The sequence below is a fragment of the Amycolatopsis sp. NPDC005232 genome (genome assembly GCF_040607795.1).
Lineage (GTDB): Bacteria > Actinomycetota > Actinomycetes > Mycobacteriales > Pseudonocardiaceae > Amycolatopsis.
The window spans coordinates 56,728-112,647 of the sequence record NZ_JBEXHL010000007.1 but is presented as its reverse complement, the minus strand read 5'-3'; the positions used below and the strand labels follow the sequence as shown (position 1 = coordinate 112,647).

Here is a 55,920-nt window from a genome sequence, read left to right as displayed (position 1 = left end):
CCGTCGGCGAGGTCGACGACCCAGCGTTGCTCGCCGGGCGGGACGGTGGTGCCGATCTCGTCGGCCCATTCCACGCCGGGTCGCAGTGCGGTGAGACTCGCGCCGAGTGCGCCTTCGGCTGAGTGTTCGAGGGCGTCGAAGGTCTCGCGGAACTCGGTGAAGGTGGTGGGGGCCGTGGGCCTGGGCCGGGCGGCGAGGAGGCGGCCTGCTTCCCGGGCCGCGGTGATCATGCCGTCGATCAGGGTGGTTGTCATGGGGCAAGCGTGCTCCCGGGTGGGCGCTGGTGAGGTGTTTCGATGGCTCTCTTGATCGAATTCAGTGTCATCATGTCCTGGTGGTGAGCAATGCCGTCCTCGAAGACGACGACCTTCGGCTGATCGCGGCCCTGCAGTGCGACGGTCGCGTGACGATCGAGCGCGCGGCGGCCGTGCTCGGCTTGAACCAGCGCGCGGTCCGCCGGCGGCTGCGGGTGTTGCTGGACGGCGTCGTGCGCGTGGTCGCGACCCGGCCGCGCGCCGCGTTCCCGGGCGCGACCCTGCTGCGGATCCGGGTGCTGCGCGGCAAGATCGACGCCGTCACGGCCGCCCTCGTGGCGCGCGACGACGTCCTCTACCTCGACCTCTCGCACGCCGGCGACGAGATCTCGGCCGCCGTCGTCTCCGACCCGGGCCGCCGCAACGCCCTCGTCTTCCGCCAGCTCCCCGCGACGACCGCCGTCACCGAGATCCACGCCGAAACCGTGATGCACGTCTTCTCCGACGCGAGCGACTGGCGCCTCGACGTGCTCACCGAGACCGAACGAGCCGACCTCACGGTGGTGTCCGCCCAGGCCACCACCGCCGACCTGGACTCCGTCGACTCCGCGATCCTCACCACCCTGGCGCGCGACGCCCGCCTGCCCGCGGCCGCCGTCGCCGCCGAGGTGCGCCACCCCGAGTCCACCGTGCGCCGCCGCCTCGCCACCCTCCGCACCGACGGCCGCCTCCTCACCCAGACCTTCGTCGACCCGCACCACCTCGGCCTCCGCATCGACGCGAACATCACGATGCACGTCCCACCCGCGAAGCTCGACCACGCCGGCCGCACCCTCGCCCGCCACCCGGCGGTCCACGGCGCCCTCGCCACGACCGGCAGCTCCAACCTCCACGCCGCTGTCTGGCTGCGCGATCTGGACCACCTGTACCGGTTCGTCACGGAGGATCTGGCGCAGCTCGGGGTGGAGCGGGTGGAGACGTTTTTGGTGGGGCAGGCGGTGAAGCGGCCGGGCAAATGAGGTCTAGCCGGTCTGCTCCGTCGAACGGGACGAAAGCCGTGGTGCTTCCGTGATTCCCGCAGCACGGAGTTCCTCGGTAATGACCTCCCGCAAGCGGAACTTCTGCACCTTCGTGCCCGACATCGGCCAATCCGTGACGAAGCGGATGTAGCGCGGCACCTTGAACGTCGCGATGCGGCCGAGGCAGTGGTCGATCAGGGCGCGTTCCGTCGCGTGAGCGCCGGGGCGGAGCTGGATGAAGGCGGCGGCCACTTCGCCGAGGCGGGCGTCCGGGGCGGCGACGACCTGGACGACGCCGCAGGCGGGGTGGCCGGCGAGGCAGCCTTCGACCTCGGCGGCGGAGACGTTTTCGCCGCCGACTTTGAGCATGTCCTTGAGCCTTGAGACGAAGGAGAGGCGGCCGGCGGGGTCGGCGACGACGAGGTCGCCCGTGGAGAACCAGCCGGCGGGGTCGAGGCGTTCGGCGGTCAGTGCGGGGTCGCGGTGGTAGTGGGAGAAGCGGGAGGCGCCGCGGAACTGGAGTTCGCCGCGGGTGCCCGCGGGGACCGGCGCGCGAGTCGCAGGGTCGACGACGCGGACTTCCATGTGCGGCAACACTTTGCCGCTCGTGGTGGCGCGGACGTCGGCCGGGTCGTCGGGGGAGCCGACGCAGCAGAAGCCGAGGGACTCCGTCGAGCCGAGGGACGACATCTGGACGGCAGGGGCGATCCGGGCCTGCATGGCGCGCAGCCGTTCGGGGGCGCCGACGTTGAGCACGAGGCGCAGCGCGGACAAGTCGGTACGAGGAAACTCAGGGTGGTCGAGCACGCGCAGCCAGATCGTCTCGAACGCGGGAAACGCGACCGTGCACCGTTCTTCGGACAGCTGACGCAACGCCAGACCCGGCTCGAACGGTCCGGTGTGGACCATCGCGCAGCCGGCCGCCAGCGCGGCGAGGACGACGTCGTAGCCGCCGCAGTGGAACATCGGCAGGGCGGTCCAGAAGCGGTCCTCCGAAGTGAGGCCGAGCCGTTCGGCGACGGCTTCGCCTTCCGCGACCAGGGAAGCGTTGTCGTGCACGCACCCGTGCGGCCGGGCGGTCGTGCCGGAGGTGTAGAGGATCAACGCGGGATCGCCGGCGCGCACACCGGCCCGGGCCGCGGTCACCGTCGCCGCGTCGGCAGAACTCGCCGAGAACGCGGCGCGCGAGAGCCAGCCGGCGGGCGCGGGGCCGTCGTCCACGGCGACGATCGCACGCAACACCGGCGCCACCCGCAGGGAAAGACCGGAAGAAGGAGCGAGCCCGGGAAGCGCGGAGGCGAGCACCGGCCCGAGCGTGGTGTCGGCGAACAGCAGCCGCAGGTCGGCGTGCTCGACGACGTAGGCGAGTTCCGCGGCCTTGAGCCGGGGGTTCACCGGGACGGTGACCGCGCCCAGGTAGGCGATCCCCAGCCAGGTCGTCACGCTCGCGATCCCGCCGGGTACCAGCACACCGACGTGATCGCCGGGGCGGATTCCCCGCGCCCACAACGATCCGGCCAACCGCCGGGCCTCAGCGGCGATCTCGCCATACCTCAGCCGTCCGTCGGGGAACACGACTTCGCGCTCGGCGGCGCACCGGTCGAGCAGATCCGGGATGGTGGACATGGCCCCTCCAGAGCGGCTATTGGCGCACCCGCGGCGCTTCCGTGATGCCGGCGGCCGCCAGCTCGTCGGCGATCCTCTTGCGCAGCTCCACTTTCTTGATCTTCGTCCCCGACATCGGCCACTCGGTCACCCAGCGGACGTAGCGCGGCACCCGGTACGACGCGATCCGCCCGACGCAGTGGTCGATCAGCTCCCGCTCGGTCACCGAACACCCCGGCTTGAGCTGGACGAACGCCGCCGGCACCTCGACATACCGCGCGTCCGGGGCCGCCACCACGGCCACGATCGCGACGGCCGGGTGCGTGAGCAGGTGCCCCTCGACCTCGGCCGCCGCGACGTTCTCGCCGCCCACCTTGAGCATGTCCTTGAGCCGGGACACGAACGTCAGCCGACCGTCGGAGTCCGCGACGACCACGTCGCCGGTGTGGAACCAGCCGGCGGAGTCGAACACGCGCGCGGTGAGGTCCGGGTCGCGGAAGTAACCGTCGAACGTGTTGGGGCCACGGAAAAGCAGCTCACCGGGCACACCGGGGGCCACGTCGTCACCTGACGGATCGACGACCCGGCACCGCATCCCGGGCATCGGGTGCCCGCCGGTTTCCACGCGTTTGTCCGGTGGGTCGTCGAGCCGGTTGAGCGTGAGGAACGCGGCGGACTCCGTCATCGCCACGCACGACACGTGCACTGCGTCGGGGAGCCGTGCCGCCATGGTGCGGAGCCGTTCGGGCACGCCGACCACCATTACGACCCGGATCCGCGACAGGTCGTACGAGGCGAAGTCCGGCCGGTCGAGCACCGGCAGCCAGATCGTCTCGAACGCCGCGAGCGCGACCGTCACGCGCTCGCGGACCAAGAGTTCCAACGTCGTGGCGGGGTCGAAGAACCGCGGGTGCACAAAGGTGGCGCCCGCCGTGAGACAGGTGAAGGCGAAGGTGATCCCGCCACCGTGGAACAGCGGGATCGCCGTCCACACCCGGTCGTGGGCGGTCAGCGGCATCCGCTCGCCGGCGATCCCGTCGGCCAGCCGGGTGAGGGCTTCGTGGCTGAGCATCGCGCCTTTGGGCGCGGCCGTGGTCCCCGACGTGTAGACCAGCAACGCGGTGTCGCGGACCTGCACGCTCGCCGCCGCCAGATCGGCCTCGGCAGCAGGACACGCCGTCGCGAAGAACTCCGCGGAGGACATCAGTCCGCCGCCACCAGGACCGCCCAGGTGCACGATGTGCTCCAGCTCTGCAGCAGCACCTTCGGCGAGACCCGGAAACGTCCGGTGCAGCAGCTCGGCGAAGTCCGGTTCCCCGGCCTGTGGGGGAGCGGTCACGAGCACCCGCATCCCCGAGTGCGTGACGATGCCGTCGAGCTCCACGGACTTGAACCGCGCGTTGATCGGCACCGCGATCGCGCCGGCCTCGGTCGCGGCCACCAGCATTGCCAGGAGGTCGATCGACGCGGGCAGCAGGATCCCGACGCGGTCGCCCGGCCGCACTCCCAGCCCCAGCAGGGCGCGGGTGAACTCCCGGACGCGGTCGGCGAGCGCGCCGTAAGTGGCCCGTTCGGCAGGGAAGACGAGGGCTTCGCGGTCGGGATGCGCGAGCGCTCGACGGCGCACCAGATCGCCGAGCGTGGTGGCGGCCACGGGCCGGACGGAACCGGCGGATCTGCTCGTCATCGGCCACTCCCCGCTCTATCTACCGACCGTTTGACAAACTAGCGTGGGTACTCGATGGTGGACAAGCCGGAAAACCCAGCCGCGACAGTGCGTTGACCGCGACTGCGGCGAAGAAAGGTGATGCCGTGTCGAGTTACGACGTGGTGGTGATCGGGGCGGGCGCGGCCGGCCTGTGCGCGGGGGCGCTGCTCGCGCGTGAGGGCAAGCGGGTCGTCGTGCTCGACCGCAGCCCGTACCTGGGCGGGCGCGCCATGGCCGTGCCGGACGAGGGCTTCACCGTCAATCTCGGCGGGCACCTGATCGAAGACGGCGGATCCGGCCTCACCAAGGTGTTCGAGCACGTCGGCAAGGAGCTGATCCACGGCGAGGTCAGCAAGGAGATGCCGATCTGGGAAAACGGGTCGGGTTGGGGCTCGATCCGCGACCGCTACACCGATCGCGCGGAACTGAAGAAGGTCATCAAAGCACTCGCCGACACCCCGTACTCCGAGCTCGACGACTGGGACGACCGGTCGCTGCGTGAGTGGATCCACCAGCACACGTCCGACCAGGGCGTGGTGGACCTGTTCGAGTTCATCTCCGTGCTGGAGTGCATGACCGACAACTGGTACGACCACTCCGCCAGCGACAACCTCTACGTGCGCAAGATGCACTACGAGGAGCGCAACACCGCCGCCTACTCGTGCTGGCCCGGCCAGGGCTGGGACGGGCTGTGGCGCGACCTCGCCGACGCGATCACCGGGCACGGCGGCGAGCTGCGCCTGGGGACCGCGGTCGAGCGCGTAATCGTCGAAAACGGTGCGGTGAAAGGCGTCGCGGTCGCCCGCGAACCCCGGGTACTGCCCAACGAGTTCTTCGAGGAGGAGATCCTCGAGGCCCCGGCGGTGATCTCCACGCTGCCGGTGTGGCACGTGCTGAACGTGGTGCCGCGCAGCGTGCTCCCGGAGTGGTACGCCTCGCAGATCGAGTTCCTGGCGCAGGACAAGTTCCGCATCGCCTGGCTCGGGCTCTACCTCGCCACCGAGGAGCCGGTCACGCAGTTCGACCCGCGTGAGCTCTCGACGTGGACCGCGACGCCGTCGACGGACTGCTCCGGGTTCATGTTCGACCAGTCGGCGATGGACCCGTCGTGCTCGCCCGAAGGCACGCACCTGCACGTGCTGGGCGCGATCATCCCGGGCGCGAAGGGCCGCGACCGCGAGTGGTGCCGCGCCACGATGCAGGCCTTCGAACGCGATGTCGAGACGATGTGGCCCGGCCTGGCGAACCCGGTCTGGCGGCGCCGGCACCTGGTGTTCGAACCGAGCTTCGGCGTGATCCAGATGCCCGGGCTGGTCGGGAAGTACCGGCCGCACTGGCGCGCGCCCAACGTCGAGGGGCTCTGGTTCGCCAGCGAGACCTTCCGCAGCCGTGGCGTCGGCACCGACCGTGCGGCCCGCGCCGCCCTCACGTGCGTCGAGGACTACCTCGGTGCGCGGATCCCGACGTTCGGCGATGGATGGAGGTACTGAGTGGAGCGTCTGCAGCTCGGTGTGCCCGGTCAGATCATGCCGCCCGCGGACGCCGCGGTGAAGTTCGCGCGCCGCAGCGAAGCCGAGGGCTTCGACGCCGTGTGGTGGCCCGACCACCTCATGGGCTGGCACGCCGACACCATGTGGACTGAGGATTTGACGCCGCTCGCGGCGGTGCAGCCCAACCCGCACGCCTACTTCGACCCGCTGATCATGATGGGCGTGGTCGGCGCGCAGACGGAGCGGATCAAGGTCGGCGTCGTCGTCACGGATCTCATCCGGCGCAACCCGGCGATGGCCGCGGCGAGCGCGCTGACGCTGGACCACGTCACGAAGGGCCGCGCGATCATCGGGCTCGGCTCGGGGGAGCGGCTCAACATCACGCCGTACGGGATGTCCTTCGACAAGCCGGTCGCGAAGCTGGGCGAAGGCATCGACGTGATGAGGCTGCTGTGGGAGGCCGACGGACCCGTCAACTACGCCGGGAAGTTCCACACGCTGGAGAACGCGGTTCTCGGATTGCAACCCTACCAAGGGAAAGCGCCCGAGATCTGGACGGCCGCGCACGGCCCGCGGATGCTGGAGCTCACCGGGGCCAAGGCCGACGGGTGGCTGCCCACCAAGATGTCGCCGGCCGAGTACGCCAAGTCGCTCACCACGATCCGGCAGTCGGCGCAGGACGCGCGCCGCGATCCCGAGGCGATCACGCCCGGCATGCTCGGGTACCTGCTCATGGGGCCCGACGAGGAGACGGTGCAGCGGCTCACCGAGGCCCCGCTCGTGCGCGCGCTGTGTGTTCTGCTGCCGGCACAGGTCTTTCGCGACCTCGGCATCGAACCGCCGCTGGACGGCGGGCCGGGCGGATCCGGCTTCCACGACTTCATCCCCACGGCCGTGTCGCGCGCCGAGTCGCTGCGGATCATCGACGCGATCCCGCCGAAAGTGGTGCGGCACTACGCGTTCTGCGGCACCCCGGCCCAGGTGGCCGAGCAGCTGGCGGAGTACCGCGAGGCCGGGCTGCGCCACCTCGTGATGTGGAACATCACCGCGTTCGGCGACCCGTCGCTGGCGAGGTGGTCGTTCCAGGCGATGACGGAGCTGAAGAAACTGGTCGGGTCGTGAGCCGGGCGGCGGTGGAGGCGTACTTCTCCGCGATCAACGCCGAGCGGTTCGCCGACCTGGCCGGGGTTTTCGCCGACGACGTGGAGATCCACACCGTCGGCGCGGCGCCGATCGTCGGCCGGGAGGCGGCGATCGCGCACTTCGCGAAGCTCCTCGCGGACTACGCCGAGCACGACGATCGCGTGACGCGCTGGATCGAAGCCGGCGAGGCCGTGGTGACGGAGATCGACTTCACGGGCCGCCGGCGCGACGGCCGTCCGATCGTCTTCCGCGCCCTCGACGTGTTCGACCTGCGCGCGGGCCGGATCGCGAAAGTCGCCACCTGGTACGACACCCGGGACGTGCGCCGCCAGGTGCTCGCGTCATAGCGCGCGGCCTTTCGCCGTCTGCACCATGTCCATCCGCTCGATGCCCGCCCCGAACGGCGCGGCCTGCGGGGCGAGGCCGGCCAGCGCCTGCTCGTAGGCCGCCACGAGCGCGTCCTCGGCCGGGTAGTCGAAGGGATCCGTGGTGCCCGACGCGCGCAGCTGTGGTTCGTTCGCCAGCATCCACTCGACGGTCTCGGCGATCCCGTCGCGCACCGAGACCACGTCGCGGTAGCCGAGGTCCTCGCGCAGCCGGGTCGTGTCCACAATGCACGTCGGCGATTCCTGGCCGCCGAAGGCCGAAACCGCGAGACCGGGGTTGGGCAGTTCCCGGGGCAGCGACCGGATTTCCAGGTCGCGGCCCGCGGCGCGGGCGACGAGCTGCGCCCACTGCCGCACGGTGAGCAGGTCGTCGTCCGCGACGTTGTACGCCTTGCCCGCCGCGATCGCGGGCCGGTCGACGGCCAGCAGCACGGCCTCCGCCGCGTTGCGCGCGGCGACACGGGAGTGGATGCCGTGCCCGCCGTCGGCGAGGGCCAGCCAGGGCCGGCCGTCGAGCACGCGGCGCACCACGTTCCATTCCCACGCGTACGGGTTGCGCGGTCCGTAGACAGTGGGGTAGCGCAGGTAGGTGGCGGCGAAGGAACCCTTGGCGCCCAACGAGAACACGTGATCCTCGGTGCGGCGGATCGGCCCGGTGCTGTACCCGGCGAAGCGCGGCTCGTCCGGCGCGACGAGCGGGTGCGAGTCCTCGCGCACGGGCAGCTGTACGCCGTACGGGAACCGCGAACCTGGATTGACGTAACCCTGGTAAACCGGCACACCGCCGACCACGACCAGGTGCGCGCAGCGGTTCGCCACTCCGTCGGAGATGAGCCGGACCCGGCCGTAGGTCGCGACGACCACGTCCCACCCGGCCGAGCCAGCCGAGCCCACGGCGCGCGCGATGTCGTCCGCCTCGAACGGGCTGCCGTGCACGTGCGGGACGTCCGGCAGCTGGGCGACCTCGTGACGGCCGGTGTGGAACACCGTCACCTCGTGCCCGCGCGCGAGCAGTCCCGCCACGATCGGGGGACCGGTCGGGCCCGTGCCACCGACGACCAGCGCGCGGCCCATCAGGCCCGGGCCGTTCGGGGGAAGCGTCGCGGCCTGCCGTGGTCGTGCACTGGAGCCTCCCTGCGCGAGTCCTGTTCGCAGCATGACAAGCCCGATCTTCACTGTCAAACGGTTGGTTGACAGACTCTTGTTGGGGCACCGGTGTGGTGCTAATCTCACCGCTACCAAACGGCCGTTAGTCAGTGACGATGACGTCATGGAGGACGCCGATGTCCGTAGCCGCCAACGCTGGACCCGACATCCTGTCCGAGGAGTTCGCTGCGGATCCCTACCGCGCGTACCGGGTGATGCGCGAGCAGCACCCGCTCATCTGGCACGAAGCCACGCAGAGCTATGTGATCAGCCGGTACGCGGACGTCGAGCGCGCCTTCAAGGACCCGGTGTTCACCAGTCACAACTACGACTGGCAGCTCGAGCCCGTGCACGGCCGGACCATCCTGCAGATGGACGGGCGCGAGCACTCCACGCACCGGAACCTGGTCGCGCCGGCCTTCCGCGGCCGGGACCTGATGACCAAGTTCCTGCCCGTCATCGAACAGAACTCGCGCGACCTCGTCGACGCGTTCCGCCAAGACGGGCGCGTCGACCTCGTCGACCAGTACGCGACGCGGTTCCCGATCAACGTGATCGTGGACATGCTCGGCCTGCCCAAGTCCGACCACGAGCACTTCCACCGCTGGTACAGCTCGATCATGGCCTTCCTGTCGAACCTCTCCGGTGACGAGCAGGTCATGGCCGAAGGGATCCGCACCAAGGAGGAATTCGAGGCCTACCTGCTGCCGATCATCCGCGAGCGCCGCGAAAACCCGGGCGAGGACCTGCTTTCCACGCTGTGCTCCGCCGAGATCGACGGCGTGCGGATGAGCGACGAGGAGATCAAGGCCTTCTGCAGCCTGCTGCTCACCGCGGGCGGGGAGACCACCGACAAGGCGATCGCCAGCTTGATGCGCAACCTCGTCGCGAACCCCGACCAGCTCGAAGCGGTCCGCGCCGACCACTCGCTGATCGCGGCCGCGTTCGCGGAGACCCTGCGGTTCTCGCCGCCGGTGCACATGATCATGCGCCAGCCCGCCGAGGACGTGGAGCTCTCCGGCGGGGTCGTCGAAGCGGCCAAGACGGTGACCTGCCTGATCGGCGCGGCGAACCGCGACCCGGCCAAGTACTCCGATCCCGATTCGTTCAACCTCCTGCGCACCGACCTCGACCTCGGCCGGGCCTACACCGCCGGCGCCAACCACACGGCGTTCTGCCTGGGCCGGCACTTCTGCGTCGGCGCGATGCTCGCCAAGACCGAGCTCGACACCGGCATCGCGCACCTGCTCGACGCCATGCAGGACATCCGCTTCGACGGCGAAGCGCCGCCGGAGCAGGGCGTGTTCACCCGCGCCCCCACTTCGCTGCCCCTGACCTTCACGCCCGCCTGAGGAGGCACCCGCATGACCGCACGCGCCGAGATCGAAAACGTCCTGGGCAAGGCTTCTTGGGGCTACGACGAGAACGACGTCGGCCTGATCGCCGACCAGTTCACCGAGACGGCCACGATGACCATGCAGATCGGCCGCGAAGGCGACCCGATCGGGCCGTTCGAGGGCCGCGAGGCGATCCGCAAGCTGCACGCGGATTCGCTCGTCGCGCAGACCGACCAGCGGCGGCACAACCTCTCGAACCTGGTGCTCACCAAGGAAACCCCGGACAGCGCGGCGACGACCGCGAACCTCACCCTGCTCTCGATCGAGAACGGCGCGGTGCGGGTGCTCTCCAGCGGCTGGTACCGCGACGAGCTGGTGAAGCAGGGGGACCGCTGGCTGATCGCGACCCGGCACATCTACCTCGACCTCCCGTACTGATCCCCGCACCGGCACCTACCAGAGGACACCCATGGTCAACATCGGACGGATCCCGGAGAAGTGGGCGGCGCTCACGCCCACCCGGGACGCGATCGTCGACGCCCCGAGCGGCCGGCGGATGGACTGGAGAACGCTCGACGAACGCGTCCGCAGGCTCGCCAACGGGCTGGCGGGCGAGGGCGGTCTCGGTCTGTCCCCAGGGGACCGGGTCGCGATCCTGGCGAAGAACTCCATCGAGTACCAGGAGCTCTACTACGCCGCCGGGCGCGCCGGGCTCGTCACGCAGCCGCTGAACTGGCGGCTCGGCGCGGGCGAGCTGACCCGGATCGTCGCCGACGCGGCGCCGAAAGCGGTGATCGCGTCCGACGAGTGGCTGGACACCGCGAAGCAGCTGCAGGCCGCGGTGGACGTGCCCAACTGGCTGCAGTACGGCGAATCGGGCGACGGCAGCTACGAGGACCTGCTGGCGCGCAGCAGCACCGACGAGCCGGTGCAGTCGTCGTCGGTCGGTGACGCCGACCCGTTTTTCATCCTCTACACCGGCGGCACCACCGGCGAGTCGAAGGGCGCGCTGCACAGCCACACCAGCGTGTCGTTCGGGATGCTCAACCAGACCGTCGCCGAGCGCATCGTCGCGACCGACGTCTACATGCTGACCGGGCAGATGTACCACATCCCGGTGGTGCTCTCGATGAACTACCACCGCCACGGCTGCCCGCTGGTGCTGATGAACTTCGAGGCGCGCACGGCGCTGGAGCTCATCCAGGAGGAGCGCGTCTCGGCGTTCCTGGGCATCACCACGATGCTGAACTGGATGATGGCCGTGCCGGGCTTCTCCTCCTACGACATCTCGGCCCTGCGCAACATCCAGTACGGCGGCGGGCCCATGCCCTCGTCGGTGGTCAAGGCGGCGCTGGACCAGTTCCCCTGCACGCTGATCCAGGGTTACGGGCAGACCGAGGGCACCACGATGTGCTTCCTGTCGCAGGAAGACCACCTCGACGCCGTGCGCGGCATCCACCCGGAACGGCTGATGTCCTGCGGGCGCGAGGGTTTCGTCACGCAGGTCCGCGTCGTCGACCCGGACGGGCGCGAGGTACCCAAGGACGGCCGGACCGCGGGCGAGATCATCGTGCGGTCCGAGGCCAACATGCTCGGTTACCTCAACCGCCCCGACCTCACCGAGAACACGATCCGCGACGGCTGGATGTGGACCGGCGACATCGCCACCTGGGACGCCGAGTCGTACGTGTTCATCGTCGACCGCGCCAAGGACATGATCATCTCCGGTGGCGAGAACATCTACTCGATCCAGGTCGAGGAGGCGGTGAACAAACACCCGTCGGTGCTGGAGTGCGCGGTGATCGGCGTGCCCGACGACGAGTGGGGCGAAGCGGTCAAGGCGTTCGTGGTGCTCAAGCCCGAGACGACGGCGACGGAGGCCGACATCATCGCCACGGCCAAGCAGCACCTCGCCTCCTACCAGAAGCCCCGGTCCGTCGAGTTCGTCGACGCCCTGCCCAAGGCGCCCACCGGGAAGATCCTCAAGCGCGACCTGCGCCGCGCGTACTGGGCGGACCGCGGCCGGTCCGTGTGACGGCGGGACTGCACCACCTCGGCGTGCGCGTGGCGGAGCTGGACCGGGCAGTGGCCTTCTACCGCGAGCTCGGCGCCGAACCGCTCGCGCCGCCGTTCACGCTCGATCCCGGTGCGGCCGCGCTGGCGATGAACACCGAGCACGAGGTGCGCGTCGCCCTGCTCGGGTTCCCGGACGGCAGCGGGATCGAGCTGTTCGAGTTCGGCGAGCCGGCGCCGCAGTGGTGTGCCGCGCCGGAGCCGGCCGCCCGGCTGCCGCACCTCGGCATCCGGGTCGCCGACATCGACGCCGCGTTGGCCCGGGCCGAGGCGGCCGGCGGGCAGCGGCTGTGGAACCGGCCGAAACAGTGGGGGCCGGTACGGGTGGTGTACCTGCGCGACCCGGACGGGACCGTGCTCGAACTGCTCGACGCGCCGTTGCGGGCGGTCGCCGACGTGGTCGCCCCGTGAGCCCCCGGCAGGAGGAGGTTTCTTGTCCTACGACGTGATCGTGCTCGGTGCCGGTGTGTCCGGCCTGGTCACGGCGTCCGTGCTGGCCGAACAGGGCCAACGCGTGCTGCTGCTGGAAAAGCACGCGTACCTCGGCGGGCGGGCGCGCGAGTACCGGTACAAGGGGCACCAGCTCGGCCTCGGCAGCCACCTCGTCGAGGATCCCGGCGACTCGCTGACGAGGGTGTGCGCGCTCATGGGGCTCGACCTCGTGCACTCCGAACGCAGCGACTCCATGCCGTTCTGGACCAATGGCCGGGGCTGGGCGCCGATCCAGGAGCAGTACGCGGGCAGCGCGAAGCAGGGCCTCAAGCGGTGCATCCAGGCGTTGAACGAGACGTCGTACGAGGAACTGGAGAACTGGAACCACGCTTCGCTGCGGGAGTGGATGGCGCAGTACACCTCGGATGAGGGCGTGTACACGGTGTGGGAAGCCATCTCGGTGCTGGAGCAGATCACCTTGCGGCCGTGGGAACACTCGGCCTCGGAGAACCTGTACACGCGCAAGCTGCACTACTCGACGCGGCGCACCGCCGGCTACTCGTTCTGGCCCATGGGCGGCTGGGATGCGTTGTGGCACAACATGGTCGCGGCGTTCGAGGCCCACGGTGGTGAGCTCCGGCTGTCGGCGCCGGTTCGCCGGGTCGACGTGCGCGACGGCGCCGTGCGCGGCGTGACCCTGCGCGACGGTGAGGAGATCGAGGCGCCGCAGGTGGTCGTGTCGGCGCCGGTGTGGGACCTGCTGCGGCTGTTCGACGACGACGTGCTGCCGTGGGACCTCGCGGCGCGCGTCCGCATGCTGGCGGCCAACCGCAACCGGGCCTGCTGGATCGGTTACTGGATCGCCGCGAAGGAGCCGGTGATCGCGATGACCGAGCGGGAGATGGCGTCGTTCCTGTCCACACCCCGCTGCGGCCTGCCCGGCTTCACCCTCAACTTCACCGGCTACGACGGCGGGGTCTCGCCCGCCGGGGAGTATCTGACGTGCGTCGGGGCCTCGTTCGACGCGACCACCCACTACGGCGACCGCGCCTGGCTCGACCGGAAGTTCGCCGAGCTGTGGGAGGACATCGAGGAGATGCTGCCGGCGGCGCGCGGTGCACTGTGGACGAAGCCGCACGTCGTCACCAGCTACGGCGTGATCACCAAACCGGGGCTGGTCGGCCCGGTCCGGCCCGACACGGTGGTCCGCGGGATCGAAGGCCTGTGGCTGACCGGCGACACGACGCGCGCCCGCGGCATCGGGATCGACAAGGCCGCGCGCTCGGGCATCACGGCGGCCGAGGCCGTGCTGGGCAAGCGGCTCGACGCCTTCGCCGGGACGCTGCGCTACTGACCGGAAGTCTTTGAACGGCAACGAGTTTCTTCCAGAAGAGGAGGCGGACATGACGGGACGGGTCGCGGGAAAGGTCGCGTTCATCACGGGCGCGGCACGCGGGCAAGGCCGCGCACACGCGGTGCGGCTCGCGGAGGAGGGCGCCGACATCATCGCGATCGACGCGTGCGCGGCGGTCGAGACGGTGGACAAGTACCCGCCGGCCACCGAGGAGGACCTGGCCGAGACCACTGCGCTGGTCGAGAAGGCCGGTGGGCAGATCGTGGCGAGCAAGGCCGACGTCCGGGACGCCAAAGGCCTGCAGGCCGCCCTCGACGAGGGAGTCGAGCGGTTCGGCGGGCTGGACATCGTCGTGGCGAACGCCGGCATCGCCACCTACGGCATGTCCTGGGAGCTCACCGAGGACATGTGGCAGGACATGCTCGACGTCAACCTCACCGGGGTCTGGCACACCGCGAAGGCCGCGGTGCCGCACCTGATGCGCCGCGGCGGCGGGTCGATGGTGTTCACCAGCTCGATCGGCGGGCTGAAGGGCATCATGCAGGTCGGGCACTACGTGGCCGCCAAGCACGGGATGGTCGGGCTGATGCGCACGATGGCCAACGAGCTCGCCGGGCACCGCATCCGCGTCAACACCGTGCACCCGACCAATGTGGACACCCACATGATCCAGAACCCCGGCACGTGGGGAATGTTCGCCCCGGACGACCCGGCGCCGACGCGGGAGGCGGCGATGCCAGGCTTCCTGTCGCTCAACGCGCTCCAGGTGCCGTGGGTCGATCCGATCGACATCGCCAACGCCGTGCTGTTCCTCTCCAGCGACGAGGCGCGGTACGTGACCGGGGTCGCGCTGCCCGTCGACGCGGGGGCCACGATCAAATGAGGATCGAGGGTTCCGTCGGCCTGGTCACCGGCGGTGCGTCGGGGCTCGGCGCCGGCACCGCGCGGCGGCTGGTCGCGGGCGGCGGCCGGGTGGGCATCCTCGACCTGGCGAGCTCGGCCGGCGCCGAGCTCGCGGCCGAGCTGGGCGAAGCCGCGCTGTTCGTGCCCACCGACGTGTCGGACGAGGCGGCGGTCGAGAAGGCCGTCGGCGCGGTCGCGGAGCGGTTCGGGCGGCTCGACGTGTGCGTCAACGCGGCCGGGATCAGCCCGGCCGCGCGGGTGCTGTCGCGCAAGGGCGAGCTGCACCCGCTCGATCTCTTCCGGCGCACGCTGGAGATCAACCTCGTGGGTGCGTTCGACGTGCTGCGCCACGCCGTCGCCGTGATGGCCCGCAACGAGCCGGGACCGGATGGCGAGCGCGGGCTGATCGTCAACGTCTCGTCGGCCGCCGCGCTGGAAGGGCAGGCCGGGCAGGCGGCGTACTCGGCGTCGAAGGGCGGGCTGGTCGCGCTGACGCTGCCGCTCGCGCGGGATCTCGCGATCTGGGGGATCCGCGTGATGACGGTGTGCCCGGGGATCATGGACACGGGCATGCTGGCCGGGGCCGACGAGAAGCGCCGCGCCGCGCTGATGGACCTGCACGTTTTCCCGAAACGCCTGGGCCGCCCCGAAGACTTCGCCCGGCTCGTGGCGAGCTTCATGGAAAACGAGCTGCTCAACGGCGAGGTGGTGCGGCTCGACGCCGCGACCCGCCTCTGACACACGCCACCGACGACGAGGAGTTTCCGATGTCCCCCAACGCCGCGCCGCTGGCGGGCCGCATCGCGCTGGTGACCGGCGGCTCGCGCGGCGTGGGCCGCGCGATCGCGACGCGGCTGGCGGCCGACGGTGCCGCCGTCGCGGTCAACTACCGGCGTGACGCCGGTGCGGCCGAGGAGGTCGTGGCGGGAATCGCCGCCGAGGGCGGGACCGCGGTCGCCTACCGCGCGTCCGTGGACGACGAGGCTGCCGTCGCCGCCATGGTGCAGCGGATCCGCGTCGACCTGGGCCCGGTTGACCTGCTCGTGAGCAACGCCGGAACGGCGAGCCGCGGCACGCCGATCGCGGACACCGACGAGCAGGAATACCTGCGGCTGCTGCGCGTCCACACGCTGGGGCCGCTCGCGTTGATCCGCGCCCTGCTGCCGGGGATGCGCGCCGCGGCCAGGGGCGACGTGATCGTGGTGTCTAGCGCGATCGTGGAGACCACGCCGGCGGGTGGCGCCGCGTACACGATGGCGAAGGCGGCGATGGAGACCGCCGCGCGGACCCTGGCGCACGAGGAACGGCCGCACGGCGTGCGGGTCAACATCGTCGCGCCCGGCCTGGTGGCGACCGACATGGGCGAGCGGCTCGTCGCGGCGTCCGGCGCGCCGTCGATCGCCGACCTCGACGCGCGCTACCCCTTCGGCCGCGTGGCGCGGCCCGAGGACGTGGCCGGTGTCGTGGCGTTCCTCGCCTCCGCGGACGCCGATTACCTGACGGCGCAACGCATCCTCGTCGATGGTGGCGGGCCGGACGTCCCGATCGTCGCCGTCTCGAAGGCGTGACAGTCGTGACCGCCGGGCTCAGCCGAGTGTGATCAGTGGAGCCCCGGCGGTGACGGAGGTGCCGGGGGAGACGAGGACGGTCCCGACGACACCACCGACCTCCGTGCGCACCTGCATCTCCATCTTCATCGCCTCCAGCACCGCGACGACGTCACCCGAGGCGACCTCCTGCCCGGGTTCGACCCGGACCGCGACCACGGTGGCGTCCATCGGCGCCGTCGGCGGTCCGCCGGCTGCCGCGCCCGCGGTGCTGCCTGATCCGCTGTCGCGCGACGGGCGTTCCGACGGCGCGGCAACCACCCCGGGCCGCTGAGCGCGTCCGTAAACCGCGATCTCGACCGGTCCGCGGTCCGTGGCGATCCGGACCAGCCGGGCGGGCACGGCGTTCGTGCCCGAGGTGTGCGGGGCGGGGGGAGCGGCGGGTGCCGTGGACGGTTCCGGCACCCACTCCCGTTCGACGGATCCCGTGTCGTGCCTGCCTTCCGTGAACGACGCCGATTCGAGGATCGTGCGCAGGTACGGCGCGGTCGTCGGCGGACCCGCGACCCGCAGTTCGCCCAGCGCGCCCACGAGCCGGCGTCGCGCGGTGTCGCGGTCGGCGCCGTGGGCGAGGACCTTGCCGAAGAGCGAGTCGTACATCGCGGGCACCGCGTCGCCGGTCTCGACACCGAAGTCGTTGCGGATCCCCGGCCCCAGCGGCAGCGTCAGGCCGGTCACGGTGCCCGGCGCCGGCCGGAAACCCGCCGACGGATCCTCGGCCGCGATGCGGGCCTGGATCGCGTGTCCGCGCACCACCACGTCGTCCTGCGTGAACGGCAGCGGCTCACCGAGCGCGACCCGCAGCTGCGCCGCGACGAGGTCGAGGCCGGTGACCAGCTCGGTCACGCCGTGCTCGACCTGCAGCCGCGTGTTCATCTCCAGGAAGAAGAACTCGCCGGTCTCCGGCAGCACGAGGAACTCGACCGTGCCCGCGCCGACGTAACCGACCTCGCGCGCCAGGGTCACGGCCGCCTCCCGCAGCGCGGCGCGCACCCGATTCGGCAGGCCGAACGCCGGCGCCTCCTCGATGAGCTTCTGGTGCCGGCGCTGCACCGAGCAGTCCCGGTCGGCGAGGTGGACGACCGTGCCGTGCGCATCGCCGAACACCTGCACCTCGACGTGCCGCACGGGCTGCAGGTAGCGCTCGAGGTGCACCTCCGGCCGTCCGAACGCGGCGCCCGCTTCCCGCCCGGCCGCGGCCATCGCCTCGGCGAGCCCGCCGGCTGACGTCACGACGCGCATGCCCCGCCCGCCCCCGCCGAACGAAGCCTTGACCACCAAGGGAAAGCCGATCCGGTCCGCCTCGGCCGCCGCCTGCTCGGCCGTGAGGTCCGCGGTGCCGGGCGGCACCGGCACGCCGCACTTCCGGGCCACCGCGCGCGCCGCGACCTTGTCGCCCATCCGCGCGATGACCTCGGCGGACGGCCCGACGAACGTCAGCCCTGCCGCGGTGACCGCATCGGCGAAACCGGCGTCCTCGCTCAGCAGGCCGTAACCCGGGTGCACGAGGCTCGCACCGGCCGCCTTCGCCGCACCCAGCACCGCGTCGACGTCGAGGTAGGACGCTCGTGCGGGAGGCGGCCCGATCCGGTGGGCTTCGTCGGCCAGCCGGACGTGCAGCGCGCCGACGTCCGCGTCGCTGTTGACGGCGGCGGCTCGCAGGCCGAGTTCGTGGCACGCGCGGATGATGCGAACGGCGATCTCGCCGCGGTTCGCCACCAGGACGGTCGCCTCTGGCATGTCGGTTTCCCTCACGTCCGTGGTGTCGCTGCACACCCGTCTTGGGGGTTCCGTCGCGGACGACGAGCACCCCGTGGAGAACTGTCTACCAACCAGTCGTCTGATAGTCTAGGGTCGGCTCCGGGGACGGACCACCCGATCCCGGCGAGGGGAGGTCCCGTGACGACGAGGAGCACCGTGCGCGACGACTCGGGTGACGACACCGCCGAACCGGCCGAGGTCACGATGGCCGACCGGCTCGCCGTCCTCCGCGAGAAGCAGGCGGCCGCCCACGCCAGCGGCGGGCCGGACGGCCTGCGCCGGCACCGGGAATCCGGCCGGCTGCCCGTGCGGGAGCGGATCGAGCTGCTCGTCGACTCCGGCTCGTGGTTCGAGATCGGCGCGCTCGCGCTGCCGGAGCTGCGCCGTGAAAAGCCGATCCCCGGCGACGCCGTGGTGACCGGGTTCGGCCTGCTCGACGGCCGGCGCATCGGCGTGATCGGCATCGACTCCTCGGTGGTGGCCGGCACGACCGCCCCCATCAGCATGCGCAAGCAGGGCCGGCTCATCGAGCACGCGCAACGCCACGGTTTCCCCCTCGTCCTGCTGTGCGACGCCGACGGCGGCCGGATGCCGGACGTCTCAGGCTGGCGCTTTTCCGGTCTTCCCTTGGACTTCACCACGTTCCTCAAGCCGCCGCCCGGTCAGCCGGTGGTGCCGAGAGCCGCGGCCGTGCTCGGTCCGAGCTACGGCGACTCCGCCCTGCACGCCTCGACCGCCCACTTCGTGGTGATGGTGCGCAGCGGGTCGATCGCGCTCTCAGGTCCGTCGGTCGTGGAGCCGGCGATCGGCGAGAAGGTCACCGACACCGAGCTCGGCGGCCCGGCCGCGGCGACCGAAGCGGGCAACGCGCACCTCGTCGTGGAGACCGAGGCCGACGCGATGGACGCCATCGCCGCGTTCCTGTCCTACCTGCCCCAGAACTCGACACTGAAGCCGCCGCTCGCGCCGCCGCGCCCGCCGGCCCGGGACCCGCGTGAACTCGAGTCGATCGTGCCCCTCGGCCCGCGCTCGGGTTACGACATGCGTGACGTGTTCGCGTGCATCGCCGACGAGGCGAGCGTGCTGCCCTGGGCCGACGGCTGGGGGCCGAGCCTGCTGTGCGCCCTCGCCCGGATCGAAGGGCGGCCGGTCGGGCTCATCGGCAACCAGCCGATCGTGCGCGCCGGGGCGCTCGAGCCGCCGACGCTGGCGAAGGAGCGGACGTTCGTGAAGCTGTGCGACACGTTCGGGCTGCCACTGGTGTTCCTGCACGACGTGCCCGGTCTCATGATCGGCACCCAGGCCGAGCGCGGCGGCATCCTGCACGGCTACGAAGGGCTCGTGTCCGCGATCGCCGAGGCAACCGTGCCGAAGGTCGGGGTGGTGCTGCGCAAGGCCTACGGTGGTGGGCACTTCGCGATGGGTGGGCGCCCGACCAAACCGGATTTCCTCTACGCGTGGCCGAGTGCAGAGCTGGGGTTCATGGCGCCCGAGACCGGCATCCGCACGATCCACCGGCGCCGGCTGGAACGCGTGCTGGCCGAGGAAGGCCCCGAGGCGCACGCGGTGCTCGTCGCCGAGCTGACCGAGGAGTGGATCAGCGAGGCCGAGCCGTGGGAGGCCGCCGCGCACCTGTCGCTGGACGACGTCATCGAGCCCGCCCGCACGCGGGAGGTCATCGCGACGAGCGTCGAGATCGCCTCGGGAGGACTTGCGTGAGCACCTGGAATCCCGCCGCGGCCCGCACCTTGCGCGTCGAGGTCGACGACACCGGCGACGGCTCGGGCGCGGTCGCGGTGCTCACGATGGACACCCCGGGCAAGCTCAACGCGATGGGCCGCGAATTCTGGCCGGAGCTGCGGGAAGCGTTGGCCCACTTGGCCTCCGACGGCCGCACGCGAGCCGTGATCATCACCGGCGCGGGTGACAAGGCGTTCTCGGCCGGCGGCGACATCGCGAGTTTCGCCGACCTCACCGACGTCGTCGCCAAACGGGAGTTCCAGCAGGACTGCATGCGAACCTTCGCCGCGGTGGAGGAGTCGCCACTGCCGATCGTCGCGGCCGTGAACGGGTTCGCCCTCGGCGGCGGGTGCGAGCTGGCCCTGGCGTGCGACGTGGTGGTGGCCGCCGAGACGGCGACGTTCGGGATGCCGGAGTGCGGTGTCGGGTTGGTCCCGGGGTTCGGGGTGCTGCGCGCGCCGTCGGTGATCGGGCGGCACTGGACTAAGCTCATGATGTTCGGCGGCGAGCGGGTCGACGCGCCCACGGCGCTGCGGATCGGCTTGGCGCAGAAGGTGGTTCCCGCCGCCGAGCTGATGGCCGCCGCACGCGAGCTCGCCGGGCGGTTCGCGTCGATGGCCCCACTCGCCGTGGCCAGCGGCAAGAACCTGGTCAACCGCGGCGTCGACCGCGGCGAGTTCGACCACTCGACCGCCGCGCTCACCACCCTGCACGCCACCGCGGACGCCGCGGAGGGCATCGCCGCCTTCCTCGGCAAACGGCCGCCGAAGTTCGAGGGCCGCTGATGACCGCCCGCCCCGACCCGTTCGTGGCGCTGATGCGCCGCTACGTCAACGACTACACCAACCGCCACGATGTCTCCGTGTGCGCGGAGATCATGGAGCCCGGCTACGTCCTGCGCATGGGCCCGCACGAGGTCGCCGGGCGCGACGACGCGTACATCCCGGCGGCGCAGCGGCAGTTCGAGCAGTATCCCGGGCTGTGCCTGACGGTCCACTCGATCGTCACCGACGGCCGGAAACTGGCTCTGCGGTTCTCCGAACACGGCCGGCGCGCCCGCGACGGGCAGGTCGCCGTGTGGACGGGCATCGGGCTCTACCGTTGGAACGGCCGCCGGCTGGAGACGAACTTCGTGGAGCAGGACTACCTGTCCCGCCGCCGTCAGCTGAGCTCCGGGAACCCGTCCCCGGTCGACCCGCCCGCACCGGCGCCGTGGGACACCGAAGCCGAACCGGCGAACCCCACCGCGGAATCCCTCGTCCGGCACTGGATCGCGTCCGGCGGGGCCGTGCAGCCGCAGGACTCCCCGGCCGCGGTCCGCTTCGACGACGGCGCCGCCGGGCCCGCCTTGCTCACCGACGTCACATCGAGGATCGACGAGCTGTTCTCGGCGGGCGAGCACGTCGCTTTCCGGATCACCGCCACGGGCGCCTACGCCGGCGGGCTCGGCCCCGACGGCGGTGAGGCGGCCCTCGGCACGCCCGCGACCCTGCACCTCGTCGGTCTGGTCTCTGTCGAGGGCGGCCGGATCGGCGGCTGGATCGTCCGCGACCGGCTCGGGCTGGCCCGCGGTCTCGCGCAGCCGGCCGCCGCCGGCTCCTGAGAGGACACCCATGTCTGCCACCGAAAACCCCGCCGTCCCCGACGACCTGCTCGAGCCGTCGGCGAGCGCCGACCCCTACCCCGTCCTCCGCGAGCTGCGCGCCGCGGACCCGGTGCACTGGAGCGAGAAGCACCGCGCGTGGCTGCTCACGCGCTACGAAGACGTCTCGGCGGCGTTCCAGAACAAGGCGTTCTCCAGCGACCGCGTCCGGCCGCTGCTCGCCGCGCGCGCCGAGCGGCCCGACCAGCCGGAGGCGACGACCGCGGTGCTCGGGCTGATGGCGAGCTGGATGGTCGTGTCCGACCCGCCGGCGCACACCCGGCTGCGCAAGCTCGCCGCGGGAGCGTTCAAGGGCCAGGGGATCGCGCGGATGGACGGCATGATCACCCGGATCGTCGACGAGCACATCGACGGCTTCCTCCGCGGCTCGGGCCCGCAGGACCTGATCGAGCACATCGCGTATCCCTTGCCCACCACCGTGATCGCCACGATGCTCGGCGCGGCGCCCGAGGACCGCGACCGCTTCCGCGAGTGGTCCGACGAGCTCGCGCTGGTCGCGTTCGGCGCCGGCGGCACCGCACGGGCCGAACGGCACGAACGGGCGTTGCGCGGCCTGCGGGAGATGGACTCCTACATCCGCGAGCTCATCGCGAAGCGCCGCACCGACCCGGGCGAGGACATGCTGTCCGCGCTCATGGCGCACGACGGCGACGCCGACCACCTCTCCGACGACGAGCTCGTGGCCATGTGCGCCCTGCTGCTGTTTGCCGGCCACGAAACCACGACCAACTCCATCGCCAACTCCTTGCTGGCCCTGCTGCGACGGCCGGACCAGCTCGACCGGCTGCGCCAGGATCCGGCGCTGATCGGCCCCGCGGTCGAGGAGCTGCTGCGGTTCGACGGGCCGATCAAGGTCCTGATTCGCTGGGTCGTCGCGGAGACCGAGGTCGGGGGACGGACGATCTCGCCCGGCGAACGCGTGCACCTCGTGCTGGCCGCCGCCAACCGCGACCCGGCGAAGTTCACCGACCCCGACGCGCTGGACCTCGGCCGCGCCCCCAACCCGCACCTGGCGTTCGGCAAAGGCATCCACGCCTGCATCGGCGCGCAGCTCGCGCGGATGGAGACGCGGATCGCGGTGAGCCGGATCCTGGCCCGCATGCCCGAACTCGCGCTCGCCGGCGATCCACAGTGGAAGGCGAGCCTGGCGTCGCGGGCCATGGAGACGCTCCCCGTCACGCACAGCGCCGGGAGGACCTCGTGAAGATCGGCCAGGTGCCCGACGTCTGCCAGGGCCACGCGCAGTGCTACATCATCGACCCGGAGCTGTTCCCCCTCAACGACGACGGCTTCTCCGGCGTCGCCGCGGAACAGGAGGTGCCGCCTGGGGAGGAGGACACCGCCGAGATGGGCGTCGAGGCGTGCCCGGTCGCGGCGCTGCGGATCCTGCCGTGAGCGCGCTGGACGTCCTGTTCACACCGGTGCGGGTCGGGCGGCTGACGTTCGGCAACCGGCTCGTGATGGCGCCCATGGGCACGTGCTTGGACCAGGGCGGCTACATCACCGACGACACGGTGGCCTACTACCGGCGCCGCGCCGAGGGCGGCGTCGGTGCGATCACCGTCGAGGGCTGCCTGGTTTCCGCGGACGCGGTCGGGCCAGAGCCGCGCCTGTGCGCGCCGCAGTTCGTGCCGGGGTTGCGGCGGATCGTCGAGGCGGTGCGCCCGTACGGATCCGTGGTGGGCGTGCAGCTCATGCACCCGGGCCGCCAGGTGGTCGCCGGCCCGTCCGTGGCGCCGTCGCCGGTCCCGCTGAACTCGGCCGCGCCCACCCCGCACGAGCTGACAGGGCCCGAGATCGAGCGGATCGTCGCCGACTACGCGCAGGCGGCGCGGTTCGCGGCCGAGGCGGGGTTCGACTACCTGGAGGTGCACGGTGCGCACGGGTACCTGCCCTCGAACTTCTTGTCGCCCCGGCACAACCTGCGCACCGACGGCTACGGCGGGAGCCTCGAAAAACGTGCCCGCTTCTCGCTCGAAGTGGCGCGCGCGATCGTCGCGGCCGTGGACCTCCCGCTTGTCTGGCGGCTCAACGGGACCGACGCCGAGCCCGGCGGGTTCGACCTGGACTCGGCCGTCGCGGTGGCGAAAATGCTGGAGGCCGCAGGCGTCGCGTCGATCTCCGTGTCCTCGGGCACCTGGCTGACCCTGCACGAGACGCTGGCGCCGATGGCGGTGCGGCGCGGCCACATGCGTCCGCTCGTCCAGGCCGTGCGCCGGGCCGTGTCGGTACCGGTGATGGCCGTCGGCCGGCTGGACGACCCGGCGCTCGCCGCCGAGATCGTGGCTTCCGGCGACGCGGACCTGGTGCTGCTCGGCCGCGGATTGATCGCCGAACCGGACTGGCCGGACCTCGTGCGCGCCGGCCGGCTGGGCGAGGTGCGTCCGTGCATCGCGTGCAACGCGTGCGTGGACCTGGTCGGCCGCGGCGAGCGGGCGCGGTGCTCGGTGAACCCGGAGGTGGGCCGCGAGCTCACGTGGTCCGTCGAGCCCGCCGCGGCACCGCGAAACGTGATGGTGGTCGGCTCCGGGCCGTCGGGGCTGGAGGCCGCGCGGATCGCCCGGCTGCGTGGGCACCGCGTGTCCGTGTGGGAGGCCGACGACGCGCTCGGCGGCAAACTGTCCGTGGCGGGGGCGGCGCCGAGCAAGCGGGAAGTGTTGCGGTTCCGGGATTTCCAGGCTCGTCGGCTGGCCGAGCTGGGGGTCGAGATCCGCACCTCGGCCCGAGTCTCCGCGGGGACGGTGGCCGAGGAACGGCCGGACGTCGTGGTCGTCGCGACGGGCGCGGTTCCGTTGGTGCCGCCCGTGCCCGGCATCGACGGGCCGGACGTGTACGACGCGCAACGGCTGCTGCGCGGGGAGGTCGAGGTGGTGCCAGGGACCCGGCTGGTCGTCGTCGGCGGCAGTGCCACCGGGTGCGAGACCGCGGAGCTGATGCGGGCCGTGGGCGCCGAGGTGACGATCGTCGAGATGCGCGGGAGCATCGGCCGCGGCATCGAGGCGATCACGCGGCGGCAGCTGGTGAAACAGCTGCGCCACGACGGTGTCCGTATCCTCACCAAGGCTGTGGTCGTCGGGATCGAGCCGGGCTCCGTCCGCTGGCGCCCGGCGGCCGAGGACACAGTCGACACCGCGGCCGACGAGATCATCGAGGCCGATCTCGTCGCGCTGGCCATCGGCTGGCGCGCGACCGGCCCGCAAGTCGCCGCCGAGCTCGCGGCCGACGGCGTCGACGTCCGCATCCTCGGTGACGCCGAAAACCCGGCGGATTTCGTACGCGCGATCAACGCCGGCGCCGACACGGGGCTCGCCGTCTGAGTGCCGGTCGCTCGCCGACGGTAGCGTGATCGCCACCCGCCGGGACCACGGCCGGTGGTTGACTAATCGGTCGTTTGGTAGATTGATGGTTTCGAAAGGTCCGCTCGTGCCCAGTGCGCCCGGCGGCGAAGCTCACGAATGAGGGTGGTCCGGGTGCGGCAGCCGGCGGGCAGGGCGGAGCGACGCGGCGGTGGTTCGCGCAAACCCCGTGAGGAACGGTGGGCGGAGCTGTTCGCCGTCGCCACCGAGGTCTTCTACGAAAAGGGCTACGAAGGCGCTTCGCTGCAGCACATCGCCGACCGGCTCGGGCTGCTCAAGGGGAGTCTCTACTACTACATCCACTCGAAGGAAGACCTGCTCTTCGAGGTCATGAGCGAGGTCCACCGCCAGGGCCTCGCCAACATCGTCGAACTGGCGAGCCGGCCGGGTGACCCGTTGCAGCGCCTGCGCAACGTGGTGATCGGGCACGTCGACCACATGTGCAGCAACCTCACGGGGACCACCGTGTTCCTGCACGAGATGGCGGCGCTGCCGGAGGAACGGCAGGCCGAGATCCTCGGCGGCGAGCACGCGTACCGCTCGGTGTTCCTCGACCTGGTCCAGAAGGGCAAGGCCGAAGGCCTGGTGCGCGCGGACATCGACCCCAAGCTGGCGAGCCTGTCGATCCTCGGGTCGGTGAACTGGGTGTACCGCTGGTTCCGGCCCGGGGGAGAGTTCACACCGAAGCAGATCGGCGAGCACTTCGCCGACCTGATCGTCCACAGTCTCGCGGCCGACGGCGTGCTGCCGGCCGAAAAGCCGGCCAAACCCAAGCGGGGCAAGGAAACCACGGCGTCGGAAAGCTGACTCGCCGCGAGCCGGGTGGTCCCGGCCCGCAGCGGGTGAGGGTCAGGCGTCGAGGAATTTCCGCAGCGCGGCGTCGAACTGCTCGGGCTGCTCCAGGAACGGGCAGTGCGCGGCCTTCTCGATGATCTCCAGCCGGGATCCGGCGATGTGCTCGTGCAGGTAGGGCGCGTTGCCCGCCGGCACCGCGACGTCGTCCGCGCCCGTGATGACCAGCGTCGGGACCTTGATGAGCTCCAGTACGTCGCGGTAGTCCTGGATGATGAAGTCCCACGACGCCAGCGCCATCGCCGCCTGATCGCAGTGGCGCATCTCGGCCAGTGTGGCTTCACGGTCCTCAGGCGATAGCGGGGCGGCGAAGAACGCCGGCAGCAGGCTTTCCGCCGCGGCGCCGAAGTCGCTGCCGACCAGCCCGACCCATCCGAGCAGGCCTTCGAGGTCCGCGAAGCCCAGGTCCCAGCCTTCGGACTTCAGCAGCTTCGGGCTCGCGCCGACCAGCGTCAGCGTGCGCAGGCGGTCCGTCCCGAACAGCTCGACGTACTGCAGAGCCGTGGATCCGCCGCCGGACCAGGCCACCAGGTGCACCGGCTCGTCGCCCGTCCACGCCACGACCTCGGCGAGATCCGCCGCGAGCCGCGCGGTCCGCTGACCGCGGGTGGTCTTGTCCGACTCACCCTGCCCGCGCGGGTCGTAGGACACGACTCGGAACGAGGCGGTGAGTGTCTCGAACTGCTTGCGGAACCACCACGTGGAGACGCCCCAGCCGGGCAGGAGCAGCAGGGTGGGGCCGGCTCCTTCGTCCCGGACGTGCAGCCGGGTGCCGTCGCGCATCGTCAGGTCGGGCATCGTTGCCTCACTCGAATCTACCGGTCGTTTGGTGGCCGAGCTTAGCAGTGGCCCGGGCCACATCCAAGACGGACGCGGCGCCCGCTCGGGTCAAAAGCCCAGCGAGCGGCCGATGATCTCTTTCATGACTTCGGTGGTGCCCGCGTAGATGGTCTGGATCCGGCTGTCGGTCCAGGCCCGGGCGATGGGGTACTCGGCCATGTAGCCGTAGCCGCCGTGCAGCTGCACCCCGCGGTCGACGACGCGCTGGCACAGCTCGGTGGTCCACCACTTCGCCTGCGCCGCCTCGACGGCGTCCAGCTCGCCGCGGCTGTGGGCGAGCAGCAGCCGGTCGACGTAGGACTGCGCGATCTCGGTCTCGGTTTTCATCTCGGCCAGCACGAACCGGTTGTGCTGGAACGAACCGATGGGGCTGCCGAACGCCTCGCGGCTCTTCGCGTACTCCACGCACAGCTCGTAGGCCCGGCGCGCCTGCGCGGTGGCCTGCACGGCGACGGCGAGGCGCTCCTGGCTGAGGTGGTTCATCATCAGGTAGAAGCCGCGGCCCTCGTCTCCGAGGAGGTTGGCCGCCGGCACGCGGACGTCGTCGAAGAACAGCTCGGCGGTGTCGGCGGCGTGCTGCCCGACCTTGGCCAGCTTCGCGCCGCGGCGGAACCCCGCGCGGTCGGCCTCGACGACCAGCAGCGAGATGCCCTTGCGGCCCGCCGCGGGGTCGGTTTTCACCGCGGTGATGACGAGGTCGGCGTTGAGGGCGTTGGTGATGAAGGTCTTGGCGCCGTTGACGACGTAGTGCTCGCCATCGCGCACGGCTCGCGTGGTGATCGCCGCGACGTCGGAACCCGCGCCCGGCTCGGTCATCGCCAGCGCGAGGATGGCCTCGCCGGTGACCACGCCGGGCAGCCAGCGGGCGGCCTGGTCCGCCGTGCAGTGGTCCACGAGGTAGGGCAACGCGATGTCCGCCTGCAGCGACAACCCGAGCCCCGCGCCCAACACATCCGCGGCGGCCAGTTCCTCGTTGAGGATGGCGTTGAAGCGGAAGTCCGCGCTGCCGCCTCCGCCGTGCTCCTCGGGTGCGGAGATGCCGAGCAGCCCGACTTTCCCGGCGGCGCGGAACAGCTCGCGGTCGACGCGGCCGTCGGTTTCCCACCGTTCACGGTGCGGAACCACCTCGGTCGCCACGAACCGCCGGACGCTGTCCCGGTACGCCTCGTGTTCGGCGTCGTACACCGCGCGCTGCACCGCCCCACCCCGCTTCTGTCGGCTGGGGCGAAACTACCTGACGTCTGTTTGGTGAGTAAAGGCGACGACTGGTGCGTGCCGGCGGGGACGAGCGGGGTAGGCGGGCCGGTGTTCCCACAACGAGAGCCCGCTTACCCCGCGCGCCTTCCGCCGCGAACTCGCCGAAGGTGCCCGAGCGCACCCGCGGCGGGGGATCCGCGGTAGCTCGCCGTCCGCGTCCGCGGCGCCCGGGGGAAAGCGGCGCGGACGCGGACGGGGGGTCACTTCGTGGCGATCTTCTGCCCGACCAGGATCAGGTCGGCATCGGGGACGTACGCCGAGTTCAGCTGCTGCAGGTGCTGCCAGCCACCGGCGATGCCGGTGCGCGCGGCGATGCCCGACAGGGTGTCGCCCGCGACGACGGTGTAGTCGCCGTTGGGGTTCGACCGCGTCGCGCCGGCCGCGGGCGTGCTCTTGACCTGCGGCTTCGCCTGCTGCTTGACCTGCGGCTTCGCCTTGGCCTTGAGCTGGGTCTTCGCCTGGGGCTTGGCCGCCTTGGCCTTGCTGCGGCCGGTGGCGGCGCCGCTGTCGGCGGACCCGGTGCTCAGCTGGCCCGAGAACGAGCCGAAGCCGGCCGGGCCGGAGCCCGTGCTGCACTCCCACGGCGCCGAACCCGACCTGGCGTAGATCCGGTCCGCGACGACCTGCTGCTGGGCGGGGGAGGCCTTGTCCGCGGTCGGGGCGAACTGGCCGCCACCGTTGGCGAGCCAGGTTCCGGTCACGATCTGGAACAGACCGGCCGGGCGTCCGGCGCGCTGGCCGGCCGCGGTGTTGTTGACCGCGGTCGGGTTGCCGGAGCTCTCGCACTTGACCAGTCCGGCCTGCCCGGGGAAGGCGTTGGCCGTGCCGGCGCTGACGAGGCCGATGCCGCCGAGCGCGGCGCTCGCGAGAGCCGCGGTCGCGCCGGTGCGTTTCAGGACGGTTTTGGTGTGGCTGGGTTTGCTGTGTCGCCCCACGGGGGTGGGCTCCTTCGTTTTCACACCGCGCGCCCGGCTCCGCGGCCAGGGGAGGGCCGCGTCTGCCGGAGTCTCGCGGTGGCTTCCGGCCGCTGATCCTCGGGGGTGGATCGCAGGTCACCGCGAAAGCACGAGAAGGTTAAGAACAAGCAACGACATGTGTACAGACTCCGTGGGAAGCGACACAGATCATCAACGCGCGTAGTGGTGAGGCAACAGTGTGTCATGTCAGGTGGTGGTCAATTGGTGAGTAGATCTTGGCTTTGCCGCAACGAAATTCGCTCGACAAGACGTCGATTCGGCACGAAATCGGTAACGGCGAAAAATTTCCCACTTCACCCATAGACTGCCAATCAGCACTAGTTTTCGACTCCGATGCGCTCGGGTGTTCCGTCTCGGCGAAACGCAGGCGGGCGCGGTGGATCTTGCGCCATGCTGATCACATGGAATTCTCCGAGGTTCTGCGCCACCGCCGGATGGTCCGGGCCTACCGGCCCGAGCCCGTGCCCGAAGACGTCCTGCGTCGCGTGGTGCGGGTGGTCCGCCGCGCGCCGAGTGCGGGTTTCAGCCAGGGGCACCGGCTCGCGGTGATCACGGCGCCCGACGTCCGCGCCCGCATCGCCGAGATCGCCGAGAAGCCGTACCTCGACCTCGGCCTCCCGGCGTGGATCTCCGAGGCGCCCGTGCACATCGCCGTCGGGATCCGGGAGGCGTCCTACCACGAGCGCTACCAGGAAGCCGACAAAACCGACGACGACGGCGCGGAAGGGGAGTGGACCGTCCCGTACTGGTGGTTCGACAGCGGCGCGCTGCTGTCGCTGCTTCAGCTCGCCGCCACCGACGAGGGCCTCGCCACGGGCTTCTTCGGCCCCGGCGAGCGGGCCCAGTTCGAGGCGGTCCACGCCCTCACCGGCTTCCCGGAAGACGTGTCGCTGACGGGCGTCCTGACGCTCGGCTACTCGGCCGAAGACCCGGGCGCGCCACCCAGCGGGAGTGCGGGAAAGCGTCAGAAGCTGCCGCTGGACGAGCTGATCACCTGGCGGACCTGAGCCGTCAGATCAGGTTCAGGCCACCGTCGACGGTCAGCACGGCGCCGGTCGTGTACGGGCTGTTCAGCAGGCTCAGCACGGCGGCCGCCGCGTCTTCGGGTGCGCCCAGCCGGCTCAGTGGCGCCCGCTCGCCGACGGTGTCGCGCAGGTCCGTCCAATCGTGGGTGAGCGGGGTGTCGATGTAGCCGGGGGCGATCGCGTTGACGCGGATCTCGGGCGCCAGCGCGACCGCGAGCAGCTTGGTCAGGTGGATCAGCCCGGCTTTGCTGACCGCGTACGGGATCGAGCTGCCGCTCACGGTGAGCCCGGCCACCGATGCCACGCTGACGATCGCGCCGCGAGTGGCTCGCAACGCGGGCGCCGCGGCACGCGAGAGGTGCCAGGGACCGAGCAGGTTGACGCCGAGGACCTGGTCCCACCATTCGTCCGGCACGGCGTCGAGGTCCCGGTGCGGGATCTGCCGCGCGATGCCGGCGTTGTTCACGACCACGTCGAGCCGTCCCCACCGCTCGACGGCCGCGGCCACCAACTTCGGCGCCACCCCGGGGTCGGAGATGTCGCCGTCCACGTACACGGCGTCCGGAAGCTCCGCGACGAGCGCGTCGCCCGCCTCGGGTTTGCCGAAATCGTGCACCACGACGCGGTGCCCCTGCCCGGCCAGCGCGCGGCACACGGCGGCGCCGATGCCCCCGGCCGCGCCGGTCACCAGCGCCACCGGGCTCTTCGTCGTCACGTGACGGCTCCCTTCGTTCTCGCCGCATTGTAATGCGCTGACTATTGACTGACCCAGTCAGTCAATCAATACTGGGCCCGTGCGAGGGAGAGTGCCGGCGCGGCCGGTGGGGGAGATCGCCGAGGCGGCGGCCCGGGTGTTCATGACCAAGGGCTACCAGGCGGCCGGGGTGTCCGACGTGTCCGCGGCCCTCGGGCTGAGCCACGGCGCGGTCTACACCTACGCCAAGAGCAAGGAAGCGTTGCTGTACCTGGCTTTGCTGCGCCTGATCCGGCCGGACGCGCTGGACACGCTGGCCACCCCGGTGCCCACGCCGACGCCGGAGGAGATCGTGGCGCTGATCGACGGCTGGGCCGACGACAGCGGCCTCCCCGCGCTGGCCGCGTCCGCCGGCCGCCGGCAGCGACCCGTTGCCGACGAGCTCGGCGCGATCGTCGACGAGCTCTACGGCTTCATCGAACGCAACCGCCACCTGCTCGCCCTCGTCGAACGATGCGCGGCGGACCTGCCCGAGCTCGCGCAGTACTACTTCGTGCAACGGCGCCGCGGCATGCTCGACACCCTCGCCGACTACCTCACCCGGCGGATCCGCTCCGGCGCGCTGAGCGCCGTCCCCGACGTGCCGGCCGCGGCGCGCTTCATCGTCGAGACTATCGCGTGGTTCGCCTGGCACCGCCTCGGCGACCCCGACTCCGCCCGCCTCGACGACGACGCCTGCCGGGCCACGGTCCGCCATCTGGTGCTGGCCGCGTTCGTACCCCGTCCCTCGTCCTGACGTGAACGTCGAGATGTCCTTCGCGACAAGGGAAAGTCCGCGAGGGACAGACCGGCCGTCCATGCCTGCAGTGTTCGTGCCCCGTCCCCGTCCTGACCGGAAGGCGAGAAGCCATGCATGACACGGGAAAGCTCGAAACCGACAGGCCGGCCGCCCGAGCCGAGCGGCTGGCGTGGCGCCCGGTACTCGCGGTGGTCGCCGTGGCCGGAGTTGTGCACCTGGCGGTGGCGGCGCGCTTCGGCTGGCACCGCGACGAGTTCTACTACGTGGTCTCCGGCCGGCACCTCGCGTGGGGCTACCCGGACCAACCGCCGCTGACGCCGTTGCTGGCGCGGCTGGCCGCCGACCTGCCGGGTGGTGTCCTGCCCCTGCGGCTGCTCGCGATCGCCGCGCAGCTGGGCTGCGTCCTGCTGGCCGCCAAGCTCGCGGCGGAGTTCGGCGGCCGCGCTCGTGCCCAGACCATCACGGCCGCGGCGATCGCGGCGTGTCCCGTGTTCGTCGCCGGCTCGATGTTGTTCGGCACGACGGTGACGGACCAGCTGGCCTGGGCCGCGGTGTTCGTCACGGTGGCGAGAGCGCTGCGGTCGGGCACCGTCCGCGCGTGGCTCCTGGCCGGCGCGGTGGCCGGGATCGGGCTGGAGAACAAGTACACCGTCGGGGTGCTGCTGCTCGGTGTCGTCGTGGGGTTGGCCCTGTTCCGGCGCACTGTGCTGCGGACCCTCGGGCCCTGGCTGGCCGGTGCGCTGGCCGCGGTGCTGGTCGCGCCCAACGTGGTGTGGAACGCGCAGCACAGCTGGGCGCAGTTCCGCATGGCCGGCGTGCTCTCGGCCGAGCAGGGCGGGCCGCTGGGGGCGCTGCCGAACGTGCCGCTGCTGCTGCTGGTGCTCGCCGGCCCGCCGCTGATCGCCCTGTGGATCTTCGGGGTGCGGTGGCTGGCCGGGAACCGTGATCACCGGTGGGTGCTCGTCGTCGCGGTGACCGCCGTGGTCGTCTTCACCGCGGGCGGCGGCAAGAGCTACTACGCGGCGCCGGCCTTGATCGGCCTGTTCGCCGCCGGCGGGGTGTGGGCCGAAACCCGGTACGCGGTCACCCCACGGCGATGGCGGATCGCGATCGCGCTCTCGGGGGTGTTCGCGGTGCTGATCGGACTGCCCGTGTTGCCGGTGAGTGCGGAACGCGTGTTCGCCTCGGTCAACCCGCAGCTGGTGGAGACTTACGGCTGGCCCGATTTCGTCCGCCAAGTCACGGCCGTCGCCGACACCCTGCCGCCCGGCTCGAGCGTCTTCACCAGCAACTACGGCGAAGCCGGCGCCCTGACCCTCCTCGGCCCAGACGCGGGCCTGCGGCTGCCGGTTTCCAGCGCCCACAACGGCTACCTCCTGTGGGGCCCGCCGGTGGGCACCCCGGACACCGTGCTGTGCGTGGGGGAATGGGGCCCGGACTACCTGCGCCGCTTCTGGTCCGACGTCCGCGAGATCGCGCCCATCACCACCCCCGGCGGCGTCGCGAACGAAGAAACCACGAACCACGCGGCGATCTACCTGTGCCGCCAACCCCACGGCACCTGGGCGCAGCTGTGGCCGGGACTCAGCCATCTCGACTGAGCGCCTCAGCGGCTGCAGCTGGGCGCGGTGACGCGCGAGCCTTTCTCCGGGATGGGGGCTGATCGCCGTTAAAACGACAGTGGTGTAGAAATACTACATCGTTGTCGAAGATCTGGGCCTCCGGGGAAGGCGGCTGCATGAATCCGTTGAGCGCGACGTCGTGGCTCTCGAGCCTCGGCACGGCGGGGGTGTTCCTCGTGCTGTTCGCCGAAACCGGTTTGCTGATCGGGTTTTTCCTGCCTGGTGACTCGTTGCTGTTCACCGCCGGGCTGTTCTGCACCACGAGCGCCACGGCGGCGGTCCACCTGTCTCTGCCGCTGGTGCTGGTGGCCGCGGTCGCCGGTGCGCTGCTGGGGGCGCAGGCCGGGTTCGTGCTGGGCCGCCGCGGGGGCCGGGCGTTGCTGGCGCGGACGGGCAACGCGCATCTGCATCGGGGGATGAGCCGGGCCGAGGAGTTGTTCACGCGTTACGGCCATGCGAAGGCGATCGTCCTGGCCCGGTTCATCCCGGTCGTGCGGACTGTGCTGAACCCGCTCGCGGGCGTTCTCGACGTGCCCGCGCGGACGTTCACGCTGTGGCAGGTCCTGGGTGGGCTGTTGTGGTCGGTCGGGGTCACGGTCGCCGGGTATCTTCTCGGGGCGAGCATCCCGGGGATCGACCAGTACTTGCTGCCGATCATCGCGCTCGTGGTGATCGTTTCGCTGATCCCGCTGGCGCTCGAGGTTCTCCGGAGCCGCAAGCAGAGCCGCGGCGCCGGTTCCTGATGTTCTCGTCGCACGACAAAGGAAAAACGAAGTGAGCGCGATCGACCTCGGCCAGTCCGTGATCCTCGGGATCGTGGAAGGCTTGACCGAATTCCTGCCCGTGTCCTCCACGGGGCACCTCAAGATCGCTGAAGGGCTGCTCGGCATCCCCGTCGACGAGCAGTCCGTGGTCGGGTTCACCGCGGTGATCCAGGTCGGTGCCATCGCCGCGGTGCTGGTGTATTTCTTCCGCGACATCGTGCGGTTCGCGGCCGCGTGGGGTCGCGGGCTGGTCAACGCGCGGGCGCGCCAGGAGCACGACTACAAGTTCGCGTGGTGGGTCATTCTCGCCACGATCCCGATCGTGGTCGCGGGGTTGTTGTTCCAGTCGCTGGTGAAGGGGCCGCTGGCGTCGTTGTGGGTGGTCGCGATCTCGCTCATCGCGGGCAGCGGGATCATGTGGGCGGCGGACCGGTTCGGGGCGGGTAAGCGCGGCGAGGCCGACACGACGTTCGCCGACGCGATGCTGGTCGGCTCGTCGCAGATCCTCGCGCTGCTGTTCCCTGGGTTTTCCCGTTCCGGCGCGACGATCTCGACCGGTCTGCTGCGGGGCCTGGACCGGGTCGCGGCCACGAGGTTGTCGTTTTTCCTGTCGATCCCGGCACTGACCGGCGCCGGCCTGTACGAGCTGAAGGACGCGCTCGGCGGCGGCCTGGACGTGCTGCCGCTCGTGGTCGGGACGGTCGTGTCGTTCGTCGTGGCCTACGCGGCGATCGCGTGGCTGCTGAAGTTCGTCGCGGCGCACACGTTCACGGCGTTCGTGATCTACCGGCTCGTGGTGGGGGTCGCGCTGCTGGCCGCGCTGACGTCGGGCGTGCTGTCGGCCTGAGCCGCGCCGGGCCGGCGTGGGAGTCAGGACGCGCGCAACCGGCGGGCCGGAGTGGTCCGGCGGCGGCCCAAGCCGATCGTCTCGGCGTACAGCGCCAGCAGCTGTTCCGTGGCCGTGCCCCACCCGGACCCGGCGGCGTGGCGGCGTGCCTCGGTGCGGTGGTCGGCGCTCAGCAGCGTGCGGGCGTGGGCGGGCAGGTCGGCCGGCCGGTCGACGGGGAAGAACTCGGCGGCCGTGGTGCCGGAGAGCGTCGAGCGCGCTGCGGGGCTTTCGGCGGCGAGCACGGGCAGGCCGCTGGCGAGGGCCTCCAGCAGAACGAGGCCGAGAGTGTCCGTTGTGGACGGGAAGACGAACAGGTCTGCCGTGCGGTAGGCCTCGGCGAGCGCGTCTCCGTGGAGCGTGCCGGTGAAGACCGTGCCCGCCGGCAGGGTGCGTTCGAGGTGGGCGCGGGCCGGGCCGTCGCCGACGAGCACCAGACGGAAGCCCTCGGCCAGTGGCGCGAGCCGGTGCAGGCCTTTCTCCGAGGCCAGCCTGCCGACGTAGAGCGCGACCGGGCGGCCGGCGGTGTGCCGGCTCGGCGCGGGGCGGAAGCGCTCGAGGTCGACGCCGCGCGGCCACAGGCGGACCCGCTCGATGCCGTGGCGCGCCAGGTCTTCGACCGACGCGCTCGACGTCGCGAGGTTGAGGTGCGCGCGCCGGTGCAGGGCTCGAAGCAGTGTCCAGATCAGCGGCACGGCCGCGCCGAGCCGGTAGTGACGCGCGTAGCGGGCGATGTCCGTGTGGTACGAAGCGACGATCCGCCTGTCCTGTTGCCGCGCGGCGAGCAGCCCCGCGACGCCGAGCAGTACCGGGTTGACCAGATGCACCACGTCGGTGTCGAACTCGCGCAGGTGGTCGGCGACGCGGGGGAGCGGCAGGCCCCAGCGTTTGCCGCCGTAGAGGAACTTCGCACCGACGGTCGGGACGGTGCGTACCCGCGCGCCGGCGAGGCCGCTCGGGCCGCCGGCTTCCGGGGCGATCACCAGCACGTCGTGGCCCCGCGCGTGCAGTTCGCGCACGGTGGCGACGAGCCTGGTCACGATCCCGTCGGTGGACGGCAGCCACGTCTCGGTCACGAACGCGATGCGCACGGTGTCACCGGGTCCGTCGGCCGGCAGCGCGCGTCGCGCCCACGAGCGCCGCGATCACCAGCAGCAGAGCGAGGCTCACCGGACCGGTGCCCAGTCCGACGCCGCCGCGCTCGGGCCCGACGCCGAGCCAGTCGGCGAACGAGGCGCCCAGCGGCCGGGTCAGGACGTAGGCGGCCCAGAACGTCGCGACGGCCCCGAGGCCCGCGAACCGACGGGCCAGTGGCGGGACGGTGATGACAACCGCGAACACCAGTCCCGAGCCGAGGTAGCCGAGGCGCAGCGTCGTGGCGGTGAGGTCGCCGAGCGCGGTGCCGAGCGCGAAGGTCGTGCCGACGGCGAGCCAGTAGCACGCCTCGCGCCGCGGCGTGGTGATGTCGTGAATGGACAGAGTGTGTTCGAAGCGGTGCCACAGCAGGAAAACGACGGCAAGCGCGACCGCGAACACGCCCGCCGACACCGCGTAGGGCACGCCGAAGCCGACGTGGGCCGCGTCGGCGGCCATCGTGCCGAACACGCTCACCAGCACCACGGTCGTCCAGTACAGCCACGGGCGGTACGCGCGGGACCGGAACTGCGCGGTGAGCGCGCCGGCGAGCACGAGGCCCGCCCCGGCCACCGCGATCACGGGATCCACGGTGTGGGCGAAGAAATCGCTCGTCGTCTCGCCGACGCCGGTCGTGAGCACTTTGATCACCCAGAACAGGGCGGTGACTTCCGGGACCTTGCTCGCCGGGCGGCGCCCAGCACGAGGACCGCCGCCGCTCAGTTCCGCTGTCGTCATGGGGAAATTCTCCCAGGTGCCGAGTTTCTTCCCGACACCGGAATGATTGTTCCTTCGATGTTCTCGATGATTGTTTTGCCGGTTTACCGCTTGCGGAAAAATTGCTTCCGGCAAACCTTCCGCTAACCTTCAAGACGGTATCTTGTCGCCGGTTTTCCCTGCTGCATCCGGAAAGTAATTTCACGCTTTGTTCTCTCCGGCGTTTCCCGGAGTCCTCTTCCGGGGCTTGGAATACCCCGGGCGCCGCAGCCGGCGGGCGCCGGATGACAGGAGGAAGATCCGTGTCGCGTACTCCTTTGTTCGCTCTTCTCGCCGCCGCGGGATTGTTCGCCACGGCGGTGCCCGCCGCCGCGGCGCCGCCCGAGCAGCGCCACGTGCTGCTCGTCTCGGTCGACGGCATGCACCAGTCGGACCTCGCCTGGTACACCGCGGCCCACCCGCACTCGGCGCTCGCGAGCCTGGTGGCGCACGGCACGCAGTACACGCACGCGAACACGCCCGTGCCCTCGGACTCGTTCCCCGGCCTCGTCGCCCAGGTCACCGGCGGCAACCCCGCGACGACCGGCGTGTACTACGACGCCACCTACAACCACGCGCTGCTGCCCGCGGGCACCACGAACTGCGCCGGCGGGAAACCGGGCGCGGTCGTGGACTACACCGAGGATCTCGACCTCGACAAGAGCTCCGTCGACGCCGGGCAGGGTCTCGCCGGTCTGCCCGGCAGCGTGCTGAAGATGACCGGGAACCCGCGCACGCTCATCGACCCGGCGAAGCTGCCGGTCGACCCGCGAACGTGCAAACCTGTTTACCCGCACCAGTACCTTCAGGTGAACACGGTCTTCGAGGTGGCTCGCCAGGCCGGGTTGCGCACCGCGTGGTCGGACAAGCACCCCGCCTACGAAATGCTGAACGGCCCGTCCGGCATCGGCGTCCAGGACCTGTTCACGCCGGAGATCAACAGCCAGGTGCCCGGCGGCGGGTCCGGAGCGGACTGGACCACGGACAACGCAGCGACCCAGCGCTACGACTCGTACAAGGCCCGCGCGGTGCTCAACGAGATCGACGGCTACGACCACAGCGGCACCGCGAAGGTCGGCACGCCGGCGGTGTTCGGGCTGAACTTCCAGTCGGTGTCGACCGCGCAGAAGCTCCCCGTCTCCGGCGGTCAGGCCGGTGGGTACCTGGTCGGCGGCGCGCCCGGCCCGGTCGTGCGCTCGGCGCTGGACTTCGTGGACCGGCAGCTCGGTGCGTTCACGGCGGAACTCAAGCGGCGTGATCTCGACCGCAGCACGACCATCGTGTTGTCCGCCAAGCACGGTCAGTCGCCGATCGACCCGAACGCGCTGACCCGCATCGACGACGGCGCCCTGCTCGACGGGCTCAACGCGGCGTGGCGCGCGGCCCACCCGGGCGCGGCCGACCTCGTGGCCCAGTCGACCGACGACGACGCGCTGCTGCTCTGGCTCACCGACCCCTCGGCCGCGGCCACGACGTTCGCGAAGAACTACTTCCTGGCCCAGTCCGGCACGGGCAACGGGGTCTCCGGCGCGCCGAAGCCGTTCGTCCACTCCGGACTGACGACCGTCCACGCGGGAGCCGACGCGGCTCGGTACTTCGGCGTGCGCCCCGGCGACGACCGGGTGCCCGACCTCGTCGGGCTCACCGTGCCCGGTGTGGTGTTCACCGGCGGGCAGTCGAAGATCGCCGAACACGGCGGCGCCGCCGCCGACGACCGGTCCGTCCCCCTGGTCGTCGGCGGCACCGGTCGTGGGCGGAGCGTCGGCGCCGCGGTGGAGACCACACAGATCGCGCCGACGATCCTGCGGCTGCTGCGCCTCGACCCGCGGTCGCTCGCGGCGGTGCGCGCGGAAGGCACCCGCGTGCTGCCGGAACTCGGCCGGTAGCGGGGCCGGCGCCCGCGCCGCGCGTGCGGGCGCCGGAGACCGGACGAAACAGGCGCCGGCGCACCCGGAAGCCTCGACTGACTACATGAATGTAGATTTACTACATGCCTGTAGAAATTTACGAAGGCGATCGAGTGGTGATCGTGTCCGCGCGGGTCGGCGCCGGACACGACGGTGCGGCGCGGGAGCTCGCCCGATGGCTGGCCGAGCGGGGAGTGCGCGCCGACCGCGTCGACTTCCTCGACCTGCTGCCGGGCCGGCTCGGGCAGACGCTGTGCGGCGCCTACCACCGGCAGCTGCAGGTCGCCCCGCGCAGCTGGGACTGGCTGCTCGGGGCGCTCGGCTCACCGGCGCTCGCGGCGACTGCCCGGCGGCTCGCGGCGCTCGCGTCCGCCGGACTGGCCGAGGTGGTGGGCGACGACGCCCGGCTGGTCGTGTCGACCTACCCGCTCGCGACGCACGCGGCGGCGTACCTGCGGGCGCGCGGACGGCTCGCGCCGGGGCTCGTGGCGTACCTGACGGATCCCTCGGTGCACCGGCTGTGCGTGAGCGCGCAGGCCGACCTGACCGTGGCACCCAACGAGACCGCGGCACGGCAGGCGCGAGCCTGGGGCGCGGGCCGCGTGCTGGTCGCGCCGCCGCTGGTCGCGCCCGCATTCCGGCCGGTCGCCGGCACGGCCGAGCGGACACGGCTGAGGTTCGCGCACGGCCTGCCCGCGGATCGCGCGCTGGCCCTGGTCGTCTCCGGGTCCTGGGGTGTCGGCGAGGTCGAGCGGACGGTCGCCGATCTGCGCGCCGACGGCTCGGCCGAGCCCGTGGTCGTCTGCGGACGCAACGACGCGTTGCGCGAACGCCTGCGCAGCGCCGGCCTCCGGCACGTGTTCGGCTGGGTGGACACGATGGCCGACCTGATGCGCGCGTGCGACGTCGTGGTCCAGAACGCAGGCGGGCTCACGACTTCCGAAGCCCTCGCGACGGGGCTGCCGGTGCTGACCTACCGCTGCCTGCCCGGCCACGGCCGCGCCAACGCCGCCGTGCTGGACCAGGAGGGCACGGTGCCGTGGGTGCGGACGCCGGACGCACTCGGCCCGGCGGTGCGTGCCGCGCTGGCCGGGGAAATCGCGCCGGCACTGCCGGTCGAGGTGGCCGGGTGATCCGCGCGGCGGCTCTGGCCGCGCTCGCCGGCCACGCCGCTCCGGCCGCGCTGTTCTTGCCGGCCCTGCGCTCCGCTGCGCTGGCGGGAGTGGGCGACCCCGGCCACGTCGCGCTCACGTTCGACGACGGGCCGCATCCCCGCTCGACGCCGCGTTTCCTCGCGTTGCTGGCGAAAACCGGGACGCGGGCGACGTTTTTCGTGCTCGGCCGTGAGCTCGCCCGTTGCCCGGAGCTCGGACGCGAGATCGTCGCCGCCGGGCACGAGGTCGCGGTGCACGGCTGGGACCACCGCTGTTTCCTGCGCCGTTCGCCCTCGGGCCTGCACGACGACCTCGCGCGCACGGCCGAGCTGATCGCCGAGGTCACCGGCGTCCGGCCGCAGTGGCTGCGGGCGCCCTACGGGGTGTTTTCGACGAACTCCCTGATCACCGCGCGGAAGCTGGGCCTGCGTCCGGTGCTGTGGACGACCTGGGGGTTCGACTGGTCCGCCCGCGCGACCCCGGCGTCGGTGGCCGCGACAGTCCACAAGGGACTTCGCCCCGGCGGCACGATCCTGTTGCACGACTCCGACGTCGCTTCCTCGACCGTCGGTTCGTGGCGCTCAGCGCTCGGCGCACTCCCGGCGATCCTGGCTGGCTGCGCGGACCGCGGCCTCGCGGTGGGGCCGCTGCGCGACCACGGAGCCGGAAACGCACGAGGCCAGCTGGGCGGCCTCGATGTCGGCGTGCAACGAGATCGCGGCCTGCGCACCGGCACCGGCGGACCAGCCGCAACAGCCGAGCACCACGGCGACCGCCAGCCAGGTCAGCACAACGCGCGGGCGCGGCGGTGACACGGGGGCGTCGAGCAGCGCGCGCACCCGCTGCGGCACCGGGCCGCCGCCGGCGGCGAGCGCGTACGAGCCGTGCCCGCGGTCCGCCAGCGCGGCCTTGGCCACCGCCGTCGCGACCACGCGCCGGTCGCCGACGCAGGACGCGGCGGCTTCGTCGGCCCAGCGTTCCATCGCGAACCGGGCCGCCGCCGTCAGCGGGCGAACGAGCGGGTTCAGCGCCGCGGCGAGAACACCGACCGCGGCATAGCTCGGATGACGCAACCGCAGATGCGCCCTTTCGTGCTGCAGCAGGGCGGCCCGCTCGCCGGGTTCGAGCGCGGCGAGCATCCCCGTGGACACGGCGATGCGGCCGCCGCGCCCGGCGATGGCGAACGCCACGGGCTCCGCTCCCGGCAGGACCACAACGCCGCCTTCGCGGGAATGCTCGTCCAGCTCCGCGTGCACCCGCCGGTACCAACGCCAGTGGCGGTGGCACGCGTGCACAGCCGAGAGCGCCGCGGCGATCAGCAGCGCGCAGCAGACGATCGCCACCGGAATCGGCATGCCGGTGGTGAACGTCGCGGGAGTGAAGTGCCCGAGCTCGGCGACCACGGGCACCAGCGACAGCCCGGCGAAAGCACCCACGGCCAAAGCCCCGCTGCTGCCCGCCGCGAACACCAGTGCCAGGAACGTCAGCAGCCGCGTCGCGGCCCGCGGTGACAGCCGCGGCGCGAGCCAGCGGGCCACCGGCCACGACGCCACCGGAAGGACGAGCGGAACGAGCAGGCCGGCGCCCACGGTCTCACTCGCCTTTTCGGTCGTGCTGAAGGAGGTTGAGCAGCGCCTGCTCGTCGTCGGCCGACAGGTTCGACACGAACCGGGCCAGCACGCTCTCGCGGTTGGCCTCTCCGTCGAGTACGGCGCGCATCCGCCGCGCCGCCAGCCCCGGGGCGTCTTCCGCCGGGCTGTAGACGAACATGCGGCCCCGCTTCTCCCGCGTGACGACGTCCTTCTCGTAGAGGCGGGACAGGATCGTCACGACGGTGGTGTAGGCGAGCGTGTCGTCGCCGAGCCGTTGCCGCACGTCCGCCGCGGACGCCGCCCCGTGCTGCCAGAGCACGGCCAGCACTTCGGCCTCGAGCTCACCAGGTCCCCTGCGCATGGCCTGAATCTACACTGGTGTCGTAGTTCAGGGTGCCGTCGGCGGCCGGAACCGGAGCGACGTGGCGAAGAAGTCACGCTGGTCGGCCTGCAGGTAACGGGTGAGGTTGCCGGGCATCGTCGGCAGGAGCTTGTCCGGCGCGAGGCCCGGCGCGTCGGGGCGGTAGCTGGTGAAGGTGACCATCGGGGAGTGGATGTCGAGCTCCATGCCCTGCTGGATGCCGGCTTGGACCATGGCGTCGGCGAGGGTGTGCAGGGTGAGCCCGGTGCCGCCGACGTAGAGGAGGTTGCCGGCGCGGTCGGTGCCGAGGCCCGAGCGCCAGGTGTACTGGAACTGGTTCGACGCGCTGCCCCAATGGCCGGCCGGATTGAGGTCGAGGCCGGGCACGGGGGCGCCGTGGTCGATCACGAGGTCGAGGTTCTGGCGCACGGCGGTGAGGTTCGGGTTCATGGTGGCGTCACGGCCCCATTGGGCGACGGAGACGCGTCCGGTGTCGTCGATCACGACCGATGCCATGCCGTCGTGCAGGGGCGCGACTGTGGTGCCGTCGAGGTAGTAGCCGCCGTTGCAGTCCTTCAGCTTGAAACCGGAGTTGAACGCGGCGACGAGGGTGCCGCGCAGTTCGGCGGGAATCGCGGCCGGGCCGGGACCGCCGGGGTCTTTCGTGCCGGAGAACAATTGTGTGCGCACCAGTGACTGGTTCAGCCAAGCGACTCCGGCGACGACACTCGCGTGGGCGGGATCGGGTTGGAGGAAGGTCGTGTATTCGGCCACCTGGCCGCCGCTGCGCGCGCCCGGGAGCCATTCGCCCGCGCCGGCGGCCGCGCCCGGACCGACGGGCAGGTTCCGGGGGTGCGGACCCGCCCCGCCGGTCGCGGTGCCTCCGGTGGAGGGCAGGTCGCCGGGCGGCGGCGGTGCGCTCGAGGGCGGGTGCTGCGTGAACCACCAGTCCTCGACGGCGTTGACCACACCGCCGAGACCGAGGTCACGCAGCCAATCCACGGTCCGGACGGCGACGCTCGCGTCACCGGGATAGGTGAGCGCGTAGCCGTAGGTGCCGGCGGGGTAGGCCAGCAGGGCCGCGATCACCAGGAGCACGAGCCGGCGCCGGCGGCGCTTCGGCCGTGGGGCCAGGGGTGCCTGCGGGGACGGAACCGGGCGTGGGAAGGGCTGATCAGCGGACATGTCCGCAAGCTATTCCGGGCCTGGTGCACGCCCGGAAAGCCGCGGGTTAGCGAACGGGCAAAACGCATTCGACGGTGAACGGGAACGCATTTCACCCGGGTCGGAGGTAAGAAATGGTTCCAGTCAGGTTAGCGGAAGGCAAAATGATCGCCGCCCGCACCGAAACCCGGAAACACGGATATTCTCGGCGCATGGCCCGAGTTCTCCTCGTCGAAGACGATCGCACCATCGGTGAGGTCCTGCACACGAGCCTGGCCCAGCACGGGCACGAAGTCGCGTGGCACACCCACGGCCGCACCGCCCTGCACGACGCCGCGAATCAGCCGTGCGACCTGGTGCTGCTCGACCTCGGCCTGCCCGACCTCGACGGCACCGAGGTCTGCCGCGAGCTGCGCGGCGCGCTGCCTGCCTGCGTGATCGTGATGCTCACCGCGCGCGCCGACGAGATGGACGTGGTCGTCGGCCTCGAAGCGGGCGCCGACGACTACCTGGTCAAGCCCGTGCCGCTCGGCGAGCTGCACGCCCGCCTTCGGGCGCACCTGCGCCGCCATTCGACCGACCGGAGCCAGGGCGAGATCACGCTCGGCCGGCTGCGGATCGACCCGGCGGCGCGGCGGGTCACTGTGGACGGTACCGAGTTTCCCCTGCGGGCCAAGGAGTTCGAGCTTCTGCTGCGGCTGGCACAGGAACCGGGCAACGCCGTGAGCCGGGAGACGCTGATGGCCGACGTCTGGGACGCGCACTGGTTCGGCTCGACCAAAACGCTCGACGTCCACATCGCCACGCTGCGGCGCAAGCTGGCCCACGCGGGCGGGCCGGACCCGATGCCGGAGATCGCCACCCTGCGCCGGCACGGCTACCGGCTCGAGGAACCGGAAGGGTGAGCTCGTGCGCCGCCGCATCGTCCTGACGACGGTGCTCGCCGCGTTGGTCGCGATCGGGCTGTTCGGCGTCCCGCTCGCCGTCGCCGTGGCACGCTACTTCGTCACGGCCGAGCGTGCCGAGCTCGAACGCGCCGCCGACGCCTACGCGCTCGACGTCTCGGGCGACCTCCTGCGCCACCGCACGCCGGATCGCACTCCTGAGACCGAAGATCCCACCTCCGTCGCGGTCTACAGCCCCCAAGGCGCATTGCTCGCCGGCGTCGGCCCGCCCGCGCTCGCCCCGGCCGGGGAAACGGACGGCGTCGTCACCGCGGACACCGACGACGACCTCGTGGTGATCGTCCCGCTCGACGACGACGGAACGGTCGTCGCGCAAATCCGCGCCGCCACCTCGCGCACCGAGGTCTACTGGCACACCGGCCTGACCTGGCTCGGCATGGCCGGCCTGGCCGTCGTCGCGTTGCTGTCGGCGTACCTGGTGGCCCGCCGCCAGGCGCGTCGGCTGGCCCGCCCGCTCGAACAGCTTTCGGCGACCGCGCGCGACCTGGGCGACGGCGACTTCAGCATCCGCGCGGGCCGGGCCGGGATTCCCGAGATCGACTCGGTGGGCGAGTCCCTCGACTCCACGGCCGTCCGGCTCGACGACCTGCTCGCCCGTGAACGTGCCTTCTCCGCCGACGCGTCGCACCAGCTGCGCACCCCGCTCGCCGGCCTTCGCCTGCAGCTGGAGGCCGCGCTGGAGAACCCTCGCGCGAACCTGCGCGACGTGGTCCAGGCGGGCGTCGCGACGACCGGGCGGCTCGACCGGACCGTCACGGACCTGCTAGCCCTCGCCCGCGACACCCCGCCGGTGCGCGACGCCACCGCCGCGGCCGACGAGCTCGCAGCCCTCGAGCTGGAGTGGGCGCCCGCGCTGGCCGGGCCCGGACGCGAGCTCGTGCTGACCGTGGAACCCGTCGTCGCGGGCGCGCGGCTGTCCGGTCCGGTGCTGCGGCAGATCATGACCGTGCTCTTGGACAACGCGCTGCGCCACGGCGCCGGCACCGTCACGATCACTGCCCGCGACGCCGGCGGAGTGCTCGCGGTCGACGTCGCCGACGAAGGCGACGGGATCACCCCGGGCACGGACGTGTTCCACCGCCGCTCACCCGGCGCCCGCGGTACCGGGATCGGCCTCGCCCTCGCGCGCCGCCTGGCCGAGGCCGAAGGCGGGCGGCTGCGCCTGACGCGCCCGCGGCCGGCCGTCTTCACCCTGCTGTTGCCGCTGGAGCCCTGAGCCGAGGTAGCCGCGACGCGACCTTGGGGCCGGTGTCGTGAGAGAAACGGTCACCGCTGGGGTAGCGCCGACGCGTACTCCGTCAGCTCGGTGTGCCCGGTGTGGCCGGGCTTGGTCATCGCAGGATCGGTACCACGGCCGGGGTGACCAACAGCGCGCCGAACAGGTTGGTCTCGATCTGCGCGCGGGCCCGCTCCTCGCCGACCTCCTCGATGGCGCCGACACCCCGGTGCTGGACCTGTCCCTCGCCGCGGGCGCGCCGGTGACGGGCGCGCTGGTCGGACTGCTCGCCGGCCTGTACCCGGCGATGCGGGCGGCGCGAATGGAACCGGTGGAGGCGCCGCGTTCGGGCACCTGAGGCGCTCGTGGCCGTAGGATCGGTGATCATGAGGTACGCGATCGCGATTCCGCAGTACTACTCCGACGGCTCGTTCGATCCTGGTGCGTTCCGGGACTACCTGGTGCGCGCGCAGGAGGCAGGCTTCCACAGCGCGTGGACGCAGGAGGCCGTATTCGGCAGGCGCCCGCAGCTGAGCCCGATGGAGGCGATGACCTTCGCCGCCGCGTGCACCGACACCCTGCGCCTGGGCTGCACGGTGTTCGTGTCCACGCTGCACATCCCCGCGCAGCTGGCGAAGAGCACCAGCAGCCTCGACCAGCTGTCGCGGGGCCGGCTCGAGGTCGGCGTCGGCTCCGGCGGCAAGAACCGGCCGTTCCCGGCGTTCGGCATGCGGCCCGAGCGCTACCTGGCCCGGTTCACCGAAGGCGTCGAGCTCCTCAAACAGCTGTGGACACAGGACAGCATCGACCACGACGGCGAGTTCTGGCAGCTGTCCGGCGCGACGATCACACCCCGCCCGTTCCAGAAGCCGCACCCGCCGCTGTGGTTCGGCGGCAGCGGGCCGAAGGCGCTGAGGCGCGCCCTCGACCTGGGCACGGGATTCTTCGGCGCGGGCTCGACCCCGACGGCCGACTTCGCCGAGCAGGTGCGGTTCGTCCGGGCGCAACGCGATCGCCCGGACTTCGAGATCGCCAAACGCGTCTACCTCGCGGTCGAAGCCGACGCCACACGCGCCCGGGAACGCGTCAACGCCGAGCTCACCGCGCTCTACGGCGGCCTCCCGCCCGCCATCGAAGCGGCCGCGATCGCCGGCACCCCGGACGACTGCGTCCGCGCCGTCCGCGAGGTGATCGACGCCGGCGCCGAGCTCATCCTGTTCACCCCGCTGTACGACCAGGCCCGGCACGCGGACGTGATCGCGAAGGAGATCATCCCGGCCTTGAGGTGACCGTCACGTCGTTGCCCTGAAACGACTTCGCGGTTTTGGTGATCACCTTCGGTTGCCCTGCCGGAAAAACGCTCCTGGCCCGGCTGGGCGACCGCAAGGCTTTCCCTCACCTCGGAGGCGAGCGGCGTGCTCGTACCCTTGGAGAAAGCGTTTTCTGGCGGCGCGGTCTTGACCATTTCCTGCATCGTGACCCCGGGCTTGTTGGGCGTCGGCGGCGCAGACCTGGAACGGCCCTTCGGCGGCGGCTCCTTCGTACTTCCCGGCGCCGACCGGTCCCGTGGCGAATACCTCGGCGAATCGCTCTTCGACGCTGCCGTCTGACCAGCGCGGCTGTGCGCCCGGAAAGCGCCGCCTCAGACCGCCTGCAACCCCGAGAAAACCGCCGCCACAAGCCGCCGCCCCTGGGCGGCACCGGCGTCGTTGTTCGGGACCCGCCAGAGGAAGCTCATCAGCAGGATGATGTCCGCCGGGTCGTGACCCGGTGCGATGGTGCCCTCCGCGACGCACGCGTCGACGAGCTTGGTCACCGCCGCGGTGGCCGGGGCCCAGGAGGCGGTGATCAGGTCCTGGGCGGCGGCGCTGTGCAGCGCGTCGCCGAGGCCGTGCTTGATGCGGATGTACGCGGCGAGCGTCTCGAACCACTCGATGAAGGCGGCCTTCGCCGAGGGCTGGCGGGCCAGCACCTCGTCGGCGGTGGTGGTGAGGCGGTCGATGTCGTGCTGGTAGGCCGCCAGGATCAGGTCTTCGCGGGTGGGGAAGTGGCGGTAGAGCGTCCCGGCGCCGACGCCGGCGCGCTTGGCGACCTCGCTGAGCGGCACGAGGGGGTTCTGCGCGAACAGCTCGTGCGCGGCTTCGATGATCGCGACCCGGTTGCGCGCGGCCGCTTTGCGCTGTGTGCCGTAGGTGCTCGGCGTCCCGTCGGTCATGCCTCCGATCATGCCCCACCTTTGACTCGCGGAGAATCCTCCGCTAGTTTCGGAGGCACTTGCGGAGGATTCTCCGCGAGTTTGCCTCGACAGGAGACACTCCCCATGCGTTATGTGAAGCTCGGTACCACCGGCCTCGACGTCTCGCCCATCGCGATCGGCGCGATGACCTACGGCGAGCCGGACCGCGGCCATCCCGTCTGGTCCCTGGGCGAACAGGACGCCCGCCCGCTGATCAAGCACGCGCTCGAGGCCGGCATCAACTTCTTCGACACCGCCAACATGTACTCGAACGGGTCCAGCGAAGAGATCCTCGGACGCGCGCTGAAGGACTTCGCGGATCGCGACGACGTCGTCATCGCCACCAAGCTGCGCCACCCGATGCGTCCCGGTCCCAACGGCAGGGGGCTCTCGCGCAAGGCGATCATGTCCGAGGTCGACCACTCGCTGCGGCGGCTCGGCACCGACTACATCGACCTGTACCAAGTGCACCGCAACGACCACGCGACGCCGCTGGAGGAAACCCTCGAAGCGCTCGGCGACCTCGTGAAGCTGGGCAAGGTGCGCTACCTGGGCGCGTCCTCCATGCACGCCTGGGAATTCGCGAAGGCCCTGCACCTGCAGCGCGAGCACGGGTGGGCGCGGTTCGTGTCGATGCAGGACCATTACAACCTGCTGCAACGCGAGGAGGAGCGCGAGATGATCCCGCTGTGCCTGGACGAAGGCGTCGGCACGATCATCTGGAGCCCGCTGGCGCGAGGCCGCCTCGCCCGCGCCTGGGACGACGCGAAGGCGACCGCCCGGGCCGCGACCGACGGCGACTTCGCCGACCTGCTCTACTCGCCCGCCGAAGAGGCGTCGAACCGCGCGATCGCGGACGCCGTCGGCAAGGTGGCCGCCGCACACGGCGTGAGCCGCGCGCAGATCGCGCTGGCCTGGCTGCACCGCCAGCCGGTGGTGACCGCCCCGCTCGTCGGTGCCGGGTCGGTGCAGCAGATCGACGACGCAGTGGCCTCCCTGGACGTCGTCCTCACCGACGACGAGGTCCGCTCGCTCATCACGCCGTACACCCCGCGCCACGACTGGCAGGGCATCTCCGACGAGGCCGAGCTCGACGCCATCCGCGCCCGGGTGCCGGGCATGGCCCTTTCGTAGCCGGCCGGTGTTCGGCAGGGCAGGTCCACAAGCGACACACCCGGACCGAGGACTTGCCGTTCAGACGCTCGCCACCGAACACGGGTCGTTGTTCTGCAAGGACATCAGCGACGTCGAACACGACCGCGGGAATCCGGCGGTACCAGAGCGGTGCCGATCTCAGTTCCCGGTGGGAAAGCCTGGCGCCGCAGTACCGGTCAAGAGCCGGCTGCCGAGCCGTGAGCGGCACGCGAGAGACCGTCCCACTTCTCCCAGCCCTCGAGGCGCCGCGCGTACTCCGCGCGGACCAGGTCCAGGCCGCCGGTGCCGAACAGCACCCGCAGGGGCGGTTCCTCGGCGTCGGCGAGTTCGAGCACGGCCTGGCCGGTGGCTTCGATGTCGCCGGGGACGAAGTGCGTGGCCCTGTCGTCGTGCGCTTCGCGAATGTGGGCGTAGGCGTCGTCGGGCCGGGTCTGCGGGGAGTTGGCGGCCAAGCCGGTCTGGAAGACGATCGGCTCGATGAGCGTCACCTTGATGTTGTAGGGGGCGACCTCCGCCGCGAGCGACTGGCTCACCGCCTCCAGCGCCCACTTCGACGCGTGGTAGAGACCGAGCGCAGGGTAGGCCACGACCCCGCCGAGCGAGGAAACCTGGAGGATTCGGCCCCCGCCGCGGGCACGCATGCCCGGCAGGACGGCGCGGGTGGTCCACATCGCACCGAAGTAGTTCGTCTCCATCTGCTCGCGGACCTGCTCGTCCGTCGCTTCCTCCACGGCGCCGACGAGCATGTGCCCGGCGTTGTTCACCAGCACGTCGATGCCACCGAAGTGCGCCTCGGCCGCGGCCACGGCTTCACGGACGGCCGTCGCGTCGGCGACATCGAACCCCAGCGGCAGCACCTGGTCGCCGTAGGCGTCGACGAGCGGCTTCAGCGACGCGGCATCCCTGGCCGTCGCCGCGAGCCGGTCGCCGCGCCCCAGCACGGCCCGCGCCCACGAAGCGCCCAGCCCCCGCGACGCCCCGGTCAGAAACCAGGTCTTCGGGCCTTGTTCGGTCATCACGTGCTCCTCTGTCGTGGGAAGCCGGTGGTTCCGGCCCCTCATCCACCACATTCCGGCGCGGGCGGCCACGCAGGCAGAGCGAGCTCTTCCCAGGGACCGGCAGTCCCTGGCTGACCGGGGCTTCCGGAGCGACACTGGGCCGATGGACTCCGGACAGCTCTCCCACTTCCTGCGGGTGCGACGCGAGGCGCTCACCCCTGGCGAGGTGGGGGTCACGTCCTCGACGCGGCGTCGCACGCCCGGCCTGCGCCGGGAGGAGGTGGCCGGGCGCGCGGGCATCTCCACCGACTACTACACCCGCCTGGAACAGGCCCGTGCCCCGAAACCGACGTCGTCGGTACTGCGCGGCCTGACCCGCGCGCTGCGCCTGACGCTGGACGAGCGGGACCACCTGTTCCGGCTCGCCGGGCACACCGCGCCCGACCGGCTTTCGACCGACGACCACGTTTCCCCCGTGCTCCTCGGCCTGCTGGACCGCCTGCACGACATGCCGGCGCAGGTGATGACCGACCTCGGCGAGGTCCTGGCGCAGAACGCCCTCGCCACCGCCGTCTTCGGCGATCACACCCGGCTCGACGGGCCGGACCGCAGCCTCGTGTACCGGTGGTTCACGTCGGAGGACGCCCGGGCCGCGTACCCGCTCGAAGACCGGGCCCAGGAGTCCCGGCTGCTGGCCGCGGACCTGCGCGCCGCACTCGTGCGCCGAGGCGACGCACGAGCACGGGCACTGGTCGAGAAGCTGCTGCGGGACAGCACGGAGTTCGCCGAGCTGTGGTCCGCGCACGACGTCGCGGTGCTGCGCAGCCGCCGCAAACGCATCCTGCACCCCGAAACCGGCGTCCTGGAGCTCGACTGCCAAGCGCTCCTGGAGGAGAACCGGTCGCAGATCCTGGCGCTCTTCGTGCCCGTCCCCGGCACGGACACCGCCGACCGCCTCGAGCTTCTCGGCGTACTCCGGGCCGGCCAGGACCGCTGACGACCGGCCGGTCAGCGTCGGCGTCGAGCGACGGCCCGGTCAACCGGATATTCGGAGCATGCCTGTGCGCCGAGGGCCGTCCCGCTCGATGGCGCGTGGCTTCCCCGGACCCAGCACACGTTGCCGCCGGCGGGCGCGGCGAACTCCTCGCCATCTGAACCCTCCTCGGTCACACTGAGCCGATGGACTACGTCGGCCGGGTGCCCGCGCCGCCGCTGGACCGGTTCATCGACGACATCTACTGCCTGACCGGGGTGCCGCGCCATCGCCGGATGACCGTGCCCCCGATGCCGTCGGCGCATTTGTTCGTCAACTTGGGCGGACCGTTCGTGGTGCGCGAATCCGACGCGCCGCCTGTGCTGGTGGCCGGTGGGTTGTTCACGGGAGTGCGGACGAGGCGGTTCGTCGTCGAGTACCCCGGCTGGGTGCGGCTGGTCGGGGTGCACTTCAAGCCGTGGGGGATTTCGCCGTTCGTCGACGTGGCGGCGACCGAGCTGCGGGACCGCTGGGTCCCGGCCGACGCCGTGTGGCCGCGGTCCGCGGATCGGCTGCGCAACCGGCTCGGCGACCTCACTTCGGCCGCGGAGGCGTTGCGGGTCGTGGAGGAGGAGCTGCGTGCGCGGCTGGCCGAGACCGCCCCGCGCGGTCTCGACCTGGTCCAGCACACCGGCAGGTGGCTGGAGACCGCCCACGGCACGATCCCGGTCGGTGCGCTCAGCGATGCCGCCGGCGTCAGCGGCAATCACCTGGCCGCGCAGTTCAAGTCCCATGCCGGGCTCACCCCGAAGCGGGTGGCGCGGATCTACCGCTTCGCACGCCTGATCCTGTCTGTCGACCCGCGGGGCCTGGTCGACTGGCCGGACCTCGCGCACCGGGCGGGCTACTTCGACCAGGCACACTTCAGCAAGGAGTTCAAGGACTTCACCGGCCACACGCCGACCGGATACCTGACCCTGCGGCGCCGATTGCCGGCCGAGGAAGGGTTCCCGCCGGACAGCGGCCCGATGCCCGCCGAGTGAATTTTTACAAGCCCGTCGCCCACCGGGGACGGCAGGATCGGGGCATCCGCGCGAGGAGATCCGAGGAGTACTGGTGGGCACGGTGATCATGCACAACGTGGCGTCGGTGGACGGCTTCATCGCCGACGACAAGGACGACGTCGGCCCACTCCACGAGTGGTACTTCAACGGGGACAACCCGATCATCGAACGCCCCGGCCGGCAGGGAGAGCAGGACTTCGACCATTCCGGAGCCGGAAACGCCTTCAAGGTCTCCAGCGCTTCAGCGGACTACGTCCGGTCGATGTGGGAGAAGATCGGCGTGATCGTGATGGGCCGCCACCTGTTCGACCTCGTGAACGGCTGGGAGGGCAAGCCGCCCGCGGGCGACCACGTGGTCGTCGTGTCGCACCGGCCCAAGCCCGAGGGCTGGCACCCCGAGGCGTCGTACCACTTCGTCGGCGATGTGGCGACTGCGATCGACAAGGCCCAGGAGCTCGCCGGCGAGCGGACCGTCGCGGTGAACGCCGGCGACGTGGGCGGCCAGATCCTCGCGGCCGGCCTCGTGGACGAAGTGGCGATGGACGTGGTGCCGGTGGTCTTCGGGTCGGGCAAACGCTATTTCGGCGGCATCGACGGCCAGTATCTGCTGGAGGATCCCCACATCGTCATCCAGGGCGCCGGGGTGCTGCACCTCGGATTCAAGGTGCGCCGCTGACGCTGTCCACTGTGGCCGGCCAGGCGAGGCAGGGGCTTGGAGACCGCAACGAGCCCGGCGTGGCCTGTGGGCAAGCACGCCGGGCTCGTCGTCCGGAGGGGTCCTCGTGGGACCTCGGGGTCAGTTCTTGTTGGTGCCCGGAGTGAGGACCTTGTCGATGACGAAGACGGTGGCGTTCTTCGTCGGGATGTTGCCGCAGAGGATCTTGGCGCCGTTGACAGTCATGTTGTCGCCGGTGCCTTCGATCTTGAGCGGGCCGCCCGCGGTGTTGAGCGAGGTGACGGAGCCCGCGGCGGCGAGGCCCTTGGCGTCGTAGCGCTTGCCGACGACGTGGTACTGCAGGATCGGCGCGAGCTGGTCGGGGTTCTGGGCCAGTTCGGTGAACTTCGCGTCGCCGAGGGCGTTGAACGCCGGGTCGGCGGGGGCGAAGACGGTGATGGCCTGCTGGCTGTTGAGCGTGTCGACGAGGTTGGTGGCCTTGACCGCGGCGACCAGCTTGGTCAGCAGCGGATTCGTCGACGCGGCCGACGCGACCGGCTGCGGGCCCATGGAGTCGAGCGAGCCGGGGGAGTTGCCCTGCGGCAGCTGGGAACACGCCGGGCCGAAGACGTCGGCGTTGGTGGTCATGCCGTTGGAGGCGCCGGAGTCGTTGCTCGACGACATCGGAGCCGACGACGACGGTGCCGGGGCGCTGCCACCGGACGAGCCACTGTCGGTGCTGCTGCCACAGGCGGCGAGGGCGAGGGCGGCGACAGCGGTGACGCCGATTGCGGCGATACGAAGGGATTTCACGGGATAGCTCCGTTCACAGTGGACAGATGTGCCAGGACCGGCCGCAGTGGGGTCGGCGGGTGTTTCTCATGAGGGATTCGGTGCCGGTCGGGGAAAGGATTGGTGCGGATGGCAACTCTTTCGAGTGAGCCGGTCAGGTCGCGATGAACGTGGTGGAGTGCCAGCCGGTGGCGCCGTCGGGGACGGTGCCGGCGCGCGCGTCGGTCTGGGTGTAGCCGGTTTTGTCGGTGGCGCGGACGAACACCTGGTGGGTGCCGGGTTTCACGGCGATCTGGGTCCACCACATGCGCCAGGTATTCACGTTGACCTCGGTCGAGAGGGTGGTCCGTTGCCACGGGTTGTCGTCCACTTTGATCTCGACGTCGGCGATGCCGTTGTGCTGCGACCACGCGACACCGGCCAGCCGCACCGCGCCCGCCGGCACGGTGTCGAAGCCCTTCGGGGTGTCGATGCGTGATTCGGTCTTGATCGGTGCCTGCTCGCCCCAGCCGCGTTTGAGCCAGTACGCCTGCCGGGCCTTCCAGGTGGTCACCTCGATGTCCACGACCCACTTGGTCGCCGACACGTAGCCGTAGAGCCCCGGCGTGACCAGCCGTGCGGGAAATCCGTGTTCCAGCGGAAGCGGTTCCCGGTTCATCCCGATCGCGAGCATCGCGCCGCGGCCGCGATCCAGGGCCGCCGCTACGGGGGTGCCGGAGGTCCAGCCGTCGACACTCGTGCAGAACAGCTGTTCCGCTCCCGGCCGCACCCCGGCTTCGGCCAGCAGGTCGGCCAGGTCGACCCCGATGAAGTCGGACGTCGACACGTAGTCACCACCGACCTCGTTGGACACACAGGTCATGGTGATCGTGCGTTCGACCAGCGGGCGGTTTCGGATGTCGGAGTAGCCGTAGCGAAGCTCGCGCTCCACCATGCCGTGGATGCGCAGGCTCCAGTCCTCCGCTCGCAGCTGCGGTACCGACAGCGCCGTGTCCACCCGGTAGAACTTGGGGTTGGGCGTCAGGAACGTCGGTGTCCCCAGCTTGGCGAAGTCGGCGTCGGCCGGGATCGCGGGCGCGGATTTCGCGGGCACGAGGGCACCGATCGCCGCCCGGGACGCCGTCGCGTCCCGGGTGCCGCTGACCAGCTGGCCGGCCCCGCCGAGTACCCCGGCCCCGACGAGAGCACCCGCTCCGCCGAGGAGAAAGGACCGCCGCGACGTACCCCCGGACCGCTCGGCCGGCGGGTTCTTGCGGGGCGCGATCCGGTGCAGCAGCAGGAAAACGGCCACGCCCACCACCAGGCTCGCCGCCGGCGCCAGCAGTGCCACGGTGGTCAGGTCCGGCCGCTGGTACACCGCGAACCCGCCGAGCAGCCCGAACAGGGCGACGATGACCACGCCCGGCCGGGGCGAGCGCAGCGACAGCACCCCGGCGACCGCGGCCGCGGCCACCATCACCGCGGCCATGCCGCCGAGCAGCACGACTTTGTCGTAGGTGCCGAACGTCCGCACCGCGAAGTCCTTCAGCTCCACCGGCGTCAGGTCGATCGCGCCGTTGCCGACCGCCAGGTAGGGCGAGGCGTTGACGCTGATGAACCCGGCGACGAGGTGCCCGGCCGCCAGCGCCGCGAACAGCGCCAGCACGCCGCAGAGCGCCGCGGAGGGGATGCGTAGCCGTGGGGGCGCGGCGCTCGGCACGGCGGGGGCTTCGGTGGTGGCCATACCGGTCATTCGGCCCCGCGCGGCTTCCGGATGGGCATCTGCTCGGGTGAGTTTTCCGATCGGCACCCATACACCGCGCAACCGGTGGCGAATACCCGGTGACCCGCCGGCCGAGTGCCGGCGGCTTACTCGGCGCTTCGGCCGGGAGGGATCTGACATGGCCGGTCACGCCGGGACGTTGACGAGGACACTGCCGCCACTATCCACAGTGGAGGAACCGGTGACGTCCGAGTCCCTGCTCGCGAGGGTGGCGCACGGGGACGAGGCGGCGTTCGCCGCGCTGTACGACGAGCTCGCGGGCCCCGTGCTGGGCATGGCGGTGCGGGTGCTGCGGGACCGGGCGCAGTCCGAGGAGGTCGCGCAGGAGACGTTGCTCGAGATCTGGCGCAAGGCCGCGACTTTCACGGCCGGACGGGGGAACGTGCGGTCGTGGGCGCTGACGATCGCGCACCGGCGGGCGATCGACCGCGTGCGTTCCGAGCAGTCCGGCTCCGACCGGGAGGCCCGCGCCGGCCGCCTGGACCCGCGCCGGGACTTCGACGAGGTCGCCGAGCAGACGATGCTGCGCCTGGAACGCGACGAGGTCCGGGCCGCGCTCGCCACGCTCACCGACCTGCAGCGCCGTTCGATCGAGCTCGCGTACTACGACGGGTACACCTGTCGCGAGGTCGGCGACCTCCTCGACGTCCCCCTCAGCACCGTCAAGTCACGCCTGCGCGACGGACTCCTCCGCCTTCGGCACGCCCTGGGAGCACGAGCATGACCGCCGCCGAAACCCACGCCCTCACCGGCGCCTACGTGCTCGACGCCATCGGCGACTTCGAGCGGGCGCAGTTCGAACGGCACCTGCGCGACTGTGAGGTCTGCGCCCAGGAGGTGAGCGAGCTGCGGGCCGTGGCGGCTCTGCTCGGCGTCGCCGCCGACGCCGAGCCGCCGGCCCGGGCGCGCGCGGTCGTGCTCGCGCGGATCGCGGCGACGCGCCAGGCTCCACCGCTCGTTCACGAACCACAGCCCGCGGCCGGCGTCCCTCGTCGGTGGCGAACGCGGGCGGCGATCACGGTCGCCGCCGTCGCGGCAGTGGCCGCCGGTGTCGTCGGAGGCATCACGCTGGGCGGCGGCCCGGGCGGCGAGCGCGGCTCGGCGGTCGTGACCGCCGACGCGCGGATCCTCGCCGCACCCGACGCGGTCACCGTCACCGTGCGCGCGGCCACCGGCGGGACCGGTACCGCCGAGGCCTCCCGCGGCGTCGCACAGGTCGCGGTCTCGCTCGACGGCGTCGCGGCGCTCGACCCCGCGCACGCCTACCAGGTCTGGCTGATCGGCCCACGCGGCCCGCAGTCGGCCGGCCTGCTCCACCCGGACTCCGGCGCGCTGGTCAGCGC

The 55,920-nt window shown here is 71.5% G+C and carries 55 protein-coding genes and 1 pseudogene (2 of these 56 cut by a window edge); 37 read left to right on the top strand and 19 right to left on the bottom strand.

Features of this window, described 5'->3' with window-relative positions; all coding sequences use genetic code 11:
- Positions 1 to 254, bottom strand: partial view of an inositol monophosphatase gene (locus tag ABZU76_RS15645; RefSeq protein ID WP_354869541.1) — the 5' end (the start) only. It extends 529 nt beyond the left edge of the window; the window shows 254 of its 783 coding nt (coding positions 1-254); its start codon is at positions 252 to 254; the stop codon falls past the left edge of the window.
- Positions 255 to 334: 80 nt separating this feature from the next.
- On the opposite strand from ABZU76_RS15645, the gene ABZU76_RS15640 reads away from it, so the two are divergent.
- Positions 335 to 1,273, top strand: a complete 939-nt coding sequence (locus ABZU76_RS15640) for an Lrp/AsnC family transcriptional regulator (protein WP_354869539.1) — start codon at positions 335 to 337, stop codon at positions 1,271 to 1,273.
- A 3-nt stretch (positions 1,274 to 1,276) separates the two neighbouring features.
- Here ABZU76_RS15640 and ABZU76_RS15635 read toward each other — a convergent pair whose 3' ends face one another.
- Positions 1,277 to 2,899 (bottom strand): AMP-binding protein, encoded by a 1,623-nt coding sequence (locus ABZU76_RS15635; RefSeq protein ID WP_354869537.1) that lies wholly within the window; start codon positions 2,897 to 2,899, stop codon positions 1,277 to 1,279.
- A gap of 16 nt (positions 2,900 to 2,915) precedes the next feature.
- Positions 2,916 to 4,565, bottom strand: coding sequence for an AMP-binding protein (locus tag ABZU76_RS15630; RefSeq protein WP_354869535.1), 1,650 nt, complete (start codon positions 4,563 to 4,565; stop codon positions 2,916 to 2,918).
- Between the two features lie 125 nt (positions 4,566 to 4,690).
- Between ABZU76_RS15630 and ABZU76_RS15625 the strand changes: the two genes are divergently transcribed.
- Genes ABZU76_RS15625 through ABZU76_RS15615 form a run of 3 tightly spaced genes read left to right on the top strand, consistent with a single transcriptional unit; the run spans position 4,691 to position 7,566 of the window.
- Entirely contained in the window at positions 4,691 to 6,076 is a 1,386-nt protein-coding gene (locus ABZU76_RS15625) for an FAD-dependent oxidoreductase (protein WP_354869532.1), read from the top strand.
- Complete coding sequence (locus ABZU76_RS15620) at positions 6,077 to 7,198, top strand: LLM class flavin-dependent oxidoreductase (protein WP_354869529.1); 1,122 nt, start codon at positions 6,077 to 6,079, stop codon at positions 7,196 to 7,198.
- Positions 7,195 to 7,566, top strand: a complete 372-nt coding sequence (locus ABZU76_RS15615) for a nuclear transport factor 2 family protein (RefSeq protein ID WP_354869527.1) — start codon at positions 7,195 to 7,197, stop codon at positions 7,564 to 7,566. Before ABZU76_RS15620 ends, ABZU76_RS15615 begins: the two co-directional genes overlap by 4 nt.
- On the opposite strand, the gene ABZU76_RS15610 is transcribed toward ABZU76_RS15615, so the two are convergent.
- Positions 7,561 to 8,781, bottom strand: a complete 1,221-nt coding sequence (locus ABZU76_RS15610; RefSeq protein ID WP_354869525.1) for a hypothetical protein — start codon at positions 8,779 to 8,781, stop codon at positions 7,561 to 7,563. The two genes, ABZU76_RS15615 and ABZU76_RS15610, sit on opposite strands and share 6 nt — an antisense overlap.
- Before the next feature lie 107 nt (positions 8,782 to 8,888).
- Here ABZU76_RS15610 and ABZU76_RS15605 point away from each other — a divergent pair, with 107 nt between their 5' ends.
- The 8 genes from ABZU76_RS15605 to ABZU76_RS15570 are packed head-to-tail and all read left to right on the top strand — an operon-like array spanning position 8,889 to position 16,418.
- Positions 8,889 to 10,103, top strand: a complete 1,215-nt coding sequence (locus ABZU76_RS15605) for a cytochrome P450 (RefSeq protein ID WP_354869523.1) — start codon at positions 8,889 to 8,891, stop codon at positions 10,101 to 10,103.
- A gap of 12 nt (positions 10,104 to 10,115) precedes the next feature.
- On the top strand, positions 10,116 to 10,526 hold the full coding sequence (locus ABZU76_RS15600; protein ID WP_354869521.1) for a nuclear transport factor 2 family protein: 411 nt from the start codon (positions 10,116 to 10,118) through the stop codon (positions 10,524 to 10,526).
- A gap of 31 nt (positions 10,527 to 10,557) precedes the next feature.
- On the top strand, positions 10,558 to 12,123 hold the full coding sequence (locus tag ABZU76_RS15595) for an AMP-binding protein (RefSeq protein WP_354869517.1): 1,566 nt from the start codon (positions 10,558 to 10,560) through the stop codon (positions 12,121 to 12,123).
- A complete protein-coding gene (locus tag ABZU76_RS15590; protein WP_354869515.1) occupies positions 12,120 to 12,572 on the top strand; it encodes a VOC family protein in 453 nt (150 codons plus the stop codon). Before ABZU76_RS15595 ends, ABZU76_RS15590 begins: the two co-directional genes overlap by 4 nt.
- A 22-nt stretch (positions 12,573 to 12,594) precedes the next feature.
- On the top strand, positions 12,595 to 13,947 hold the full coding sequence (locus ABZU76_RS15585; RefSeq protein ID WP_354869512.1) for an FAD-dependent oxidoreductase: 1,353 nt from the start codon (positions 12,595 to 12,597) through the stop codon (positions 13,945 to 13,947).
- Positions 13,948 to 13,996: 49 nt separating this feature from the next.
- A complete protein-coding gene (locus ABZU76_RS15580; protein ID WP_220242104.1) occupies positions 13,997 to 14,830 on the top strand; it encodes a mycofactocin-coupled SDR family oxidoreductase in 834 nt (277 codons plus the stop codon).
- The gene (locus ABZU76_RS15575) at positions 14,827 to 15,588 is read left to right on the top strand and encodes an SDR family NAD(P)-dependent oxidoreductase (protein WP_354869509.1); all 762 of its coding nucleotides are present in this window, start codon (positions 14,827 to 14,829) and stop codon (positions 15,586 to 15,588) included. Before ABZU76_RS15580 ends, ABZU76_RS15575 begins: the two co-directional genes overlap by 4 nt.
- A gap of 29 nt (positions 15,589 to 15,617) precedes the next feature.
- Positions 15,618 to 16,418 carry an SDR family oxidoreductase gene (locus ABZU76_RS15570; RefSeq protein ID WP_354869507.1) on the top strand — a complete coding sequence of 267 codons (801 nt, stop codon included), beginning with the start codon at positions 15,618 to 15,620 and terminating at the stop codon, positions 16,416 to 16,418.
- Between the two features lie 18 nt (positions 16,419 to 16,436).
- Here ABZU76_RS15570 and ABZU76_RS15565 read toward each other — a convergent pair whose 3' ends face one another.
- Positions 16,437 to 18,197, bottom strand: a complete 1,761-nt coding sequence (locus ABZU76_RS15565; protein ID WP_354869505.1) for a biotin carboxylase N-terminal domain-containing protein — start codon at positions 18,195 to 18,197, stop codon at positions 16,437 to 16,439.
- A gap of 159 nt (positions 18,198 to 18,356) precedes the next feature.
- Here ABZU76_RS15565 and ABZU76_RS15560 point away from each other — a divergent pair, with 159 nt between their 5' ends.
- From ABZU76_RS15560 to ABZU76_RS15530, 7 genes are all read left to right on the top strand, one after another.
- Positions 18,357 to 19,937 (top strand): carboxyl transferase domain-containing protein, encoded by a 1,581-nt coding sequence (locus ABZU76_RS15560; RefSeq protein WP_354869503.1) that lies wholly within the window; start codon positions 18,357 to 18,359, stop codon positions 19,935 to 19,937.
- Positions 19,934 to 20,743: an enoyl-CoA hydratase/isomerase family protein gene (locus tag ABZU76_RS15555; protein ID WP_354869501.1), complete on the top strand. Its 810-nt coding sequence runs from the start codon at positions 19,934 to 19,936 to the stop codon at positions 20,741 to 20,743. The genes ABZU76_RS15560 and ABZU76_RS15555 overlap by 4 nt, the downstream gene beginning before the upstream one ends.
- A complete protein-coding gene (locus ABZU76_RS15550) occupies positions 20,743 to 21,561 on the top strand; it encodes a nuclear transport factor 2 family protein (RefSeq protein ID WP_354869499.1) in 819 nt (272 codons plus the stop codon). The genes ABZU76_RS15555 and ABZU76_RS15550 overlap by 1 nt, the downstream gene beginning before the upstream one ends.
- A 10-nt stretch (positions 21,562 to 21,571) precedes the next feature.
- Entirely contained in the window at positions 21,572 to 22,825 is a 1,254-nt protein-coding gene (locus tag ABZU76_RS15545; protein WP_354869497.1) for a cytochrome P450, read from the top strand.
- On the top strand, positions 22,822 to 23,016 hold the full coding sequence (locus ABZU76_RS15540) for a ferredoxin (protein WP_220242096.1): 195 nt from the start codon (positions 22,822 to 22,824) through the stop codon (positions 23,014 to 23,016). Before ABZU76_RS15545 ends, ABZU76_RS15540 begins: the two co-directional genes overlap by 4 nt.
- Positions 23,013 to 24,938: an FAD-dependent oxidoreductase gene (locus ABZU76_RS15535; RefSeq protein WP_354869494.1), complete on the top strand. Its 1,926-nt coding sequence runs from the start codon at positions 23,013 to 23,015 to the stop codon at positions 24,936 to 24,938. The genes ABZU76_RS15540 and ABZU76_RS15535 overlap by 4 nt, the downstream gene beginning before the upstream one ends.
- Positions 24,939 to 25,091: 153 nt before the next feature.
- Entirely contained in the window at positions 25,092 to 25,784 is a 693-nt protein-coding gene (locus tag ABZU76_RS15530; RefSeq protein WP_354869491.1) for a TetR/AcrR family transcriptional regulator, read from the top strand.
- A gap of 42 nt (positions 25,785 to 25,826) precedes the next feature.
- Here the strand turns inward: ABZU76_RS15530 and ABZU76_RS15525 are convergent, their stop codons facing one another.
- The 3 genes from ABZU76_RS15525 to ABZU76_RS15515 all read right to left on the bottom strand — a co-directional run bounded on the left by ABZU76_RS15525 (position 25,827) and on the right by ABZU76_RS15515 (position 28,861).
- The gene (locus ABZU76_RS15525; RefSeq protein ID WP_354869488.1) at positions 25,827 to 26,627 is read right to left on the bottom strand and encodes an alpha/beta hydrolase; all 801 of its coding nucleotides are present in this window, start codon (positions 26,625 to 26,627) and stop codon (positions 25,827 to 25,829) included.
- Positions 26,628 to 26,717: 90 nt separating this feature from the next.
- Positions 26,718 to 27,866, bottom strand: coding sequence for an acyl-CoA dehydrogenase family protein (locus ABZU76_RS15520; protein WP_354869485.1), 1,149 nt, complete (start codon positions 27,864 to 27,866; stop codon positions 26,718 to 26,720).
- Between the two features lie 260 nt (positions 27,867 to 28,126).
- Positions 28,127 to 28,861, bottom strand: coding sequence for a transglycosylase family protein (locus ABZU76_RS15515; protein ID WP_220242091.1), 735 nt, complete (start codon positions 28,859 to 28,861; stop codon positions 28,127 to 28,129).
- A 443-nt stretch (positions 28,862 to 29,304) separates the two neighbouring features.
- Between ABZU76_RS15515 and ABZU76_RS15510 the strand changes: the two genes are divergently transcribed.
- A complete protein-coding gene (locus ABZU76_RS15510; RefSeq protein WP_354869482.1) occupies positions 29,305 to 29,910 on the top strand; it encodes a nitroreductase family protein in 606 nt (201 codons plus the stop codon).
- 4 nt (positions 29,911 to 29,914) lie between these two features.
- Here the strand turns inward: ABZU76_RS15510 and ABZU76_RS15505 are convergent, their stop codons facing one another.
- Complete coding sequence (locus ABZU76_RS15505) at positions 29,915 to 30,643, bottom strand: SDR family oxidoreductase (RefSeq protein WP_354869479.1); 729 nt, start codon at positions 30,641 to 30,643, stop codon at positions 29,915 to 29,917.
- Positions 30,644 to 30,722: 79 nt separating this feature from the next.
- Here ABZU76_RS15505 and ABZU76_RS15500 point away from each other — a divergent pair, with 79 nt between their 5' ends.
- The 4 genes from ABZU76_RS15500 to ABZU76_RS15485 all read left to right on the top strand — a co-directional run bounded on the left by ABZU76_RS15500 (position 30,723) and on the right by ABZU76_RS15485 (position 34,654).
- A complete protein-coding gene (locus ABZU76_RS15500) occupies positions 30,723 to 31,418 on the top strand; it encodes a helix-turn-helix domain-containing protein (protein WP_354869477.1) in 696 nt (231 codons plus the stop codon).
- Positions 31,419 to 31,531: 113 nt separating this feature from the next.
- Positions 31,532 to 33,022, top strand: a complete 1,491-nt coding sequence (locus tag ABZU76_RS15495) for a glycosyltransferase family 39 protein (RefSeq protein WP_354869474.1) — start codon at positions 31,532 to 31,534, stop codon at positions 33,020 to 33,022.
- A 137-nt stretch (positions 33,023 to 33,159) separates the two neighbouring features.
- Complete coding sequence (locus ABZU76_RS15490) at positions 33,160 to 33,786, top strand: DedA family protein (RefSeq protein WP_354869472.1); 627 nt, start codon at positions 33,160 to 33,162, stop codon at positions 33,784 to 33,786.
- Positions 33,787 to 33,817: 31 nt separating this feature from the next.
- A complete protein-coding gene (locus tag ABZU76_RS15485) occupies positions 33,818 to 34,654 on the top strand; it encodes an undecaprenyl-diphosphate phosphatase (RefSeq protein ID WP_354869469.1) in 837 nt (278 codons plus the stop codon).
- Positions 34,655 to 34,677: 23 nt separating this feature from the next.
- Here the strand turns inward: ABZU76_RS15485 and ABZU76_RS15480 are convergent, their stop codons facing one another.
- Positions 34,678 to 35,784: a glycosyltransferase family 1 protein gene (locus ABZU76_RS15480; RefSeq protein WP_354869466.1), complete on the bottom strand. Its 1,107-nt coding sequence runs from the start codon at positions 35,782 to 35,784 to the stop codon at positions 34,678 to 34,680.
- A 4-nt stretch (positions 35,785 to 35,788) separates the two neighbouring features.
- A complete protein-coding gene (locus ABZU76_RS15475; RefSeq protein ID WP_354869464.1) occupies positions 35,789 to 36,565 on the bottom strand; it encodes a hypothetical protein in 777 nt (258 codons plus the stop codon).
- 263 nt (positions 36,566 to 36,828) lie between these two features.
- On the opposite strand from ABZU76_RS15475, the gene ABZU76_RS15470 reads away from it, so the two are divergent.
- From ABZU76_RS15470 to ABZU76_RS15460, 3 genes and pseudogenes are all read left to right on the top strand, one after another.
- On the top strand, positions 36,829 to 38,469 hold the full coding sequence (locus tag ABZU76_RS15470; protein WP_354869461.1) for an alkaline phosphatase family protein: 1,641 nt from the start codon (positions 36,829 to 36,831) through the stop codon (positions 38,467 to 38,469).
- 104 nt (positions 38,470 to 38,573) lie between these two features.
- Positions 38,574 to 39,623 carry a glycosyltransferase gene (locus tag ABZU76_RS15465; protein WP_354869458.1) on the top strand — a complete coding sequence of 350 codons (1,050 nt, stop codon included), beginning with the start codon at positions 38,574 to 38,576 and terminating at the stop codon, positions 39,621 to 39,623.
- Positions 39,530 to 40,066 (top strand): annotated as a pseudogene (locus ABZU76_RS15460) (polysaccharide deacetylase family protein); the annotation flags it as partial. The gene ABZU76_RS15465 and the pseudogene ABZU76_RS15460, both read left to right, overlap by 94 nt.
- 159 nt (positions 40,067 to 40,225) lie before the next feature.
- Here ABZU76_RS15460 and ABZU76_RS15455 read toward each other — a convergent pair.
- The 3 genes from ABZU76_RS15455 to ABZU76_RS15445 are packed head-to-tail and all read right to left on the bottom strand — an operon-like array spanning position 40,226 to position 42,782.
- Positions 40,226 to 41,233 (bottom strand): M56 family metallopeptidase, encoded by a 1,008-nt coding sequence (locus ABZU76_RS15455; protein ID WP_354869455.1) that lies wholly within the window; start codon positions 41,231 to 41,233, stop codon positions 40,226 to 40,228.
- A gap of 4 nt (positions 41,234 to 41,237) precedes the next feature.
- Complete coding sequence (locus ABZU76_RS15450; RefSeq protein WP_220242080.1) at positions 41,238 to 41,597, bottom strand: BlaI/MecI/CopY family transcriptional regulator; 360 nt, start codon at positions 41,595 to 41,597, stop codon at positions 41,238 to 41,240.
- Positions 41,598 to 41,624: 27 nt separating this feature from the next.
- Complete coding sequence (locus ABZU76_RS15445; RefSeq protein ID WP_354869453.1) at positions 41,625 to 42,782, bottom strand: hypothetical protein; 1,158 nt, start codon at positions 42,780 to 42,782, stop codon at positions 41,625 to 41,627.
- A gap of 191 nt (positions 42,783 to 42,973) precedes the next feature.
- On the opposite strand from ABZU76_RS15445, the gene ABZU76_RS15440 reads away from it, so the two are divergent.
- Both ABZU76_RS15440 and ABZU76_RS15435 read left to right on the top strand, forming a co-directional pair.
- Positions 42,974 to 43,666: a response regulator transcription factor gene (locus ABZU76_RS15440; protein WP_354869450.1), complete on the top strand. Its 693-nt coding sequence runs from the start codon at positions 42,974 to 42,976 to the stop codon at positions 43,664 to 43,666.
- Between the two features lie 4 nt (positions 43,667 to 43,670).
- A complete protein-coding gene (locus ABZU76_RS15435; protein WP_354869448.1) occupies positions 43,671 to 44,942 on the top strand; it encodes a HAMP domain-containing sensor histidine kinase in 1,272 nt (423 codons plus the stop codon).
- A gap of 115 nt (positions 44,943 to 45,057) precedes the next feature.
- On the opposite strand, the gene ABZU76_RS15430 is transcribed toward ABZU76_RS15435, so the two are convergent.
- The gene (locus ABZU76_RS15430) at positions 45,058 to 45,330 is read right to left on the bottom strand and encodes a hypothetical protein (RefSeq protein ID WP_354869446.1); all 273 of its coding nucleotides are present in this window, start codon (positions 45,328 to 45,330) and stop codon (positions 45,058 to 45,060) included.
- Between ABZU76_RS15430 and ABZU76_RS15425 the strand changes: the two genes are divergently transcribed.
- Both ABZU76_RS15425 and ABZU76_RS15420 read left to right on the top strand, forming a co-directional pair.
- Entirely contained in the window at positions 45,329 to 46,231 is a 903-nt protein-coding gene (locus tag ABZU76_RS15425) for an LLM class flavin-dependent oxidoreductase (RefSeq protein WP_354869444.1), read from the top strand. The two genes, ABZU76_RS15430 and ABZU76_RS15425, sit on opposite strands and share 2 nt — an antisense overlap.
- A 126-nt stretch (positions 46,232 to 46,357) precedes the next feature.
- Positions 46,358 to 46,552, top strand: a complete 195-nt coding sequence (locus ABZU76_RS15420) for a hypothetical protein (protein ID WP_354869442.1) — start codon at positions 46,358 to 46,360, stop codon at positions 46,550 to 46,552.
- A 32-nt stretch (positions 46,553 to 46,584) separates the two neighbouring features.
- Here ABZU76_RS15420 and ABZU76_RS15415 read toward each other — a convergent pair whose 3' ends face one another.
- A complete protein-coding gene (locus ABZU76_RS15415; protein WP_354869438.1) occupies positions 46,585 to 47,157 on the bottom strand; it encodes a TetR/AcrR family transcriptional regulator in 573 nt (190 codons plus the stop codon).
- 105 nt (positions 47,158 to 47,262) lie between these two features.
- Between ABZU76_RS15415 and ABZU76_RS15410 the strand changes: the two genes are divergently transcribed.
- Positions 47,263 to 48,312, top strand: a complete 1,050-nt coding sequence (locus ABZU76_RS15410) for an aldo/keto reductase (protein ID WP_220242072.1) — start codon at positions 47,263 to 47,265, stop codon at positions 48,310 to 48,312.
- 197 nt (positions 48,313 to 48,509) lie between these two features.
- Here the strand turns inward: ABZU76_RS15410 and ABZU76_RS15405 are convergent, their stop codons facing one another.
- Positions 48,510 to 49,349 (bottom strand): SDR family NAD(P)-dependent oxidoreductase, encoded by an 840-nt coding sequence (locus ABZU76_RS15405; protein WP_354869435.1) that lies wholly within the window; start codon positions 49,347 to 49,349, stop codon positions 48,510 to 48,512.
- A gap of 145 nt (positions 49,350 to 49,494) precedes the next feature.
- Here ABZU76_RS15405 and ABZU76_RS15400 point away from each other — a divergent pair, with 145 nt between their 5' ends.
- From ABZU76_RS15400 to ABZU76_RS15390, 3 genes are all read left to right on the top strand, one after another.
- The gene (locus ABZU76_RS15400) at positions 49,495 to 50,328 is read left to right on the top strand and encodes a helix-turn-helix transcriptional regulator (protein ID WP_354869432.1); all 834 of its coding nucleotides are present in this window, start codon (positions 49,495 to 49,497) and stop codon (positions 50,326 to 50,328) included.
- A gap of 182 nt (positions 50,329 to 50,510) precedes the next feature.
- Complete coding sequence (locus ABZU76_RS15395) at positions 50,511 to 51,347, top strand: helix-turn-helix domain-containing protein (protein ID WP_354869429.1); 837 nt, start codon at positions 50,511 to 50,513, stop codon at positions 51,345 to 51,347.
- Positions 51,348 to 51,420: 73 nt separating this feature from the next.
- Positions 51,421 to 52,044 (top strand): dihydrofolate reductase family protein, encoded by a 624-nt coding sequence (locus tag ABZU76_RS15390; protein ID WP_354869427.1) that lies wholly within the window; start codon positions 51,421 to 51,423, stop codon positions 52,042 to 52,044.
- A gap of 120 nt (positions 52,045 to 52,164) precedes the next feature.
- Here ABZU76_RS15390 and ABZU76_RS15385 read toward each other — a convergent pair whose 3' ends face one another.
- Entirely contained in the window at positions 52,165 to 52,836 is a 672-nt protein-coding gene (locus tag ABZU76_RS15385) for a fasciclin domain-containing protein (protein WP_354869425.1), read from the bottom strand.
- Between the two features lie 133 nt (positions 52,837 to 52,969).
- Positions 52,970 to 54,538 (bottom strand): molybdopterin-dependent oxidoreductase, encoded by a 1,569-nt coding sequence (locus ABZU76_RS15380; RefSeq protein WP_354869422.1) that lies wholly within the window; start codon positions 54,536 to 54,538, stop codon positions 52,970 to 52,972.
- Between the two features lie 157 nt (positions 54,539 to 54,695).
- On the opposite strand from ABZU76_RS15380, the gene sigK reads away from it, so the two are divergent.
- A complete protein-coding gene (gene sigK / locus ABZU76_RS15375; RefSeq protein WP_354869420.1) occupies positions 54,696 to 55,301 on the top strand; it encodes an ECF RNA polymerase sigma factor SigK in 606 nt (201 codons plus the stop codon).
- Positions 55,298 to 55,920, top strand: partial view of an anti-sigma factor gene (locus ABZU76_RS15370; protein WP_354869417.1) — the 5' portion only. Its footprint extends 100 nt past the window's final position; the window shows 623 of its 723 coding nt (coding positions 1-623); its start codon is at positions 55,298 to 55,300; its stop codon lies beyond the right edge, outside the window. The genes sigK and ABZU76_RS15370 overlap by 4 nt, the downstream gene beginning before the upstream one ends.

What these genes read in the sequence shown, in the direction of transcription:
- ABZU76_RS15440 (WP_354869450.1), top strand. Translation starts at nt 42,974, where the DNA reads ATGGCCCGAGTTCTCCTCGTCGAAGACGATCGCACCATCGGTGAGGTC.
- ABZU76_RS15415 (WP_354869438.1), bottom strand. Translation starts at nt 47,157, where the DNA reads ATGACCGACGGGACGCCGAGCACCTACGGCACACAGCGCAAAGCGGCC.
- ABZU76_RS15525 (WP_354869488.1), bottom strand. Translation starts at nt 26,627, where the DNA reads ATGCCCGACCTGACGATGCGCGACGGCACCCGGCTGCACGTCCGGGAC.
- ABZU76_RS15545 (WP_354869497.1), top strand. Translation starts at nt 21,572, where the DNA reads ATGTCTGCCACCGAAAACCCCGCCGTCCCCGACGACCTGCTCGAGCCG.
- ABZU76_RS15570 (WP_354869507.1), top strand. Translation starts at nt 15,618, where the DNA reads ATGTCCCCCAACGCCGCGCCGCTGGCGGGCCGCATCGCGCTGGTGACC.
- ABZU76_RS15495 (WP_354869474.1), top strand. Translation starts at nt 31,532, where the DNA reads ATGCATGACACGGGAAAGCTCGAAACCGACAGGCCGGCCGCCCGAGCC.
- ABZU76_RS15595 (WP_354869517.1), top strand. Translation starts at nt 10,558, where the DNA reads ATGGTCAACATCGGACGGATCCCGGAGAAGTGGGCGGCGCTCACGCCC.
- sigK (WP_354869420.1), top strand. Translation starts at nt 54,696, where the DNA reads ATGGCCGGTCACGCCGGGACGTTGACGAGGACACTGCCGCCACTATCC.
- ABZU76_RS15605 (WP_354869523.1), top strand. Translation starts at nt 8,889, where the DNA reads ATGTCCGTAGCCGCCAACGCTGGACCCGACATCCTGTCCGAGGAGTTC.
- ABZU76_RS15550 (WP_354869499.1), top strand. Translation starts at nt 20,743, where the DNA reads ATGACCGCCCGCCCCGACCCGTTCGTGGCGCTGATGCGCCGCTACGTC.
- ABZU76_RS15635 (WP_354869537.1), bottom strand. Translation starts at nt 2,899, where the DNA reads ATGTCCACCATCCCGGATCTGCTCGACCGGTGCGCCGCCGAGCGCGAA.
- ABZU76_RS15510 (WP_354869482.1), top strand. Translation starts at nt 29,305, where the DNA reads ATGGAATTCTCCGAGGTTCTGCGCCACCGCCGGATGGTCCGGGCCTAC.
- ABZU76_RS15475 (WP_354869464.1), bottom strand. Translation starts at nt 36,565, where the DNA reads ATGACGACAGCGGAACTGAGCGGCGGCGGTCCTCGTGCTGGGCGCCGC.
- ABZU76_RS15565 (WP_354869505.1), bottom strand. Translation starts at nt 18,197, where the DNA reads ATGCCAGAGGCGACCGTCCTGGTGGCGAACCGCGGCGAGATCGCCGTT.
- ABZU76_RS15600 (WP_354869521.1), top strand. Translation starts at nt 10,116, where the DNA reads ATGACCGCACGCGCCGAGATCGAAAACGTCCTGGGCAAGGCTTCTTGG.
- ABZU76_RS15630 (WP_354869535.1), bottom strand. Translation starts at nt 4,565, where the DNA reads ATGACGAGCAGATCCGCCGGTTCCGTCCGGCCCGTGGCCGCCACCACG.
- ABZU76_RS15445 (WP_354869453.1), bottom strand. Translation starts at nt 42,782, where the DNA reads ATGTCCGCTGATCAGCCCTTCCCACGCCCGGTTCCGTCCCCGCAGGCA.
- ABZU76_RS15425 (WP_354869444.1), top strand. Translation starts at nt 45,329, where the DNA reads ATGAGGTACGCGATCGCGATTCCGCAGTACTACTCCGACGGCTCGTTC.
- ABZU76_RS15580 (WP_220242104.1), top strand. Translation starts at nt 13,997, where the DNA reads ATGACGGGACGGGTCGCGGGAAAGGTCGCGTTCATCACGGGCGCGGCA.
- ABZU76_RS15470 (WP_354869461.1), top strand. Translation starts at nt 36,829, where the DNA reads ATGACAGGAGGAAGATCCGTGTCGCGTACTCCTTTGTTCGCTCTTCTC.
- ABZU76_RS15430 (WP_354869446.1), bottom strand. Translation starts at nt 45,330, where the DNA reads ATGATCACCGATCCTACGGCCACGAGCGCCTCAGGTGCCCGAACGCGG.
- ABZU76_RS15395 (WP_354869429.1), top strand. Translation starts at nt 50,511, where the DNA reads ATGGACTACGTCGGCCGGGTGCCCGCGCCGCCGCTGGACCGGTTCATC.
- ABZU76_RS15400 (WP_354869432.1), top strand. Translation starts at nt 49,495, where the DNA reads ATGGACTCCGGACAGCTCTCCCACTTCCTGCGGGTGCGACGCGAGGCG.
- ABZU76_RS15380 (WP_354869422.1), bottom strand. Translation starts at nt 54,538, where the DNA reads ATGGCCACCACCGAAGCCCCCGCCGTGCCGAGCGCCGCGCCCCCACGG.
- ABZU76_RS15575 (WP_354869509.1), top strand. Translation starts at nt 14,827, where the DNA reads ATGAGGATCGAGGGTTCCGTCGGCCTGGTCACCGGCGGTGCGTCGGGG.
- ABZU76_RS15410 (WP_220242072.1), top strand. Translation starts at nt 47,263, where the DNA reads ATGCGTTATGTGAAGCTCGGTACCACCGGCCTCGACGTCTCGCCCATC.
- ABZU76_RS15450 (WP_220242080.1), bottom strand. Translation starts at nt 41,597, where the DNA reads ATGCGCAGGGGACCTGGTGAGCTCGAGGCCGAAGTGCTGGCCGTGCTC.
- ABZU76_RS15405 (WP_354869435.1), bottom strand. Translation starts at nt 49,349, where the DNA reads ATGACCGAACAAGGCCCGAAGACCTGGTTTCTGACCGGGGCGTCGCGG.
- ABZU76_RS15490 (WP_354869472.1), top strand. Translation starts at nt 33,160, where the DNA reads ATGAATCCGTTGAGCGCGACGTCGTGGCTCTCGAGCCTCGGCACGGCG.
- ABZU76_RS15465 (WP_354869458.1), top strand. Translation starts at nt 38,574, where the DNA reads ATGCCTGTAGAAATTTACGAAGGCGATCGAGTGGTGATCGTGTCCGCG.